This window comes from Rhodoferax potami (assembly GCF_032193805.1).
GTDB classification, from domain to species: Bacteria; Pseudomonadota; Gammaproteobacteria; order Burkholderiales; family Burkholderiaceae_C; genus Allorhodoferax; species Allorhodoferax potami_A.
In genome coordinates, this window is the sequence record NZ_JAVBIK010000001.1 from 3,589,088 (window position 1) to 3,645,262 (window position 56,175).

General features: G+C 59.1%; 57 protein-coding genes and 1 pseudogene (3 of these 58 cut by a window edge). 36 read left to right on the forward strand and 22 right to left on the reverse strand.

What is annotated here, in order from left to right; genetic code table 11:
• A protein-coding gene (pilW, locus tag RAE19_RS17210; protein ID WP_313876024.1) for a type IV pilus biogenesis/stability protein PilW crosses the window boundary here: on the forward strand, window positions 1-3 show its 3' portion. 870 nt of this gene lie to the left of the window's left edge; only the last 3 of its 873 coding nucleotides appear in the window; the start codon falls outside the window, past its left edge; the stop codon is at window positions 1-3.
• A protein-coding gene (locus RAE19_RS17215; RefSeq protein WP_313876025.1) for a helix-turn-helix domain-containing protein crosses the window boundary here: on the forward strand, window positions 1-898 show its 3' portion. It extends 5 nt beyond the left edge of the window; only the last 898 of its 903 coding nucleotides appear in the window; the start codon falls outside the window, past its left edge; its stop codon occupies window positions 896-898. The genes pilW and RAE19_RS17215 overlap by 8 nt, the downstream gene beginning before the upstream one ends.
• Window positions 898-2,166: a flavodoxin-dependent (E)-4-hydroxy-3-methylbut-2-enyl-diphosphate synthase gene (gene ispG / locus RAE19_RS17220; protein ID WP_313876026.1), complete on the forward strand. Its 1,269-nt coding sequence runs from the start codon at window positions 898-900 to the stop codon at window positions 2,164-2,166. The genes RAE19_RS17215 and ispG overlap by 1 nt, the downstream gene beginning before the upstream one ends.
• Before the next feature lie 33 nt (window positions 2,167-2,199).
• Entirely contained in the window at window positions 2,200-3,480 is a 1,281-nt protein-coding gene (hisS, locus tag RAE19_RS17225) for a histidine--tRNA ligase (RefSeq protein WP_313876274.1), read from the forward strand.
• Between the two features lie 17 nt (window positions 3,481-3,497).
• Window positions 3,498-4,145, forward strand: a complete 648-nt coding sequence (locus tag RAE19_RS17230) for a YfgM family protein (protein WP_313876027.1) — start codon at window positions 3,498-3,500, stop codon at window positions 4,143-4,145.
• Between the two features lie 5 nt (window positions 4,146-4,150).
• Window positions 4,151-5,278 (forward strand): outer membrane protein assembly factor BamB, encoded by a 1,128-nt coding sequence (gene bamB / locus RAE19_RS17235; RefSeq protein WP_313876028.1) that lies wholly within the window; start codon window positions 4,151-4,153, stop codon window positions 5,276-5,278.
• Between the two features lie 12 nt (window positions 5,279-5,290).
• Window positions 5,291-6,628, forward strand: coding sequence for a ribosome biogenesis GTPase Der (gene der / locus RAE19_RS17240; RefSeq protein ID WP_313876029.1), 1,338 nt, complete (start codon window positions 5,291-5,293; stop codon window positions 6,626-6,628).
• Between the two features lie 102 nt (window positions 6,629-6,730).
• Window positions 6,731-6,976: an RNA chaperone Hfq gene (gene hfq, locus RAE19_RS17245; RefSeq protein WP_322562236.1), complete on the forward strand. Its 246-nt coding sequence runs from the start codon at window positions 6,731-6,733 to the stop codon at window positions 6,974-6,976.
• Window positions 6,977-7,049: 73 nt separating this feature from the next.
• Complete coding sequence (gene hflX / locus RAE19_RS17250) at window positions 7,050-8,210, forward strand: GTPase HflX (protein ID WP_313876275.1); 1,161 nt, start codon at window positions 7,050-7,052, stop codon at window positions 8,208-8,210.
• 38 nt (window positions 8,211-8,248) lie between these two features.
• Window positions 8,249-9,639, forward strand: a pseudogene (gene hflK, locus RAE19_RS17255) (FtsH protease activity modulator HflK).
• A gap of 9 nt (window positions 9,640-9,648) precedes the next feature.
• Window positions 9,649-10,551, forward strand: a complete 903-nt coding sequence (hflC, locus tag RAE19_RS17260) for a protease modulator HflC (RefSeq protein ID WP_313876031.1) — start codon at window positions 9,649-9,651, stop codon at window positions 10,549-10,551.
• A 2-nt stretch (window positions 10,552-10,553) separates the two neighbouring features.
• Complete coding sequence (locus RAE19_RS17265) at window positions 10,554-10,745, forward strand: DUF2065 domain-containing protein (RefSeq protein WP_313876032.1); 192 nt, start codon at window positions 10,554-10,556, stop codon at window positions 10,743-10,745.
• Between the two features lie 55 nt (window positions 10,746-10,800).
• Window positions 10,801-11,949: an ATP phosphoribosyltransferase regulatory subunit gene (locus RAE19_RS17270; protein WP_313876033.1), complete on the forward strand. Its 1,149-nt coding sequence runs from the start codon at window positions 10,801-10,803 to the stop codon at window positions 11,947-11,949.
• Window positions 11,950-11,960: 11 nt separating this feature from the next.
• Window positions 11,961-13,337 carry an adenylosuccinate synthase gene (locus RAE19_RS17275; RefSeq protein ID WP_313876034.1) on the forward strand — a complete coding sequence of 459 codons (1,377 nt, stop codon included), beginning with the start codon at window positions 11,961-11,963 and terminating at the stop codon, window positions 13,335-13,337.
• A gap of 73 nt (window positions 13,338-13,410) precedes the next feature.
• On the forward strand, window positions 13,411-13,935 hold the full coding sequence (locus tag RAE19_RS17280; protein ID WP_313876035.1) for a phosphoribosyltransferase: 525 nt from the start codon (window positions 13,411-13,413) through the stop codon (window positions 13,933-13,935).
• Window positions 13,936-13,962: 27 nt separating this feature from the next.
• The gene (locus tag RAE19_RS17285; RefSeq protein WP_313876036.1) at window positions 13,963-15,168 is read left to right on the forward strand and encodes a PLP-dependent transferase; all 1,206 of its coding nucleotides are present in this window, start codon (window positions 13,963-13,965) and stop codon (window positions 15,166-15,168) included.
• A 52-nt stretch (window positions 15,169-15,220) separates the two neighbouring features.
• Window positions 15,221-16,069, forward strand: a complete 849-nt coding sequence (locus RAE19_RS17290; protein WP_313876037.1) for a DUF2189 domain-containing protein — start codon at window positions 15,221-15,223, stop codon at window positions 16,067-16,069.
• Window positions 16,070-16,115: 46 nt separating this feature from the next.
• Window positions 16,116-16,304, forward strand: coding sequence for a hypothetical protein (locus tag RAE19_RS17295; RefSeq protein WP_313876038.1), 189 nt, complete (start codon window positions 16,116-16,118; stop codon window positions 16,302-16,304).
• Between the two features lie 48 nt (window positions 16,305-16,352).
• Here RAE19_RS17295 and RAE19_RS17300 read toward each other — a convergent pair whose 3' ends face one another.
• The gene (locus RAE19_RS17300; protein WP_430962556.1) at window positions 16,353-17,018 is read right to left on the reverse strand and encodes an arylesterase; all 666 of its coding nucleotides are present in this window, start codon (window positions 17,016-17,018) and stop codon (window positions 16,353-16,355) included.
• On the opposite strand from RAE19_RS17300, the gene RAE19_RS17305 reads away from it, so the two are divergent.
• Window positions 17,017-17,703, forward strand: a complete 687-nt coding sequence (locus tag RAE19_RS17305; RefSeq protein WP_313876040.1) for an ABC transporter ATP-binding protein — start codon at window positions 17,017-17,019, stop codon at window positions 17,701-17,703. The genes RAE19_RS17300 and RAE19_RS17305 overlap by 2 nt on opposite strands.
• A 115-nt stretch (window positions 17,704-17,818) precedes the next feature.
• Here the strand turns inward: RAE19_RS17305 and RAE19_RS17310 are convergent, their stop codons facing one another.
• Window positions 17,819-20,647, reverse strand: coding sequence for a CHASE domain-containing sensor histidine kinase (locus tag RAE19_RS17310; RefSeq protein ID WP_313876041.1), 2,829 nt, complete (start codon window positions 20,645-20,647; stop codon window positions 17,819-17,821).
• Between the two features lie 141 nt (window positions 20,648-20,788).
• Between RAE19_RS17310 and rlmB the strand changes: the two genes are divergently transcribed.
• Entirely contained in the window at window positions 20,789-21,589 is an 801-nt protein-coding gene (gene rlmB, locus RAE19_RS17315) for a 23S rRNA (guanosine(2251)-2'-O)-methyltransferase RlmB (protein WP_313876042.1), read from the forward strand.
• A 41-nt stretch (window positions 21,590-21,630) separates the two neighbouring features.
• Window positions 21,631-21,951 carry a hypothetical protein gene (locus RAE19_RS17320; RefSeq protein WP_313876276.1) on the forward strand — a complete coding sequence of 107 codons (321 nt, stop codon included), beginning with the start codon at window positions 21,631-21,633 and terminating at the stop codon, window positions 21,949-21,951.
• Window positions 21,952-21,971: 20 nt separating this feature from the next.
• Here the strand turns inward: RAE19_RS17320 and RAE19_RS17325 are convergent, their stop codons facing one another.
• The 6 genes from RAE19_RS17325 to RAE19_RS17350 form a co-directional block, all read right to left on the reverse strand.
• A complete protein-coding gene (locus RAE19_RS17325) occupies window positions 21,972-22,568 on the reverse strand; it encodes a chromate transporter (protein WP_313876043.1) in 597 nt (198 codons plus the stop codon).
• Entirely contained in the window at window positions 22,565-23,179 is a 615-nt protein-coding gene (locus tag RAE19_RS17330; protein WP_313876044.1) for a chromate transporter, read from the reverse strand. The genes RAE19_RS17325 and RAE19_RS17330 overlap by 4 nt, the downstream gene beginning before the upstream one ends.
• Before the next feature lie 9 nt (window positions 23,180-23,188).
• Entirely contained in the window at window positions 23,189-24,013 is an 825-nt protein-coding gene (locus RAE19_RS17335; RefSeq protein ID WP_313876045.1) for a metal-dependent hydrolase, read from the reverse strand.
• Entirely contained in the window at window positions 24,010-24,918 is a 909-nt protein-coding gene (locus RAE19_RS17340) for an esterase/lipase family protein (protein WP_313876046.1), read from the reverse strand. The genes RAE19_RS17335 and RAE19_RS17340 overlap by 4 nt, the downstream gene beginning before the upstream one ends.
• Before the next feature lie 21 nt (window positions 24,919-24,939).
• Window positions 24,940-27,099, reverse strand: a complete 2,160-nt coding sequence (locus RAE19_RS17345) for a 3-hydroxyacyl-CoA dehydrogenase NAD-binding domain-containing protein (RefSeq protein WP_313876047.1) — start codon at window positions 27,097-27,099, stop codon at window positions 24,940-24,942.
• A 73-nt stretch (window positions 27,100-27,172) separates the two neighbouring features.
• On the reverse strand, window positions 27,173-28,378 hold the full coding sequence (locus tag RAE19_RS17350; RefSeq protein ID WP_313876048.1) for an acetyl-CoA C-acetyltransferase: 1,206 nt from the start codon (window positions 28,376-28,378) through the stop codon (window positions 27,173-27,175).
• A gap of 128 nt (window positions 28,379-28,506) precedes the next feature.
• Between RAE19_RS17350 and RAE19_RS17355 the strand changes: the two genes are divergently transcribed.
• Entirely contained in the window at window positions 28,507-29,670 is a 1,164-nt protein-coding gene (locus RAE19_RS17355) for an acyl-CoA dehydrogenase family protein (RefSeq protein ID WP_313876049.1), read from the forward strand.
• Window positions 29,671-29,715: 45 nt separating this feature from the next.
• A complete protein-coding gene (locus tag RAE19_RS17360; RefSeq protein ID WP_313876050.1) occupies window positions 29,716-30,489 on the forward strand; it encodes a sulfite exporter TauE/SafE family protein in 774 nt (257 codons plus the stop codon).
• A 1-nt stretch (window position 30,490) separates the two neighbouring features.
• Here RAE19_RS17360 and RAE19_RS17365 read toward each other — a convergent pair whose 3' ends face one another.
• The 3 genes from RAE19_RS17365 to RAE19_RS17375 are packed head-to-tail and all read right to left on the reverse strand — an operon-like array spanning window position 30,491 to window position 32,795.
• Window positions 30,491-31,615, reverse strand: coding sequence for a HupE/UreJ family protein (locus RAE19_RS17365; RefSeq protein ID WP_313876051.1), 1,125 nt, complete (start codon window positions 31,613-31,615; stop codon window positions 30,491-30,493).
• The gene (locus tag RAE19_RS17370; protein ID WP_313876052.1) at window positions 31,612-32,463 is read right to left on the reverse strand and encodes a tetratricopeptide repeat protein; all 852 of its coding nucleotides are present in this window, start codon (window positions 32,461-32,463) and stop codon (window positions 31,612-31,614) included. The genes RAE19_RS17365 and RAE19_RS17370 overlap by 4 nt, the downstream gene beginning before the upstream one ends.
• Window positions 32,464-32,471: 8 nt before the next feature.
• Complete coding sequence (locus RAE19_RS17375) at window positions 32,472-32,795, reverse strand: hypothetical protein (RefSeq protein WP_313876053.1); 324 nt, start codon at window positions 32,793-32,795, stop codon at window positions 32,472-32,474.
• Window positions 32,796-32,859: 64 nt separating this feature from the next.
• Between RAE19_RS17375 and RAE19_RS17380 the strand changes: the two genes are divergently transcribed.
• The 3 genes from RAE19_RS17380 (at window position 32,860) to ybgC (ending at window position 34,034) form a co-directional block, all read left to right on the forward strand.
• On the forward strand, window positions 32,860-33,042 hold the full coding sequence (locus tag RAE19_RS17380; protein ID WP_313876054.1) for a hypothetical protein: 183 nt from the start codon (window positions 32,860-32,862) through the stop codon (window positions 33,040-33,042).
• A gap of 114 nt (window positions 33,043-33,156) precedes the next feature.
• A complete protein-coding gene (locus tag RAE19_RS17385; RefSeq protein WP_313876055.1) occupies window positions 33,157-33,627 on the forward strand; it encodes an SRPBCC family protein in 471 nt (156 codons plus the stop codon).
• Window positions 33,627-34,034 (forward strand): tol-pal system-associated acyl-CoA thioesterase, encoded by a 408-nt coding sequence (gene ybgC, locus RAE19_RS17390; protein WP_313876277.1) that lies wholly within the window; start codon window positions 33,627-33,629, stop codon window positions 34,032-34,034. The genes RAE19_RS17385 and ybgC overlap by 1 nt, the downstream gene beginning before the upstream one ends.
• Here ybgC and RAE19_RS17395 read toward each other — a convergent pair.
• The 3 genes from RAE19_RS17395 to RAE19_RS17405 are packed head-to-tail and all read right to left on the reverse strand — an operon-like array spanning window position 34,031 to window position 35,239.
• Window positions 34,031-34,552, reverse strand: coding sequence for a hypothetical protein (locus RAE19_RS17395; protein ID WP_313876056.1), 522 nt, complete (start codon window positions 34,550-34,552; stop codon window positions 34,031-34,033). The two genes, ybgC and RAE19_RS17395, sit on opposite strands and share 4 nt — an antisense overlap.
• Window positions 34,549-34,932 carry a hypothetical protein gene (locus tag RAE19_RS17400; RefSeq protein WP_313876057.1) on the reverse strand — a complete coding sequence of 128 codons (384 nt, stop codon included), beginning with the start codon at window positions 34,930-34,932 and terminating at the stop codon, window positions 34,549-34,551. Before RAE19_RS17400 ends, RAE19_RS17395 begins: the two co-directional genes overlap by 4 nt.
• 28 nt (window positions 34,933-34,960) lie before the next feature.
• Window positions 34,961-35,239: a hypothetical protein gene (locus tag RAE19_RS17405; RefSeq protein WP_313876058.1), complete on the reverse strand. Its 279-nt coding sequence runs from the start codon at window positions 35,237-35,239 to the stop codon at window positions 34,961-34,963.
• 306 nt (window positions 35,240-35,545) lie between these two features.
• Between RAE19_RS17405 and RAE19_RS17410 the strand changes: the two genes are divergently transcribed.
• Entirely contained in the window at window positions 35,546-35,944 is a 399-nt protein-coding gene (locus RAE19_RS17410; protein ID WP_313876059.1) for a DUF4398 domain-containing protein, read from the forward strand.
• Window positions 35,945-35,995: 51 nt separating this feature from the next.
• On the forward strand, window positions 35,996-36,874 hold the full coding sequence (locus RAE19_RS17415; RefSeq protein WP_313876060.1) for an OmpA family protein: 879 nt from the start codon (window positions 35,996-35,998) through the stop codon (window positions 36,872-36,874).
• Between the two features lie 64 nt (window positions 36,875-36,938).
• Here RAE19_RS17415 and RAE19_RS17420 read toward each other — a convergent pair whose 3' ends face one another.
• The 7 genes from RAE19_RS17420 to RAE19_RS17450 form a co-directional block, all read right to left on the reverse strand.
• Entirely contained in the window at window positions 36,939-37,841 is a 903-nt protein-coding gene (locus tag RAE19_RS17420; RefSeq protein WP_313876061.1) for an acyltransferase, read from the reverse strand.
• A gap of 49 nt (window positions 37,842-37,890) precedes the next feature.
• The gene (locus RAE19_RS17425; RefSeq protein WP_313876062.1) at window positions 37,891-39,972 is read right to left on the reverse strand and encodes a diguanylate cyclase domain-containing protein; all 2,082 of its coding nucleotides are present in this window, start codon (window positions 39,970-39,972) and stop codon (window positions 37,891-37,893) included.
• Between the two features lie 18 nt (window positions 39,973-39,990).
• The gene (locus RAE19_RS17430; RefSeq protein ID WP_313876063.1) at window positions 39,991-40,770 is read right to left on the reverse strand and encodes an ABC transporter ATP-binding protein; all 780 of its coding nucleotides are present in this window, start codon (window positions 40,768-40,770) and stop codon (window positions 39,991-39,993) included.
• A gap of 44 nt (window positions 40,771-40,814) precedes the next feature.
• On the reverse strand, window positions 40,815-41,729 hold the full coding sequence (locus tag RAE19_RS17435; RefSeq protein WP_313876064.1) for a succinylglutamate desuccinylase/aspartoacylase family protein: 915 nt from the start codon (window positions 41,727-41,729) through the stop codon (window positions 40,815-40,817).
• A 220-nt stretch (window positions 41,730-41,949) separates the two neighbouring features.
• Entirely contained in the window at window positions 41,950-42,663 is a 714-nt protein-coding gene (locus RAE19_RS17440) for an ABC transporter permease (RefSeq protein ID WP_313876065.1), read from the reverse strand.
• On the reverse strand, window positions 42,660-43,346 hold the full coding sequence (locus RAE19_RS17445; protein WP_313876066.1) for an ABC transporter permease: 687 nt from the start codon (window positions 43,344-43,346) through the stop codon (window positions 42,660-42,662). The genes RAE19_RS17440 and RAE19_RS17445 overlap by 4 nt, the downstream gene beginning before the upstream one ends.
• Before the next feature lie 69 nt (window positions 43,347-43,415).
• Window positions 43,416-44,261: an ABC transporter substrate-binding protein gene (locus tag RAE19_RS17450; protein ID WP_313876067.1), complete on the reverse strand. Its 846-nt coding sequence runs from the start codon at window positions 44,259-44,261 to the stop codon at window positions 43,416-43,418.
• Here RAE19_RS17450 and RAE19_RS17455 point away from each other — a divergent pair.
• The gene (locus tag RAE19_RS17455; protein ID WP_313876068.1) at window positions 44,260-44,505 is read left to right on the forward strand and encodes a hypothetical protein; all 246 of its coding nucleotides are present in this window, start codon (window positions 44,260-44,262) and stop codon (window positions 44,503-44,505) included. The genes RAE19_RS17450 and RAE19_RS17455 overlap by 2 nt on opposite strands.
• Window positions 44,506-44,556: 51 nt before the next feature.
• Window positions 44,557-47,019: a YgiQ family radical SAM protein gene (locus RAE19_RS17460; protein ID WP_313876069.1), complete on the forward strand. Its 2,463-nt coding sequence runs from the start codon at window positions 44,557-44,559 to the stop codon at window positions 47,017-47,019.
• 9 nt (window positions 47,020-47,028) lie between these two features.
• Here the strand turns inward: RAE19_RS17460 and yiaA are convergent, their stop codons facing one another.
• Window positions 47,029-47,463, reverse strand: a complete 435-nt coding sequence (yiaA, locus tag RAE19_RS17465; protein ID WP_313876070.1) for an inner membrane protein YiaA — start codon at window positions 47,461-47,463, stop codon at window positions 47,029-47,031.
• Between the two features lie 159 nt (window positions 47,464-47,622).
• Between yiaA and RAE19_RS17470 the strand changes: the two genes are divergently transcribed.
• From RAE19_RS17470 to glgC, 6 genes are all read left to right on the forward strand, one after another.
• Window positions 47,623-48,237 carry a hypothetical protein gene (locus tag RAE19_RS17470; RefSeq protein ID WP_313876071.1) on the forward strand — a complete coding sequence of 205 codons (615 nt, stop codon included), beginning with the start codon at window positions 47,623-47,625 and terminating at the stop codon, window positions 48,235-48,237.
• Between the two features lie 118 nt (window positions 48,238-48,355).
• Window positions 48,356-49,189: a TraB/GumN family protein gene (locus RAE19_RS17475; RefSeq protein ID WP_313876072.1), complete on the forward strand. Its 834-nt coding sequence runs from the start codon at window positions 48,356-48,358 to the stop codon at window positions 49,187-49,189.
• A 188-nt stretch (window positions 49,190-49,377) separates the two neighbouring features.
• A complete protein-coding gene (gene glgB, locus RAE19_RS17480; protein ID WP_313876073.1) occupies window positions 49,378-51,564 on the forward strand; it encodes a 1,4-alpha-glucan branching protein GlgB in 2,187 nt (728 codons plus the stop codon).
• Between the two features lie 8 nt (window positions 51,565-51,572).
• Window positions 51,573-53,648, forward strand: coding sequence for a glycogen debranching protein GlgX (gene glgX / locus RAE19_RS17485; RefSeq protein ID WP_313876074.1), 2,076 nt, complete (start codon window positions 51,573-51,575; stop codon window positions 53,646-53,648).
• Between the two features lie 39 nt (window positions 53,649-53,687).
• Window positions 53,688-55,319, forward strand: coding sequence for an alpha-D-glucose phosphate-specific phosphoglucomutase (locus tag RAE19_RS17490; protein WP_313876075.1), 1,632 nt, complete (start codon window positions 53,688-53,690; stop codon window positions 55,317-55,319).
• Between the two features lie 107 nt (window positions 55,320-55,426).
• Window positions 55,427-56,175, forward strand: the 5' portion of a protein-coding gene (gene glgC / locus RAE19_RS17495; protein WP_313876278.1) for a glucose-1-phosphate adenylyltransferase. 508 nt of this gene lie beyond the right edge of the window; only the first 749 of its 1,257 coding nucleotides appear in the window; it begins with the start codon at window positions 55,427-55,429; the stop codon falls past the right edge of the window.

Genomic DNA, 56,175 nt, shown 5'->3' on the forward strand with positions numbered 1-56,175 from the left:
TGAAGCGGGTGGCGAGGCGGCAGAGCAGGGCAGTGTTGTGACCAACAATCTGCCCAGTGCCGGTGAAATGCTGCGCAATGCGCGCGAAGCGGCTGGGTTGCACATCGCTGCGCTAGCTGTTTCCATGAAGGTTCCAGTCAAGAAGTTGGAGGCGCTGGAGTCAGACCGAATAGATTTGTTGCCAGATGCGGTATTCGTGCGGGCTCTGGCCTCCAGTGTTTGTCGTGCGCTGAAAATTGATCCGGCCCCCATTCTTGAGCGTTTGCCACATGTGGTAGCTCCCCAGTTTCAAGTGGCGGATCGAGGAATTAACGAGCCCTTCAAGGATCAACAAAACTGGGTCAAATCTTCGATGCTGGACATCGTGAAGAGACCAAGTGCATTGTTGGTACTTGGGCTGTTGACATGCGCTGTGTTGGTCTTTGCTATTCCAAAGGTGCAGTTGCCCGGCTGGCTCACCACTTCGGAGACTGAGCCCGCAGAGCTGATGCCTCCTGCGGATTCCGTACCTGGCATGAGTGCACCAAAGCAAGAGTCCAGCGAGAAGGCTGCTGGTGTTGAAGTTGTTCCAAGTGCTGCTGTTCCCCCGCAAAACACGGCAAGTCAGGTAGTGGCAGTTGCGCCTGAGCCGATAGTTCCTGCCAGCGGTAGTCAAACCGGCAAGGATTTTTTACTCGTCCGTGCCAAGGGAACTACCTGGGTACAAGTGGTTGATGCCAATGGTGCGGTTTTATTGCGCAGGACATTACAAGGGGGCACCACTACCGCAGTGAATGGAGTTCCGCCTCTGGCAGTCATTGTGGGTAAAGCAGACCTTGCAGAGGTCGAAGTTCGGGGTAAGCCGTTTGTGATGACGGATGTTTCAAAAGATAACGTTGCTCGTTTCGAGGTGAAGTAGTGGACCAAGGATTACCTATTGCATTAGCGCAGCCCTTGCCTCGCGGGAGTTTGCAGTCAGAGGTCAGGTGGGGCAGTCATGTCGTCACTGTGGGCGGCGCGGCTCCTGTGCGTATTCAATCCATGACGAATACCGATACCGAAGATGCGATCGGTACAGCGATTCAGGTGAAAGAGCTGGCAGCGGCGGGCTCAGAGCTAGTCCGAATCACGGTGAATACACCCGAAGCAGCCCAAGCAGTGCCTCATATTCGGGCGCAATTGGATCGTATGGGTGTCAATGTCCCGCTGATCGGTGACTTTCATTTCAACGGTCATCGCTTGTTGACTGAATACCCAGAATGTGCCGAGTCGTTGTCCAAGTACCGTATCAATCCCGGGAATGTGGGCAAGGGTGACAAACGTGACCGTCAGTTTGCACAAATGATCGAGGCGGCTATCCGTTGGGACAAGCCGATCAGAATCGGAGTGAACTGGGGTAGCTTGGATCAAGAGCTCTTGGCCTCATTGATGGATGAAAACAGCCGCAGGTCTCAGCCCTGGGATGCCAAGCAGGTCATGTATGAAGCACTGATTACCTCGGCTATTACTTCCGCAGAGAAAGCCGAAGAAATCGGCTTGCCCGGGCATCAAATTATGTTGTCCTGCAAGGTCAGTGGTGTGTCCGATCTGGTCGCTGTGTATCGGGAGCTCGCCCGACGCTCAAAGTATGCGTTGCACTTGGGGTTGACCGAAGCCGGAATGGGCACCAAGGGCACGGTGGCCTCTGCCACGGCCTTGGGTATTCTTTTGCAAGAGGGCATTGGCGACACCATTCGTGTGTCGCTAACCCCTGCTCCCGGTGAGGCGCGGATTCAGGAAGTGATCGTCGCTTCCGAGATCATTCAATCACTCGGTTTGCGCAAGTTTGTGCCCAGTGTTACCGCTTGTCCGGGTTGCGGCAGGACCACCAGCACCACATTCCAAGAGCTCACCAAGCAGATCGACGATTTCTTAAGAGATCAGATGCCGGTTTGGCGCATACAGTATCCTGGTGTCGAAAACATGAAGGTGGCGGTGATGGGCTGCATTGTCAACGGGCCGGGGGAGAGTAAGCATGCTGATATCGGCATCAGTCTTCCCGGTACAGGCGAGGCCCCAGCAGCCCCGGTCTACATTGACGGTGAAAAGAAAATGACCCTGCGCGGGGATTCCATCGCCAGCGAGTTCCAAACAGTTGTTGAGAATTACATCAAGGCGCGCTTCACGCCTCCATCCCCTCAAGCTTGAGAATTTATGTCAGAGAAAAACAGTCCACGCAAGGTGGACAAAATCGTTGCAGTCAAAGGTATGAACGATATTCTCCCGCCGCAATCTGCGTCGTGGGAAGCGCTGGAGTCATTGGTTCGTAACGTGATGCGCCGGTTTGCTTTTGAAAATATTCGCACCCCGATCGTCGAGCCCACCGCATTGTTTGTGCGTGGGCTAGGCGAAGTGACGGATATTGTTGAAAAGGAAATGTATTCATTCGAGGATCGCTTGAATGGTGAAGCTCTGACGTTGCGCCCTGAAAACACCGCAGGTGTTGTGCGCGCTGTGGTCGAGCATTCTTTGCTCTACAACGGTCCCAAACGCTTGTATTACATGGGCCCTATGTTCCGGCATGAACGCCCGCAGCGGGGGCGCTACCGTCAATTCCATCAGATCGGTGCCGAGGCCTTAGGTTTCGGTGGGCCTGAGGTGGATGCGGAGGTCATCCTCATGGCGCACATGCTATGGCAAGAGCTGGGTCTGACAGATATCGAGTTGCAGATCAACAGCTTAGGCCAACCGGAGGAGCGACACCGGCATCGGGCGGCACTCATTGAGCATTTTGAGTCTCATAAGGACGCTCTTGATGAGGAGGCCAAGCGCCGTTTGCACTTGAATCCACTGCGTCTGTTGGACTCCAAGAATCCTGCTATGCAGCCTGTGATTGAGGCCGCGCCCAAGTTGATTGATTTTCTTGGCAGCGCTTCCAAGGCACATTTAGATTCGGTCCTCCGACTTCTGGAAAGCCACGGGGTTCCCTACACCATCAATCCTCGCTTGGTCCGCGGTATGGACTATTACAACTTAACTGTTTTTGAGTTCGTGACAACCAAACTCGGATCGCAGGGGACAGTCTGTGCCGGCGGTCGCTACGACTACTTGATTGAACAAATAGGCGGCAAGCCTTCTCCGGGCGTGGGCTGGGCCATGGGGGTCGAACGGGTTCTGGAGCTGATTCAAGAATCTGCGCGCCCACTTCCGACACCTGTCCTGGATGTGTTTGCGGTTATTTTGGATTCCGACTATTTACCGTCTGTGATGCCGGTTTTGTCGTCACTGCGCCAGGCTGGTTTATCAGTGCAGATGCAGGCCAGCACGCCAGAGGGCATGCCCAGTCTCAAGTCTCAATTCAAGCGTGCCGACAGTTCTGGGGCGCGCTACGCATTGGTGTTCGGGCCCGATGAAATATCCTCGGGACAGGTCACCATCAAATCACTAAGAAACGCGGATGTTCCGCAAGTCACTATTGCGCTTACTGAAGTAGCGCAATGGGCGTCGCATCAAGCGTCATAAGCATAAACAGGCACACCATGGCAAACCATTTAGATCTCGAAGAACAAGAGCAACTTGACCAGTTCAAGCATTTTTGGAAGCAGTACGGTAATGCAATCACTTGGGTGTTGATCGCAGTGCTCGGGAGCTTCGCCGCATGGAACGGATACCAATGGTGGAGTAAGCGCCAAGCCGAGCAAGCTTCGGCCATGTATGAGGAGGTTGAACGTCTCATCGGAACAGGAGATCTGGTTGCGTCTACCCGTGCCTTTGATGATATGAAGCAACGCTTTCCTTCTGTTTTTTACACCCAGCAATCTGGTTTGAATTTGGCCAAAGCGGCCTATCTTTCCGGCAAACCGGACGTAGCGAAAACTGCCTTGACTTGGGTTGCAGGTAGCAAGGCAGATACCGGCCTTGCCGCTTTGGCTAAAGTGCGTCATGCGGGTTTGTTGATCGAGTCGAAAGAGTTTGATGAAGCGGGTAAGTTGTTGTCTACCGACTTCCCGTCCGAATTCGGCGGATTGGTCGCTGACAAACGAGGGGACTTGGCGCTATCTCAAGGAAAGAGCGACGATGCGGCCCAAAGATTCAATGAAGCGCTCAAGCTATTGCCCCAGCAAGACCAGTATCGGCGCTTGGTAGAGGTCAAACTCGCAGCGCTAGGCTCTACCGAAGCGAAGTGAAACGTATGGACAAGCGGTATTCCCTTCTCAGTCTTACCACCGCGCTTATCAGTTGCGTGGTGTTGTCGGCCTGTTCTGGTCCGACCAAGCAAAAGCCAGCTGAGCTTGCGCCCTTGGTTCCCTCATTGGGTGTCAAGAACGTCTGGAAGGGCGCCGTTGGTGAAGTTTCCTTTCCCTTGGAACTCAAAAGTTCAGGGAGCGAGATCTACTTGGCTACTACCGCGGGCTCGGTTGTTTCCTTAGACGGAGAAAGTGGTGCAGTGCGCGCAACCGGCAATGCCGGAGCAGGGATTTCTGCAGCCATTGGGGCCGGCGACGGACGTGTTGCGCTCACCACGGTCACGGGTGAAGTGGTTGTAATGCAGGGTGGCAAGTCTCTCTGGCGGCAGAATCTAGGTGCGGTGGCGATCACTCCGCCTTTGGTTGCCGGTGGTCGCGTGTTTGTGATGACGCCTGATCGCACCCTGTCTGCCTTCGATGGCGAAACTGGAAAGCGGCTGTGGCAACAGCAGCGCGGCGCGGATACGCTGGTTTTGGATCGGCCGGGTGTTTTATTTCCCGTCGGAGACACCTTGGTCGTCGGGCTCGGCGGTCGCCTCGTGGGACTCAATCCCAGCAACGGGAGCCAGAAATGGGATGTGCCTGTAGCACTGGGGCGCGGTACCAATGAGGTAGAGCGCTTGGTGGATGTTGTCTCCGGCATAAGCCGCAGGGGTGCCAGCGTCTGCGTCCGAGCTTACGCGAGCGCTGTGGCCTGCGTAGACACAGGGTCCGGTAAATCTGTGTGGTCCAAGATCGCCAATGGCTTTACGGGCATCGGTGGCGGAGACACTGCGGTCTTTGGTTCTGAATCCGACGGTACGCTCATTGCGTGGAGTCGCAAGGACGGTGAGAGGCTTTGGCAATCAGACAAGTTCAAGTGGCGTGAGTTGGGCACTCCTGTCTTGTTGGGCTCTACACTCGTTGTGCCGGATAATGCGGGTCTGTTGCATCTGCTCTCTGCCGCAGATGGTGCGATAGTCGGGCGCCTTCAGCTCGACGGTACGCCACTTGCCGCTACGCCAGTCCTTTCAGGCAATACCCTGGTCGCAGTGACTCAAAAGGGGGGCGTATTTGCCTTCCGTCCCGAATAAAAAAGGTCATTCATGAAGCCAGTTATCGCCCTCGTTGGTCGTCCCAACGTCGGTAAATCCACACTATTCAACCGCCTGACCAAAACGCGTGATGCGATCGTGGCCGACTTTGCGGGGCTTACCCGCGATCGCCACTATGGCAACGGCAAGCACGGTAAACACGAATTTATTGTCATTGATACCGGGGGCTTCGAGCCTGACGCCGGCAGTGGCATTTTTAAAGAAATGGCCAAACAAACGCGCCAAGCGGTTGCAGAGGCTGATGTTGTGGTGTTTGTGGTTGATGCGCGTGCCGGTTTGTCTGCGCAAGACCATGACATCGGGAACTATCTTCGTAAGCTAGGCAAACCCTGTCTGGTGATTGCGAATAAAGCAGAGGGCATGAAGGCCGGAGCCCAGCTCTCGGAGTTTTTTGAACTCGGGCTGGGTGAGGTCTATCCCGTGTCCGCAGCCCACGGTCAGGGCATGCGATCACTGATCGAACTGGCCCTCGATGCCTCGCATTTGGAGGAGCCCGAAGACGACCCAGAGGCGGCCGACCCCAGCATTATCAAACTCGCTGTTGCAGGCCGCCCGAATGTCGGCAAGTCGACGTTGATCAATACGTGGTTGGGTGAGGAGCGACTGGTTGCCTTTGACATGCCCGGTACCACTCGCGATGCCATCTCGGTACCTTTTGAGCGCAACGGGCAAAAGTTTGAACTCGTGGATACAGCCGGTCTTCGTCGCAAAGGGAAGGTCTTTGAAGCAATCGAGAAATTCTCAGTGGTGAAGACCTTGCAGGCCATCGAGTCCGCCAGTGTCGTGTTGCTGCTGATCGATGCCGAGCAGGGCGTGACAGACCAAGACGCCCATATTGCGGGATACATCCTAGAGTCGGGGCGTGCGGTGGTTGTTGCTGTGAACAAATGGGACGCAGTGGATGAATATCAGCGCGAATTGGTAAAAAGATCCCTCGAAACGAGATTGGGGTTTTTGAAGTTTGCGTCTTTGCATCTGATCTCTGCCAAAAAACGGCAAGGTCTCGGTCCTGTATGGGATGCCATTGCACAGGCCCACAAGGCCGCTAATTGCAAAATGCCGACGCCTGTGTTGACGCGTTTGTTGTTGGAAGCCGTTCAATTTCAAACGCCAAAGAAAACCGGTGCCTATCGCCCCAAGCTTCGCTATGCCCACCAAGGGGGGATGAATCCGCCTATCATCGTGGTGCACGGAAACTCATTGGAGCACGTCACAGAGGCTTACAAGCGCTTTTTGGAAGGTCGTTTCCGTAAGGAATTCAATCTTGTGGGTACGCCCCTGAGAATCGAAATGAAATCTTCGGCGAATCCTTTTGCTGATAAGGATTAAAGGGTTTCCTTACCCTTAAGAAGCGAATTACTTGGCCAAATAGGCTCCGCACTTATGTGTGGTATCGTCAAACCCTCTTCATTTTTGAACACGGAGAATATCGTGAGCAACAAAGGCCAACTCCTCCAAGACCCCTTCCTGAACGCATTGCGTCGGGAGCATGTGCCGGTTTCCATTTATTTGGTAAACGGTATCAAGCTGCAGGGTCAAATCGAATCCTTTGATCAGTATGTTGTGCTCTTGCGCAACACGGTGACCCAAATGGTTTACAAACACGCAATCTCTACGATTGTTCCAGGCCGCGCGGTGAACTTGTCTGCTGTCGCTGAGGATGCACCAGCTGCTTGAGGCAGGGTGCTCGGGCCAAGTTCTGCTTGGCCCTTTTAACTTTTGAAAACTACTTCCGCTTTTGAGTAATTCGATGGACAGTCAATCGGCTCCGACTATTTTGGTGGGGGTCGATTTAGGTTTGCCCAATTTCGATGCCGAGTTGGAAGAGTTGGGTCTGCTCGCTCAAACCGCCGGTTTACAGCCGGTAGGGCGTGTGGTTTGCAAGCGTAGAGCACCGGATGCCGCTTTGTTCGTGGGATCCGGCAAGGCAGAAGAAATCCGCCAGTTGGCTCTGCAAACGGGCGCGACCGAGATCCTTTTCGACCAAGCCCTGAGCCCCGGGCAACAGCGCAACCTTGAGCGCCACATGCAGATGCCGGTCAACGACCGGACATTTTTAATCCTTGAGATTTTTGCTCAGCGGGCCAGAAGCCATGAGGGCAAGCTGCAGGTAGAGCTCGCCCGCTTGCAGTACTTGAGCACGCGTTTGGTGCGGCGCTGGTCTCACTTGGAGCGTCAGCGCGGTGGTATCGGTACGCGCGGTGGTCCGGGAGAGACTCAGATTGAGCTGGATCGCCGGATGATCAGTGAGAACATCAAGCGAACCAAAGAGCGCCTGAGTAAGGTCAAGCGCCAGCGGCAAACCCAGCGGCGTCAGCGTGAAAGACGCGATGCCTTCAATATCTCCCTGATCGGCTATACGAATGCGGGTAAGTCAACGCTTTTTAATGCGTTGGTAAAAGCGCGTGCCTATGCTGCTGACCAATTGTTTGCTACGTTAGACACAACGACCAGACAGCTCTACCTTGGAGAGGCCGGGCGGTCAGTGTCGCTATCGGACACCGTAGGTTTTATTCGTGATTTGCCGCACGGCTTGGTTGACGCATTTCAAGCGACTTTGCAAGAAGCTATTGACGCGGATTTGTTGCTGCATGTGGTCGATGCAGCGAACCCCGAGTTTGCTGAGCAAATAGCCCAGGTTCAGATGGTTTTGAAAGAAATCGGCGCCGCTGATATTCCGCAGCTTTTGGTATTCAATAAGGTGGATGCCATCGCACCAGAGGCACAACCTATTCGAATCGATGATTTTTATGAGATCGAAGGGGTTCAAACTCCGCGCCTATTTGTGAGTGCGCGGACGCTGGAGGGAATGCCCCTGCTACGTCAAAAGCTGGCTGAAATTGCGAAACCTGAGCCTGAATTGACCCAGAATTCGGCTATTCACCCTGAGCCCCTAGGGGATGAGACCTGAATTGGCACAATGCGCCTAACTGCACTTAAGAAAAAACCATGAAACTTACTGCGATCCGTACGAAAAACCGGGACTTCATGTCCTGGCTGCGCGTGGTTCTCAATCTCAACGATTCCCGTTGGGGACGTGGAGACGACAAGCAAGAGCCACCCAGTACAGAAGGTGGCCCCAAGCCTGAGAGTGACATCGAAAGACCAGCAAACCAACCGGGATCGTATGGCCGCCCCCCAAGAATACCGCGCAGTCCGGCCCCCCGGACCTCGACGAGTTGTGGAGGGATTTCAATCGCAAACTTGGCGGCTTGTTTGGTGGCGGCCAAAAGCCGCCCGCAGGTAATGGCGGAGGCGGTGGATTTCAGCCAGATATGAAGAATGCCGGCATTGGCGCGGGATTGATCATTGGGGTTGTGGCGCTGATTTGGTTAGGCACGGGTTTTTTCATCGTGCAAGAAGGTCAGCAAGCGGTCATTACGCAGTTCGGCAAATACAAATCGACGGTAAACGCCGGTTTCAATTGGCGCTTGCCGTATCCGATTGAAAAGCACGAGTTGGTGTTTGTGAGCCAGATCCGTTCTGTGGATGTGGGTCGTGACGTGGTCATGAAAGCCACCGGGCTTAAAGAGTCCGCCATGCTGACGGAAGATGAAAACATTCTGGATATCAAGTTTGCAGTCCAGTACCGTTTGAGCGATGCTCGGGCTTTCTTGTTTGAAAGCAAGAATCCGAGCGAGGCAGTGGTGCAAGCCGCAGAAACGTCTATCCGCGAGGTGATGGGCAAAATGAAGATGGACGCAGCACTCTCTGAAGAGCGCGACCAGATCGCACCGCGTGTGCGCGCATTGATGCAAACCATTCTGGACCGTTACAAGGTCGGTATCGAAGTGGTAGGTGTGAACCTGCAGCAGGGCGGTGTTCGTCCTCCCGAGCAAGTGCAGGCATCTTTTGACGACGTACTGAAGGCTGGTCAAGAGCGTGAGCGCGCCAAAAACGAAGCGCAGGCTTACGCCAATGACGTGATACCGCGTGCAGTAGGTTCTGCCTCCCGACTCAAGGAAGAGGCTGATGCTTACAAAGCACGCGTTGTGGCTCAGGCCCAAGGTGATTCGCAGCGTTTCCGCTCGGTGTTTGCCGAGTACCAAAAGGCGCCTCAGGTCATGCGCGATCGCATGTACCTCGACACCATGCAACAGATCTACAGCAACGTAACCAAGGTGATTGTGGATTCCAAGCAGGGTTCCAACATGCTTTACCTGCCTTTGGACAAGGTTTTGCAAATGACAGGCTCGCAAGCTTCTGGTGACGGTCCTGCAGCGAACCCTGCCGCCGGTGGCGCTGCTCCTGCAGCACCCGCTGCAGCTACCGGTGCAACGATGACTCCAGACCCCCGTAGCCGTGATGCGGCCCGGACCCGCGAACGCGATGTGCGCTAGGACATGACTATGAACCGCATTGGATTGATTTTTTCTTCGCTGTTGGTGCTTTTGGCACTGGCGAGCTCGACTTTGTTTGTGGTGGACCAGCGCCAGTTTGGTGTGGTCTATGCGCTGGGCCAGATTAAAGACGTGATTACCGAGCCTGGTCTGAACTTCAAGCTGCCGCCACCATTTCAAAATGTGTCCTACATCGATAAGCGCTTGCTGACTCTCGACAGCACAGATGCTGAGCCGATGTTGACCGCTGAGAAGCAGCGCGTCGTCATTGACTGGTATGTGCGTTGGCGCATCACTGAGCCTTCGGAGTACATTCGCAATGTGGGCTTGAATGAAGGCGCTGGTGCTAGCCAGCTCAACCGTGTGGTGCGAAATGCATTCCAGGAAGAGATCAACAAACGCACTGTGAAAGAGTTGCTCTCGCTCAAGCGTGAAGCACTGATGGCCGACGTCAAAGCTGAAGTACTCGACAAGGTGCGTGGCTCCAAGCCTTGGGGCGTGGATGTGGTGGATGTTCGCATCACCCGCGTGGACTACGTAGAGGCGATTACGGAATCGGTTTACCGCCGGATGGAAGCTGAGCGCAAACGCGTCGCCAACGAACTGCGCTCAACGGGTGCCGCCGAGGGCGAAAAAATCCGTGCGGACGCTGATCGTCAGCGTGAAATTACGATCGCCAATGCCTACCGCGATGCGCAGAAAATCAAAGGCGAGGGCGATGCAGAGGCAGCGCGCATTTATGCGGAGTCGTTTGGTAAAGATCCGCAATTCGCGCAGTTCTATCGCAGCCTCGAGGCCTACAAATCCACGTTCGCCAACAAAGGCGACGTGATGGTGCTGGATCCGAACGGTTCTGAATTCTTCAAAACTTTCCGCAATGGGGGCGGTAGCGCTCCAGCAGTCAAAAAATAAACGTGAGTGGAGACACGTTGTGGGTAGCACTAGCCCTTGTGCTAGTGCTCGAAGGTTTGTTTCCTTTTGCGTCACCCCGCGGGTGGCGCAAGCTGTTTGAGCAGCTCTTGCAGTTGCAGGACGGGCAGATCCGCTTCTATGGCTTGTGCAGCATCGTTGTGGGTTTAGTCAGCATTTGGTGGATGCTCTCCTGAAATTTAGGGCTCAAGGCCGGTAAAATCTTCGTTTTAACAGCCTCCCCTCAATTCCATGTCCGCTTGGGTCCTCCCGGATCACATTGCCGATGTACTGCCGTCCGAAGCACGTCACATCGAAGAAATACGTCGAGATCTCCTGGACATGGCCCGTTGCTATGGCTACGAGCTCGTGATGCCCCCGTTGCTGGAGCACTTGGAGTCTCTGCTTTCCGGTACCGGCAAAGCGCTGGATCTGCAGACCTTCAAGTTGGTTGATCAGCTCTCCGGTCGCACGATGGGCTTGCGGGCTGACACCACGCCGCAGGTTGCCCGGATTGATGCACATTTGTTGAACCGCCGCGGCGTTACCCGCTTGTGCTACTGCGGGCCGGTGTTGCATACGCTGCCTGCAGTGCCTCATGCCACCCGTGAGCCTTTGCAGTTCGGTGCGGAAATCTATGGCCACGCGGGCTTGGAGGCTGACCTCGAAATTTTGACCTTGGCTTTAGATTGCCTCAAGGCGAGCAAGGTAGGCAGCCTAACTGTGGACATGGCGGATGCGCGCATCGTCAGCAGCTTGCTTGCCGAGTCGGGTTTGAGCAGCAGCCAACGTGCCGACGTTTTGGCAGCCCTCGCATCCAAAGACAGCAGTGCTCTGAGCGAACTCACAGCGGCTTGCCCAGCACCTATTTCTGCGGCGCTCAAGTTGTTGGTGACGCTGTACGGCGGGGCCGGTGTGTTGGCCCAAGCCCGTGCAGCGCTTCCTCAATTGCCCGGTGTGCTCGAGGCCCTCGACCATCTCGAATGGATGGCCGGTCACCTTGATGGTGTCAAAGTCACTTTTGACCTCGCGGATTTGCGTGGCTATGCGTACTACACCGGCATGCGTTTTTCCGTCTACGCCCAAGGTGCCAGCGATGCGTTGGCCCGTGGCGGGCGTTATGACGAGGTGGGCTCGGTCTTCGGTCGCAAGCGGCCGGCGGTCGGCTTCAGTCTGGATGTGAAAGTTCTAGCCCATGCGGCACAGGTGCGGCCACTGCGGGCTGCCATCCGTGCTCCATGGGGCGAGGCCACGGCCTTGCGAGCAGCGATTGCGGGTTTGCGCCAACAGGGTGAAACCGTAGTGTGTGTCCTCCCCGGGCACGAAAGTGAAGTCGATGAGTTCCATTGCGACCGTGAGCTGGTGCAAGCCGCTGGTCAGTGGGTCGTAACAGCAATTTAATCCTGAGCGAAATGAATACAACCAAAGGTCGAAATGTAGTGGTCGTCGGCACCCAGTGGGGTGATGAGGGCAAGGGAAAACTGGTCGATTGGCTCACCGAAAGCGCCCAAGGCGTGGTGCGCTTTCAAGGCGGACACAACGCGGGCCACACTCTGGTGATCAACGGCGTGAAAACCGCGTTGCACCTGATCCCCTCCGGCATCATGCGCCCCGGCGTCAAGTGCTATATCGGTAACGGTGTGGTGTTGTCGGCCGCCAAGTTGTTCGAGGAAATCGAAGGCTTGGAAAAGGCAGGCGTAGAGGTCCGCTCCCGCCTGCGTGTGAGCGAAGCCTGCCCCTTGATCCTTCCATTCCATGTCGCATTGGATGTCGCGCGGGAAGCCTTCCGTGAAAAAGGCGGCACCGCCAAGATCGGTACCACCGGTCGGGGTATTGGCCCGGCTTACGAAGACAAGATCGCACGTCGCGCGTTGCGTGTGCAGGATCTCAAGCACCCTGAGCGTTTTGCTGCCAAGCTGCGCGAGCTTCTCGATTTACACAACCACGTTCTAGCGACCTACTTGGGGTCTGAGGCGTTTGACTTCGGTCCTCAGCTGGCGCCCTTCATGGCCAACGGCCGGGTTCAGTTTGAACCGGTGTTCCAGCAAGCGATGGAACACGCGGCACTGCTCAAAACCATGATTGCCGACGTGTCCCGCGAGTTAAACGAAGCCAATCTGGCTGGCGCCAATCTGCTGTTTGAAGGTGCGCAGGGCACCTTGCTGGATGTGGACCATGGCACCTACCCCTATGTGACTTCCAGCAACTGCGTCGCTGGTAATGCGGCGGCTGGCTCGGGCGTCGGCCCCGGCATGCTGCACTACATCCTGGGCATCACCAAGGCTTATTGCACTCGCGTCGGCGGTGGTCCGTTCCCCACTGAGTTGGACTGGGAAGTGCCTGGTACCCCCGGCTATCACATGAGCACCATTGGCGCCGAAAAAGGCGTGACTACTGGTCGCTCACGCCGTTGCGGCTGGTTTGACGCGGCGTTGCTCAAGCGCTCCGCCCAGGTCAACGGTTTGTCGGGCCTGTGTATCACCAAGCTCGATGTGCTCGATGGCCTGAAAGAATTGATGCTCTGCACCGGCTATGAGGTGGATGGCGAAAAAATCGATATCTTGCCCATGGGCGCCGATGAGATTGAGCGCTGCAAACCCATCTACGAAGTGATGGAAGGTTGGAGTGACAGCACCGTGGGTGTGACCCAATACGACAAGCTGCCGGTAGCGGCCCGCTTGTACCTGCAGCGTATCGAACAAGTGACCGGCGTGCCGATTCACATGGTGTCTACCAGCCCGGACCGGGACCACACCATCATGATGCGCCACCCTTATTTGCCTGAGTAAGCTGTTTTATGCGTTTTATGCCTCTAGCCCACGTAAATACTGCGCAAGCAGCTATCCTTTTAGGAGCAATTTGATGTTGACTGAAGACGGTAAACACCTCTATGTAAGCTACGACGAGTACCACAATCTCATCGAAAAGCTGGCCATCAAAGTCTTCCAGTCCGGCTGGGAGTTCGACACAATTTTGTGCCTGGCCCGCGGCGGCATGCGTCCTGGCGACATTCTTTCCCGGGTGTTTGACAAGCCTCTGGCCATCATGTCGACCAGCTCTTACCGCGCGGAAGCCGGTACCCAGCAAGGCAACCTTGATATCGCCCGCTATATCACCACCCCCAAGGGCGAGATCGCAGGCCGGGTGTTGCTGGTGGATGACTTGGCTGATTCCGGTCACACCCTGAATGCGGTGATCAACCAGCTGCGTAACAACTACGCCCCGATCACTGAGCTGCGTAGCGCGGTAATTTGGACCAAAGCCGTCAGCGTGTTCACACCCGACTACTCGGTCGAGTTCCTGCCGACTAACCCTTGGATTCACCAGCCGTTTGAGAGCTACGACTCTTTGCGTCCGCAGCAGCTGATTCAAAAGTGGAGTGTTTGACGCATTGTTTGTTGCTGGCGTAGTTGCATGACCGACCGGATCACTCACCTCATTCACCATCCTTACCAGCCGCCGGCTGGTTTTGAGGCGCCCCAACCGGGCGTGTTCAAGGCCTCGACGGTTTTCTTCCCCAGCGTGGCTGCCATGCGCAGTCGCGAATGGAAAGACAAGTCGGCGTATACCTACGGGCTGCATGGCACGCCCACCAGCTATGCGCTGGAGGAGCGCCTCGCCACCCTGGAGGGCGGCGACGAATGCTTGTTGGTTCCCAGTGGCCTGGCTGCGCTGGGTTTGGTGGCCATGTCGCTGCTCAAAAGTGGTGACGAGGTGTTGGTTCCGGACAATGCGTATGGCCCCAATAAGGCCATCGTAGAGGGCGAGCTCCAAGGTTGGGGCATTACCCATCAGTACTACAACCCGATGGATCCGGAAGACTTGGAGGCCCAGATCTCCAGCCGGACCAAGCTGGTGTGGTTAGAGGCAGCTGGGTCTGTCAGCCTTGAGTTTCCCCATTTGGTGGAGATGGTGCGCATCTGCCAGCGGCGCCGGGTAAACACTGCACTCGACAACACCTGGGGCGCCGGCCTAGCGTTTTGCCCGTTTGACTTGGCGCCGGGTGCGGCGGAGCGGGTCAGCGTCGATATCTCGGCCCATGCACTTACCAAATACCCCAGTGGGGGTGGCGACGTCCTCATGGGCAGTGTGATCACCCGCAATCCGGGGCTGCACCTCAAGCTCAAGCTCACCCATATGCGCTTTGGAATCGGTGTGGGTATGAATGACGTGGAGATGGTGCTCCGCTCATTGCCGACCATCGACCTGCGGTACAAAGCCCACGATGCCGCCACGCGCTCGCTGGCGGCATGGGCACAGACCCAAGCCGAGTTTGTGCAAGTCCTGCATCCGGCCTTGCCGGAGTCGCCCGGTCATAGCCATTGGAAGGCGCTGACCGGTGGCGAGATCGGGACCGCCGCGGGTTTGTTCAGTGTGATGTTGGATCCACGCTTCACCCAAGCCGAGGTGGATGCCTTCTGCGATGCGCTACGCCTGTTTAAGCTTGGTTACAGCTGGGGCGGGCCTATCAGCTTGGTAGTGCCCTATGAGCTAGAAACCATGCGCTCCGGTTGGCCCGAGCATCTGCTGCGCGGCACGCTGGTTCGCTTCTCGGTCGGTTTGGAAGACGTGGCTGATCTGCAAGCCGACATTGCACAGGCGCTCGAGGTATTGCGCTGACTGCGTGTTTTCCTGAGTAGGCAAGGCATGGAGGAGGGCGTACGCTGCTCCCATGACTTCGCCGCTTGATGCCGAACCGGCACCCTACATTCCCCCACCGTCAGAAGCGCCCCGCAAGTCTGTGGCGACCCTGGCATGGGGCGCACCCTTGCAGTGGTTGTTGCGCGGTCTGCAGGACATGCAGGCCCATCCCGGAATTGCCTTGTTTTATGGCGTTGCATTCACCACCATGGCCTTGGTGCTGGGTGCCGTGTTCCGCAGCAGCCCCGAATACACCATGACGATCGCTTCGGGCTGCTTGTTGGTCGGCCCCTTTCTCGCCATGGGCTTGTATGAAGTGAGTCGCCGGCGGGAGGCAGGTACTCCCGCCTCGTTGGGCGGTTCCATCACCTGCTGGGACCAGCATTTGGGCAGTATGGCGATGCTGGTTCTCGTGCTGATTGTGCTGGAGCTGCTGTGGGGGCGAGCCTCTTTGGTGGTGTTTGCCGTGTTTTTCAACACCGGCATGCCATCGACGACAGGCGTAGTCCAAGCCGTGTTCAACCCAGACAATCTCGAGTTCGTGATGGCTTATGGTGTGGTCGGTGGCGGGTTCGCCTTGCTGGTGTTCGCCTTGAGCGTTGTGTCCATTCCCATGATTCTTGACCGCGACACCGATGCGGTGTTTGCTGCGATCACCAGCATCGAGGTGTTTCTGTGCAACCTGGGCGTCATGCTGTGGTGGGGGGCCTTGCTCAGCGGATTGTTGGTGGGGGCGCTGATGGTGCCGTGGCATGCGGGCTTGTTGGTGGTGGGGCCCTTGTTGGGCCACGCAACATGGCACGCCTATCGGGCGTCGGTGCAGTGGCCGGGGCAGGAAAGCCCGAGTGATAGCCTCGAAAACAGCAGCCCGCCTGCGTGAGCGCAGGCCGAGGTGGTAAAGTGGCTTCAATTAACGAAAGCACACTTTGGCAACACCCAACTACGGATACGAAAAACGTCAGAAAGAACTGGCTAAAAAGAAGAAAAAAGAGGAAAAGCTCAAGCAAAAAGCCGAGCGCAAGACAGGTGATGAGCCTGAGTTAACGCCCAACGAGGCGGCTGAATTGGCTGCTGCCGATGGTGCCGCTCCTAGCGCCGAAACTCCAGCGGCTTGAGTTTGGCGGCATGGCCGCCCGATCCCGGACAACCTCCCCAAGTGCACGTCATTTGAGGAGGTTTTTTATTGCCGGCCACATGGTGTTCAGAATCGTGGGGTGGGCTTCTTCCCGCGGGTGAATCCGGTCCGCTTGAAACATGGCCGCAGCGTTGGGTCCATCGGCCACGCCTTTGAGTAAAAACGGCACCAAGGCCGCCTTCGTGCTCTTGGCAACCGTGGCAAAGGTCTCGCTGAATCGTTTGGTGTAATCCTGCCCGTAGTTGGGCGGCACCTGCATCCCTGCCAATAAAACTTTGGCGCCCGCCTGTTGGGCTGCGCGTGTCATTGCGGTCAGGTTGTCTTGGGTCATGGTGAGGGGCAGGCCGCGCAGTGCGTCGTTCCCCCCTAACTCGATAACCACCACGGTGGGCCTGTGCTGGGCCAACAGCGCGGGCAGGCGCGAGCGCCCTCCGGAAGTGGTGTCGCCGCTGATGCTGGCGTTCACCACGGTCGCGGCCAGCTTTTCCTGACCCAAGCGCTGCTCCAGGAGTGCCACCCAGCCGGTGCCGCGTTTGAGGCCATATTCGGCACTCAAGGAGTCGCCCACAATCAGGATCTTGGCGCCGTTGGCTGCCCGGGGTGCTGCATCCTTTGCCATCGCCGGGTTTAGCCCTGCAAAAGAGGCCAGAATGAGTACCGCGATACAGTGTCTACGAACTAGAGAGAGCCCCATGAGTGATTCCATTATTTCGGTTGAGCATGTTTTCAAGGCGGTGACTGATTCCACCGGCACGCTGGAGATCCTGCGTGACATCGATTTTGCACTCAATACCCGTGAGACCGCAGCCATTGTGGGGGCATCGGGCTCCGGCAAGAGCACCTTGCTCTCCATCATTGCGGGCTTGGATACGCCGACCGGCGGCACCGTACGGGTCGCCGGGCAAGACATTTTTGCCCTGGATGAAGACGCCCGTGCCGCACTGCGCGCCCGCCAGGTGGGTTTTGTGTTTCAGAGCTTTCAGTTGCTGGGCAACCTCACCGCGTTGGAGAATGTCATGCTGCCCCTCGAGCTCGATGGCCGTAAAGACGCCCGATCTGCGGCAACCGAAATGCTCTCCCGCGTGGGCCTGTCGCAGCGCTTGAACTCCTACCCCAAGGTGCTGTCCGGCGGCGAACAGCAGCGGGTGGCGCTGGCCCGTGCGTTTGTGGTCAAGCCCGCAGTCTTGCTGGCCGATGAACCCACCGGCAGTCTGGATTTCGCCACCGGCGAAAAAATCATGGAGCTGATGTTTGACCTCAACCGCGAACAGGGCACCACACTGGTATTGGTGACGCACGACCGCAGCATTGCTGCCCGTTGCGACCGGCGGATTTTGATCGAAGCCGGCAGGGTCGCCCCCGAGGCAGTAGCCGCCTGATGGGCGGATTTTGCGCCTACACGCCCCGCCGCGTAAGCGCCCACGACGGCAGCATTTTGCTATAAAAAATATAGCGTATTGCGCAGATCAAACGTGCGCTAGAGCCCGATTTTCCTTAAATGTCCCCTTGGGGGATCTCGATAGACACCACCGTGCCTGACTGCGGTGTGCTTTCAATGCTGAGTCGGGCCTTGTGCAGGTCTGCAATCAATTTGGCGGTGCTCAAACCCAGCCCGAAGCCCGGGTGTTTGCCCGAACTGTCTGCCCGGTAGAAGCGCTCGAAGATGTGCTGTTGCACCTCGTGGGTCATTCCTTGGCCGTGATCTTGCACGCGTATCCGCACACCACCCGGGTTTTCAGCGTCTTCGCTCAGCGGCCCTACGGTCAGGGTGACTTGCGTACCCTGTGGGCTGAAGGCATAGGCGTTGTGCAGCAACTCGTTGACCGCCGTGGTGATCGCGACCGGGTCGACACGGCACCAAGGGATCGGGTCGTGGTGGACTAGCACCGGTGGCTCACGCCCCTCGGGCAGGTCGAGAAGGCGCGCGGCAGTGGCACACAGGGCCCCGAGGTCGGTGTTGCGGGTGCGTTTCACGTCCAGGCCGTTCAGATCCATTTCAGACAAGTCCAGCATGCGCTGCAGCAAATGGTTTAAGCCCTGGGACTTGCGCAAGATGTGCTGGCCCATCTCTTTCGCCATGGCGGCACTTTGCTCACGCGTGGCCAGCAGGTCTGCGTAACCGTGAATCACGGTCAGTGGGGTGCGGATTTCGTGGGCCGCAAACGACATGAATTGCGACTTGGAGCGTTCGAGTTGTACCTCCGGCGTGGTGTCGTGCAGCAGCACGATGGTGCTCAGCTGGGGGTCTTCAAACGCATGGATGCGCATGTCCAGGTAGCGGGCAGGCAAGTCTGGCCGGGCCGGCACCAGATCCCGGTACACATGGTGTTGCTTGTGGTTGCGCACGCTCAGCATGCTCTGGGTGACGGACAGGGCCTGGGCCTGGGCGAGTTGAAAATTGCGCCCGATATGGCGTGCCACCGTCACATAGCTCTGCCGATCCTCCCCGGCGGCCAGGGCGATCAGCTCGAACCCTTTGTCATTGCCCAGTACCAGCAGGCCGTCGGCATCAAAGCCCATGTAGCCCTGATTGGTGGCCTCGAGCACTGATCGCAGTTGCACCGATTGCTGCTCCAAGCGGAGGTTGGTTTGCTGCAGCGCGGCGTCTGTGGCCTGCAGTTCCCGGGTGCGCCTTTCCACGGCAAGGGTGAGCAACTGGGTAGAGCCGCTGAGCACTAGGCTGGCTGCGAGCGTCACCCAGGTGAAAAAGATGCCGACTGCCATTGCCAGAAACGGGGTTTTGCTGAGTTGCTGACGCCAGAAGTGGCCGCTAGGTTGGGCCTCGAAGCGGTATTGGCGGTCGCTGAACGACAGCACCTCGGCACTGGGCCCCGGTGCCGGCAGCGCCAACAAGGGCCAGGTGTGCAAGGGGTTGCGGATCGGTGGGGCCAGCACGGTGCTGTCTTCAAACAGGAGTTGGCCGTTGGCAGACGGCGTTTGGTCCACAAAGCGGTAGGCCACCACTTCCGGGCCGCTTGCGCTGCCATCTGGCACTCTGAATTGGCTAAATCGCAGTGCGGCAATCACGCTGCCCACCAGGCTCTCCATGCGCAACACCGCCACAGCAAACCCGACCGGCAAGCGCGTGCCGGCCCCGGGCGCCGCGTCGTAAAGTGGGCTCAGGTACAGCGCACCCCAAGACTTGCCATTCTCTTGGGCGAGCTGGACCCGGGCCGTTGTGGCGGGCCGGCCTGTGGCAATCGCCTGGTCGATGGCGTCGCGGCGCACCGGGTTGGCATGGATGTTCAGGCCTAGCGCTGGTCGGTTGAGCTCGAGCGGGGCGATGTGCTCCACTGCCACATAGAAAGCTGCCTGCACGCTGGGCACCAGAGTGCCCTCTGCCGTGCGATCCCGCAAACCAGCGTCCGTGCCATAGGCCTTGCGAAGGCGGGCCTCGAACGGCGCGCGGCTTGCATCGGCAACCAGCGGGTTCCAGCTCAGGGCCTGCACATGGGGAGCGCCGGCGCGGATGGCGGCTGCCATGTCTGCAAAATCGTCGGGTTGCGTCCGCAAGCTGGTTCGCAAATGGCTTTGCAAGATACCTACTGAGGTTTCGACACTGTGCAAATCGGTGGTGATACGTTGGGCGAGGGCGGTGTTGGAGTCTTGCAGGCGGGCTAGAGTCAAGCGCTCATCGGTCCACAGCGCCCGTGCGGTCAGCGCCAGTGTCAAGCCGGCGGCCAATCCGACCAAGAAGGTGACGCGCCATTTGCGCGCTTCACGCCAGCTGTCATCCTGGAGCCAAAGAATGGTCATGGGCAACACAATCGCAATGCCCGCCCATTCAGGTAACAACAGGGCCGCCGCCTGCAGGCCCCAGTGGCTGACCGAGGGGGCGGCGGGCAGAAAGACCAGACCCAGCAGATACACCCCGGTGCCGATACCGGCACCCAGTAAGCCAGCGCCGGCAATCTGCATGCTCTTGCGCAAACGACGCAATTTGCTGGGCAAAATTTGCAGGACCAGCACCGCCAGCCTTGCCACTTCGGTCTGGATCACCAGCGCGGTGGCCCCCAACGCGGCCAGCCAGAGTGCCTGGTGATCGGGGCTGCCGTCGTTCAGGCACAAGTCCCAGGCAAAGCGAGCGAGCCACAAGCCGGGTAGCACTTGGCGACCGCACATCAGCGCAACCGCGACCGCCACCCCCGCTGCCGCTGAGCCCGCAACCGGGAGGGGATGCGGCAGCGCAAACAGCAGGTGCATGAGCACCGCTACCACCAAGTAGCTCAATGCGCACACGCCATTAGCGGCCCATAGGGGCAAACCCATGAGCCAAGCAGCGGGCTTACTCACCGAGAGCGCGGAGATACCGGAGTGGGGCATGAGTTTTATTTTAAATTTTTATCACATTAAAACATTTTAAATAATAAAAATGAATCTTTTTCTGTTGAAATTCTGCGAGCGTGTTCGGAGCGTCAGGCGGCGATGCGAAGGCATTCGGGCGGCACCCCCGATAATCGGGGGATGTCATCTCCCAAAGTTCTATTCGGCTTTCACGCCGTCGGTGTGCGTTTGAAGACCGCGCCAAAGTCCATCGTTGAAATTTATTACGAGCCCACCCGCCGTGATGCCCGCATGCGCCAGTTTCTGGAGCGGGTGGCTGAGGCAGGCGTCCGTGTGATTGAAGCCGATGGCATGCGCCTAGCCAAACTCGCCGGCAGCCACGGCCACCAAGGTGTGGCCGCGCGGGTGCATGAGCTCAAACAAGTGCATTCGCTGGATGAACTGCTCGAAAACCTCGAAGCCGCCAACGCCGAACTCCCGCCGGAGCAACGTACCCAGCCCCTGATTTTGGTACTGGACGGCGTGACAGACCCCCACAACCTGGGTGCCTGCCTGCGTGTGGCTGATGGCGCCGGCGCCCACTGCGTGATTGCCCCCAAGGACCATGCCGCCGGCATCAACGCCACGGTCGCCAAGGTTGCCAGCGGAGCGGCTGAGACGGTGCCGTACTTCATGGTGACCAACCTGGCGCGCACGCTCAATGAGCTGAAGGAGCGCAACATCTGGATCATCGGCACCAGTGACCAAGCCCCCAGCAACCTGTACCAGGCCGATCTGAAAGGCCCGGTCGCCCTGGTGCTGGGTGCCGAGGGCGACGGCATGCGACAGCTCACTGCCAAGACGTGCGACCAGTTGGTCAGCATTCCGATGCAAGGCGCGGTGGAGAGCCTGAATGTGTCTGTGGCGAGCGGCGTGTGCCTGTACGAGGCGCTGCGTCAGCGCACTGTGGCAGCCCCTGCATTTTCAAAACCGGGAGTGTGACGATGTTTGCTACTAAATTGAGAGCGGCTTGCGCAGGTTTAATGGGGGCTGCGCTCCTATTTGGCTTGACCGCCTGTACCCAGGAGCAACAAAACAAGTTGGGTCGCGAGATCCAGAACTGGACTGGCACCAATGGCGTGTTGGAGTTCTATGCCGGGGACAAGCTGGTGCGTCGCTTCATCAAAATCGACAAGCTCAGTACCGCCATGGGAACCGACGACGGCAAGCCACGGCCCTACCGCTTTGGCTATGGGGTACTGGACGAAAACCTGAACTTCACTGCGGACAGCGGCGAGAAGAAGGTGTATTTCGAGATCAGCGACTACGGCTCCAACTACCTGTTCTTTGAGAACCCGCGCTGAAACTAGCCTTCAATCCGGCCTTAAATCCAGCCCATCCACCCGGCCAGGGCACCTGCACCCAGCAGCCATAGCAAGTGGATCTTGGTTTTCCACACCAAGAGGGTGCTCAACGCCGTAACGGCCCAGAGCGCCAGGTGGTGGGTATCGGCCTTGTGGTTGGCGGCCAGAATCCAGCCGGTGGCCACCAGCAGCGCAATGACCAGGGGCGCCATGCCCTGCTTGAAGGCGCGCACGGCGCGCAGCTCCCGGTTGCGGTGACCCCATCGGGACGCTGTGAACGTGAGGATGCTGCTAGGCAGCATGATGCCCAGCATCGACAAAAACACGCCCAGCATGGCCAAGCCCAAGCCATACCACCCGGCGCCGAGGCCGCCCGCGGCGTTGAGGCCGATAGTCCAGCCCAATAGCGGCACAAACAAAATATTGGGCCCGGGCGCCGCTTGCGCGAGCGCAATGCAGTTGCTGAACTGCTCGGCGTCCAGCCAACCCTTCTCGACCACCAGAAAGCGCTGCATATCGGGTGCCGTGGTGATGGCGCCGCCCACCGCAAGTAGCGAGAGCGAGGCGAAGTGCGTAAAGAGCTCGAACCACTGGGCAGCGGTCAGGGTGATGCTCATGAGGCCTCCTTTTGGGCCGCTAGATGGCCCAGGCATCGGTAGGCCCAGATACACCCCAAGCCGCCCAAGCCCAGCAAGACCCAAATAAGGGGCACGCGCAGCAAAGCCACGGCTACAAAAGTGGCAGCCATTAATGCGAGGCAGGCGCCGAGGCCCATGACATTGCTTTTGAGGGCCGGCACCAGGCGCAGGCCGGCGGCGATGATGAGTCCGGCCGCTACCGCGCCCATACCGCGCAGTGCGCCTTGGGCTTGCGGGTTATCGGCCACACCGGCAAAGGCGGCGGCCAATACCAGCACCAGAACCAGCGGAAAGCTTAGCATGCCCGCCACACCGGCCAGCGCGCCGCGCCACCCGAAGTAGCGGTCGCCCAGCATCAGTGAGAGGTTCACCACATTGGGGCCGGGCAGGATCTGGGCCACGGCCCAGTCTTCCACAAACTCTTCGGCGGTGAGCCATTGTTTGCGATCGACGAGTTCGCGCTGGGCGACTGCGAGCACGCCGCCAAAGCCCTGCAGGGCGAGCAGCGAGAAAGAAATAAACAGATCCGTTTTGGAGCGGGGCGCCGCGCGCGGAGTGGGGCTTGGGGTGGTAGTCGGGCTAGGCGGCATGCAGGCGGGTTAGGTGGGTTGCCCCACCACAGTGAACTGGGCGCTATTGTCGCGCAGCCACTGTTCCGATCGGGCGCCATCCTGCTGGCCCGGGTGAAAGTCTTCGCGCAAATACTCGCGCCATTGCGCGCGGTTGCTGCTTATAAGCCCCCGGGTGCCAAACAAAAAGCTGGCAGCACTGCGCCAGGTGCTCCAGCGGAACAAGGCCTTGTCGTGCCAGAGGTTGCGCACGGTTTGCCGCGCCACATCGCTGAAAAAGGTGATCGTGATGTAGCGGAACAGGCGCAACCGCCATTCATGGTTGCCACCGATCGCGTGGTACACATCAAACGCGGTACTGCGGTGTTCACTTTCTTCAGCGCTGTGCCAGAGCCACAGGGTTTTGAGGCGCTCTTCGCTGCCCTCCAGGGCCTCGGGGTGGCTCAGCATCCAATCAGCAAAGATGGCTGTCAGATGCTCGGTGGCCGCCGTGGCCGCCACATGGATGCGGACATCGCGGTGGGCATTGGCCTCCAAGCGCCGGGTGGCGCGTCGCTCCAGCGCATTGTCAAAACCCTGCTGGGTCAGTTGCGCATTGAACAGGCTGTGGATGCGGCGGTGGGTGGCCTCTTGGCCCACAAAGCCCTGCACCTCGGTGGCAAAGCGTGCACGCTGGTCCTCGGGCAGGGTTTTGAGGCCGGCGCGGACCGAGTCCATAAAGTACTGCTCACCCAGCGGGAAGCTCATGGACAGCGCATTAAAAAACGCACTGCGAAATGCGTCGCCCCCATTCCAGCGCACCGCAAACGGGGTGTTGAGGTCGATCAGAATTCTGCGGACAGTCAGGTCGGTCATATGGTGGCCTCAGAGGGTGTGGGTTGTGCGGGCAAGTCGCGGAGCTGGGTGGCCACCCAGTCCATCACGGCAGGTGTGCTCACCATTTGCACATGGCCTATGGCGTCGAACACGACCGGCTCCACACCGGGCAAGACCTGTGCCCGCTGGGGAAACACAATGTTGTCTTGCGGGGTGAGCGCAATCCGGATCAAGGCACGCCGATCAGGGGTTTCAGATTCCGCCAGGCCTTGCAGCCAGGCGCTGTCAAACAGCATTTGGCGGCCATTGGGTGTCGTGGCTTTTTTGGCGGCTTTGGTGCCGGCATGGGGCGTCCCTAGCGTCAGGACACGGGCCACCCGCTCACTGCCGTGTTGGCGCATCCACGCCCGAATCGCCAGGCCGCCCATGCTGTGGCCGACCAAGGCCACCTGTGTATGGCCGCTGTGCTGCAACAGCTGTTGAACCGACTTCTCGATGTGGGCCGCATAGTGGTCGATCGAGACAAACAAAGGCTCCAGATTGATCGCCAGCACGGTGTGCCCTTGGGCCTGCAGGCGGGGGGCTACATCGTCCCAGAGGCGGTGATTGCACAAGTAGCCATGCACCAGCAACACCGGCACCCGGGTGGGGCCCGGGTCAGCAGGTAGCAGGGGCGGGCGCTTGTCAGCCCAGGGTTGGCGCAGCACAAAGGTGCGGAAGTTGGCAACGGTCTCGCCCCACCAAGCCCGGTAAAACGCGCCCGCCGGTTCCGCCGGGGCACGGCTTTTCAGCATGGTGTAGGCCGTGCTCAGCACCACGGCCAGCCACGGCAAAAGCACGGTGGCAATGAGCATATCGCCCGTAGCTCCATGCCAGAGCATGGCCAGACCCACGCCGGTAATCACCAAAGCGAGTAAAAAACGTTGCAGCAGTTTGGCGAGCATGGGTAGGTGGTTTTACGGTTGTCAGTACACCGGCTGGAAGCGCCGGATGGCGGCCCGCACATCATCGCTCAAGGCAAAACCGCCTCCGAATTGTGTGGCCAAAGCGGCCGCCCGCGCCTCAAATGTGTCGATGCCCATGCCGTAGATGAACTGCATGGCGCCACCGGTCCACGCCGGGAAACCGATGCCGAAGATCGAGCCGATGTTGGCATCGTGCACGCTGGTCAGCACGCCCTCGGCCAGGCAGCGCGCTGTCTCCACCGCTTGGCGGTAGAGCAGGCGGTCTTTGAGGTCGGTGATGTTCCACGCGACATCGGGCTTTTCGAACAGACCTTTGAGTTCGGGCCAGAGGAACTTCTTGGCACCTTTCTCAGAGGGGTATTCGTAAAAGCCCGCACCACCGGCGCGGCCGGGGCGGTTGTGCTGCTTCACCATTTTCTCGACCACGCGTTCACCGGGTGTGGCGATATAGGCCTTGCCCTCGGCCTCAAAGTCTTTTTTGGTCTGGTCCATCACGTGCAGGCTCAAGGTGAGGGCGGTTTCGTCCAGCACGGCCAAGGGGCCCACCGGCATGCCGGCCTGGATGCCCGCGTTTTCAATCGCCGCAGCGGGAATGCCTTCGCCGAGCATGGCTGCACCTTCCATCACAAAGGTACCGAACACGCGGCTGGTGAAGAAGCCCCGCGAGTCGTTCACCACGATGGGGAATTTGCCCAGTGCTTGCACGTAGTCAAAAGCGCGGGCCACAGTCTCATCGTCCGTGGCTTTGCCTTTGATGATTTCGACCAGCTTCATCTTGTCGACGGGGCTGAAGAAATGGATGCCAATGAATTTCTCGGGTTTGGCGCTGGCTTTGGCCAGTCCGGTAATCGGCAAGGTAGATGTGTTGGAGGCAAAAAATCCACCCGGGGCCAAAAGCGGCTCGGCCTCTTGGGTGACCTTGGCTTTGAGTTCGCGGTTCTCAAATACGGCTTCGATGATCAAGTCGCAGCCTTGCAGGTCGGCCACGCTGCCGGTGGGGTGGATCAGGTCCAGGATCTGTTGCTGGGCCTCGGGCTTCATGCGGCCCTTGTCCACACGCGCTTGAGTGATTTTGGCGCTGTAGCTCTTGCCGAGGTCTGCCTTTTCCTGGCTCACGTCTTTGAGCACGGTGGTGATGCCTTTGCTGGCCTGGCTATAGGCAATGCCCGCGCCCATCATGCCGGCGCCCAGCAGGCCCACCTTGGTGGGTTTGAAGCGCGGCACCTCAGCTGGGCGGCTCTGGCCGCTCTTGATGGCATTCAGGTTGAAGAAGAAGGTGTTGATCATGGCCTTGGCCTGTGGGCCGGACATGAGCTTGGCCAGATACCGGCTTTCAATGCGCAGCGCGGTGTCGAGGTCCACCTGCAAGCCCTCGACCATGCAGGCGATGATGGCTTCGGGAGCGGGGTAGAGGCCCCGGGTGTTTTTCTTGATGACAGCAGGCGCAATCGGCAACATGCCTGCCACTGCCGGGCTGCTGGGCAGGCCGCCGGGCACTTTGTAGCCTTTGGCTTCCCACGGGTGTTGGGCTGTCGGGTTGGCGGCAATCCAAGCCAAAGCCTTGGCGCGCATCTCGCCTGCGGCGTCGGGGCCGGGCGCTACCAGCTCGTGCACCAGCCCCAGGCCTTTGGCCTCGGTGGGGTTGAAGGTTTTGCCTTCCACCAGATAAGGCTGGGCGCCCATCAGCCCCAGGTGGCGCGTCATCTTGGTCACGCCACTGGCACCCGGCAACAGGCCCAGAGTGACTTCGGGCAGGCCGAACTGGGTTTTGCGGTCGTCCACGGCAATGCGGTAGTGACCCACCAAGGCAACCTCCCAGCCGCCACCCAAGGCCGTGCCATTGAGCAGGCTGACCACCGGTTTGCCCAGGGTCTCAATGGTGCGGAAGTTACGCTTCACCCGTTCGATTTCTTCAAAGATGCGCGGTGCGTCCGCCGGGGTCAGGCGCATGGCCGCTTTGAGGTCCGCGCCGGCGAAGAAGGTGCTTTTTGCTGACGTCAGCAGGATGCCGGTGATGCTGTCTTTGTCCTGCAGCACCTGTGCGGCCACGGCATCCATGTCCTGCTGCCATTGCAGGCACATGGTGTTGACGGGGGAGTCCGGTTCATCAAAGGTGATGGTCGCAATACCGTGGTCCAGGGAGTAGCGGATGGTTTTCATGATGTGGGTGAAAATGCTATAAATTTAGGAGCTTCTCGCGCAATATCAACGGGCACTAGAGGCTGAAAAGGCTTCAAAGTCTCTCGACGATGGTGGCAATGCCCATGCCGCCGCCCACACACAAGGTGGCCAGCCCGTAGCGCAATTTGCGGCGGTGCAACTCGTCAATCAGCGTGCCCAGAATCATGGCGCCCGTAGCCCCCAGCGGGTGGCCCATGGCAATGGCGCCGCCGTTTACATTGACCTTGTCGTGCGGCACCTTCATCTCTTTCATGAAGCGCATCACCACGGCGGCAAAGGCTTCGTTCACTTCAAACAGGTCGATGTCGTCCACCGTGAGCCCGGCTTTGGCCAGCGCCTTGCGCGTGGAGGGCATGGGGCCGGTGAGCATGATGGTGGGGTCTGCGCCGCTCAAGGCCGTGGCCACAATGCGGGCGCGCGGGGCCAGGTTGTGGGCTTTGGCAGCGGCTTCATTGCCAATGAGCACCGCGGCAGCACCATCCACAATGCCCGAAGAGTTGCCGGCGTGGTGCACATGGTGAATGCGCTCCACCTGCGGGTAGCGGGTGAGCGCCACGGCGTCAAAGCCCATGCCGCCCATGTCACCAAACGCAGGTTTGAGGCCGGCCAGGCCTTCGAGCGTAGTGCCGGGTTTGATGAACTCATCGCGCGCCAGAATGGTCTGGCCCAGGCTGTCTTTGACGGGCATGACTGAGCGGTCGAAATAGCCGGCAGCTTGTGCCTTAGTGGCGCGGCGTTGCGATTCCAGCGCATAGGCATCCACATCAGCGCGGGTAAAGCCTTCCAGCGTCGCGATCAGGTCGGCGCCTATGCCTTGGGGCACAAAGCAGGTCTGGCTGTTGGTTTCGGGGTCCATGGCCCAGGCACCGCCGTCGGAGCCAATAGGTACGCGGCTCATGCTTTCCACGCCGCCGGCCACCACCAGGTCTTCCCAGCCGGAGCGCACTTTTTGCGCAGCCATGTTCACCGCCTCCAGGCCGGAGGCACAGAAGCGGTTGATCTGCACCCCCGCGCACTGGAAGTCCCAGCCGGCTTTCAGCGCAGCCACTTTGGGCAGCACAGCGCCCTGGTCACCTACCGGGGACACCACGCCCATGACGACATCGTCCACCTGCGCGGTGTCGAACTGGTGGCGCTGTTGCAGGTCGGTGAGCAGCCCTGCGAGCAGGGTGACGGGTTTGACTTCATACAGGCTGCCGTCTTTCTTGCCCTTGCCACGGGGTGTGCGGATGGCGTCAAACACATAGGCTTCGGTCATGGGGTCTCCGGTGTTGTCAGGGGAATTCGGGTGCGCACGCTGGCGCTTGCAAGCTGTTTTGCAGTATATTGTTTTTACCAAGCAAACGCTTTGTAAAAATAACTAATGACTTTCCCTTAGGAGACACCATGATCGAACGCACCCTGTTTACCCCGGACCACGAATCTTTCCGCGACAGCTTTCGCCGCTTCATGGAAAAGGAAATCGCCCCCTTTCATGCAGACTGGGAGGAGCAGGGCTATGTCGCCCGCGAGGTGTGGAACAAGGCCGGCGAGAACGGCTTTTTGTGTATGACCATGCCGGAGGAATACGGCGGCTCCGAGGCGGACAAGCTGTATTCGGTGATCCAGATGGAGGAGCTGGCCCGCGGCGGCTTCACCGGTATCGGCTTCGGGCTTCACAGCGAAATCGTGGCGCCTTACATCCTGCACTACGGCACGCCTGAGCAAAAAGCCAAGTACCTGCCCAAGCTGGCCAGTGGCGAGATGGTGGGTGCGATTGCCATGAGCGAGCCGGCGGCTGGCTCGGACTTGCAGGGCATCAAGTCCACCGCTATCCAGCAGCCTGACGGCAGCTACCTGCTCAACGGCAGCAAGACCTTCATCACCAATGGCTGGCATGCCGACCTCGTGGTGGTGGTGGCCAAAACCAACCCCGCGGCCGGCGGCAAAGGCACAAGCCTGCTGCTGGTGGAGCGCGGCATGCCCGGCTTCAGTGTGGGCCAGCGCCTCAAGAAAATGGGCATGAAAGCCCAGGACACTTCGGAGCTGTTTTTTGACAATGTGCGCGTACCCGCCGAGAACCTGCTGGGCGGTGCGGCCTATGAAAACAAAGGCTTCATTTGCCTGATGGAGCAGTTGCCCTGGGAGCGCTTACAGATTGCCATCGGGGCGGTGTCAGCGTCCCAGGCGGCCATCGACTGGACGGTGGACTATGTGAAAGAGCGCAAGGTGTTCGGCCAGCCGGTGGCCAGCTTCCAAAACACCCGCTATGTGCTGGCCGAACTGCAAACCCAGGTGCAAGTGGCTCGCGTGTTTGTGGACAAGTGCTGTGAGCTGATCGGCAAAGACCAGCTCGACACGGCCACTGCCAGCATGGCCAAGTACTGGACCACCGACCTGCAGTGCAAGGTGATGGACGAATGTGTGCAACTCTTCGGCGGCTACGGCTACATGTGGGAATACCCCATCACCCGCGCCTATGCCGATGCCCGGGTGCAGCGCATCTACGGCGGCACGAACGAGATCATGAAAGAAGTGATCACCCGGTCCATGGGGCTGGGCGGCAAGTAGGCGGGTGGGCGGCTTAGGGGTGCGGCGCACCCGTTAGCGCCGGGAATGGGGCGCCACTATGATCGCCGCATGACGTTTGATGCACTCTTTCTGCTGTCCGGCTTGGCGGCTTTTCTGGTCGGGTCGTCCAAGGGCGGCTTGCCTGCGGTGGGTATGTTGGGGGTGCCTATCCTGTCCATGGCGATGTCGCCAGTTCAAGCGGCACTGCTGTTGCTGCCCATATTTGTGATTTCGGACATGGCCGGTGTGTGGCTGTACCGTCGCGAATTCAGCCGGCCGAATCTGAAGATTTTGATCCCTGCCGGCATCGTGGGGGTGGGGGTCGGTTGGGCGACGGCTTCCATGGTGTCGGACCGCGCGATCATGCTGATGATTGGCTTGGTAGGCGTGGGGTTCTGTCTCAACCTCTGGTTGCGGGACCAGACTGCAACCGTTGCGCAGCCACCGCACCTGGCCAAGGGCTGGTTCTGGGGGACTCTGGCGGGGTTTACCAGCTTCATTTCCCATGCGGGGGCGCCGCCGTATCAGGTGTACATGTTGCCGCAGAAGCTGCCCAAGGCGGCGTTTGCCGGCACGTCCACCATTGTGTTTGCGGTGATCAATGCCGCCAAAATCATTCCATACCAAAACTTGCGGCCCTATTCGACGGCATCGTTGCATTACGCCGCGTGGCTGGTGCCGTTTGCGCTGGTGGGGGCGCTCGCAGGGGCCTACCTGACACGGCGTTTGGCTGACCAATGGTTCTACCGCATCGTGCAGGTGAGTCTGTTTGTGGTGTCGGTCAAGCTCATTGCCGATGCGGTGTGGATGGGGGCGTGACCTACGTTGCCATCCACTGAATATCAAAAGCCCGCTCGATAAACCACACCAAAGCCAGTAACAAGGTGAGTACAGAGCCTCCAATAAACACGCCTTGCTTATAAAAGCGCGTCTTGCGCATGACGTAGGCGAGTGGCAAGAAGACCGCCACGATGGCCAGCTGCCCCAGCTCCACGCCCACGTTGAACCCGACCAGGCTTAAGACCAGGGCATGGCTTGGTAGGCCCAAGTCTGCCAGCACACTCGCAAAGCCAAAGCCGTGGATCAGCCCGAACACAAAGGCTGCCACCCACCGCCGCTCGCCGACCATCGGGTAAATGTTATTCAGTGCCGCCAACACTACCGAGAGTGCAATTACCGACTCTACCCATCGCGAAGGCAACTCAATCAACTGCAAAGCCGCGAGTGACAGGGTGATCGAGTGGGCTATGGTGAAGGCGGTTACGACCCACAGTACTTCACGACCCGCATCCCGGAAGCGGGCGACCGGCACCCAGCGCTTTCCCTCCCGCACCAGCACCACAGGCAAAAGCAGTGCTAGCAAGAAAAGAATATGGTCAAACCCGATCCAGATATGCCATACCCCCTGTACCAAAAATCCGCCTAACTGGTGCAGGCTGGAAAGGGCTTTGGGCGTGAACTGCTGCTGGGGTGTTTCCGGCGAAAAGATGGAGGAGGTGGTTTCCCCGTCCAGATCCAGGCGCAGCAGGCCTCGATGCAGGGCATCCACACCAAACAGCAGCCGGTAGTTCACCGACACGTCGGCATCCGCTGCAGGGCACTCCCCCTGCAAACGCATGACAGCATAAGCGCCATCGGTGTGCTCATCAATCAAGTGCTCGGTCACGCGCAGTGGGCAGCGCCCGCCACGCTCCACCGTAAGTGCATTGGTGCTCCAGGCGTCGATTTCGCCGTGTTTGGCTCGTACTTCACCCCACGTGATGTCGCCATCCCCATTTGCATCGAGTCCGAGGGCAAAGTCGATATCGCGCAGTGCAATATCCCACTGTCCGCTGACCTGACTACCGTCTACCTTGAGTGCCAGATAGCTATCGCTGGCTTTGTGGGCCTGTGCCGGTAGCCAGCCAAGGCTCAAGAGCAAAACAAGAATCAAGCGCCACTTCATTTCAGCTCCTTGGCGAGTTGCTTCATCCGGAGGTCTCCAAATTGACTGGCGCTCAACCAGTCCACAACAGGTTGGGCCGCCGGGGCTTGCCGGGCCACCACAGCGGCCTCCAGCAACACCCGTGCATCCCGGGGTTCGCGCTGGTACGCATAGTTTTCCTGGGCCAAACGCAGGGCTGTGGGCGCATCTTTGCGGACCTGTAGCTCGAACCGTGATTCTTCGGCCAAGTGGGTGGTATCGCCCCTTGCGCGGGCCGCGGCGAAGCGGTCGGCCAGCATCTTGACGTGGGCGGCAGCCTTGGGGCTGCCAGTCAGTGTTTCCGCAATAGCAAGGCGGACCAGCAAGCTGTCGGCTGACTCCCAACTAGACAGCAGCTTTACCACGTCAGCAGCTTGGCCGTTGTCCAGCAAAAAGTCGGACCACGCGGCCAGCAAGTAAATGTCGTCCTGACCCAGTGCCAGCGCTTGCTGGTAATGCTGCCGGGCGATGGCTGTCTGCCCTTGCCAAGCAGCTACTTCGCCCATTCTTGTCAGCAGCCACAACTGGCTAGCCGTCGAGCGGGCCTGCGCCAGCGCTTGGCGCAAAGTCTCGTAGCCCGCTGGCAGATCACCGGAGTAGCTTTGGGTTAAGCCCAGGCAGGCGCCGTGCAGGGCGTCGCGGCCGAGTTGCTTTAAGGCGGTGCATTCTTTGCGGGCGGCGCTGTAGTCTGCTTGCACCAGATAAATGGCGCCCCGCCAGGCGTGGGCTTGGGCGTAGCTGGGGTCCAAGGTCAGAGCCCGGGCAAATTCCTGCAGGGCCCCTTGAAAATCATGCCGGTACTGGCGCAATACGCCTTTCAAGGTGAGCAATTCGGGGCTCAGGGGCCGGCAAACGCAGACACCACTGCATCGGCGTAGCCGATGTAGCGCGGGTCACCCTGCGCATTGGCAAGGTCGACGTAGCGCTGTACCAACGCGGCTTGGGTGGCCGGGTCTTTGGGGCTCTGGCTTGCGGAGCTGCGCAAGGTGGCCAGTTCTTTTGCAACCGGGTCTGCCGCACGAGCCGGCAGCTTTTGCAGCACCTGATTGTCGGAGGTCGGGACAAAGGGGGCTGCAATCGCCACCTGACTTACCAAACTGCCTGCGAGGAGAGCAGACCGTATCCATACCGATATATGCATAAGCTTAGGTAAATTTTTCATAAGTGGCGTATATTTAGCAGGCCATCTATTCCGGTGGTTCTAAACCTGTCATTGGAGTCTAACCATGAACAAGATTTTTAGCGTAGTAGTTGCTTCTGTCCTTGCCACAGCCTCTTTCGGCTCTTTCGCTGCCTCCCACGGCGGTGCCATGAAAGACGACAAGAAAATGGAAGAGTGCAAAAAAATGGATGCTAAAGCCGACGACAAGATGAAGGCAGAGTGCAAAGCCATGATGGAGAAGAAGTAAACCCTCTGCGGTGTTTGCTTTCCAAAACGGGCCTTCGGGCCCGTTTTTGTTGGGTGGCTTGCCTCGGTGGAGCGGGCTACACTCGGCCGGCTGCTAGAACTTCCGGAGTCCGCTATGTCGATTTCGTCACCCGCTTACCCCTTGCTGCTTGAACGTACCCTGGCCGCGCCCCGCGCTGCGGTGTGGCGCTGCTGGACAGAGCCAGAGCTCCTGTGCCAGTGGTTTTGCCCGAAGCCCTGGGGCGTTAGCCATGCTGAGATGGAGCTGTTCCCCGGCGGCCGGTTTTTCACCCACATGGTGGGCCCCAACGGGGAGCAGGTGCCGAATCCCGGTGTTTTTTTGAAGGTAGAAGCCGGGCGCCAACTGGTTTTCACCGATGCGTTTGTGAGTGCATGGGTTCCCAGTGCAAAGCCGTTCATGGTGGGTGACATCTCCTTTGCAGATAGCGCAGACGGCGGCACCCACTACATCGCCCGTGCCCTGCATTGGACGGAGTCAGACCAAAAACAGCACGAGGCGATGGGCTTTCATCAAGGGTGGGGTGCCGCTGCCATGCAGCTCGAGGCCCTTGCCGCATCGCTGTGATTACTTTTACTTTTCCGGTCCGGGTGTATTGGGAAGACACCGACGCGGGCGGCGTTGTGTTTTATGCCAACTACCTGAAGTTTTTTGAGCGGGCCCGCACCGAATGGTTGCGTGCAGCCGGCGTGGAGCAGCAGCGCCTGCGTGACGACACCGGCGCCATGTTTGTGGTTGCCGAGGTGCAAACCCGCTATCTGGCACCAGCCCGTCTGGACGATTTGCTGCACGTAACGGTGCAGGTCGAAGAGCACGGTGCTGCCAGCATGGTGATCGTGCAAGAGGCATTTCGGGGCGACCTGTTGCTAGCCAAGGGCAGAATTCGGATCGGTTGTGTGCACGCTGAAAGCCTGCGGCCTTGCCGAATACCGGCAAGTGTTATCAACGCCTTGGCCAGTTCAGGTAACAACTAATCAGATCGCACCGGTGGTGCGTCGGTATGAGACGCTTGAGGTGGGGCAGGGGCATGTGTCATCTTCGATAGGGCGGTGGCCAGCCAAGTTTGTACCAGCTCGGACGCCAAACCACGGGTGAGCAGGGACGGGCCGAGTGCGCTGAGTACGGGATGCCTGAAAGTCCAGCGCCATGGTCGAGCCCATACCAAGGTGGCGCCAAGCGCTAATGCGGTGGCCACGGCAGCTACCGGGTGGCGTTGAACCATCGGACGCACCCAAGCTTGGATGACGTCACCCGCCAATTCGCTGCTGGTGTGCAAGGGGTGTTGTTCCCACCAGTGCCTCAAGCTCGGGCCGACTGCATCCCACAGCATATTGCCGCCAGGCAAGATGGTTTTTAAAGCGTCAAATAGTCCTAAGCTTGCGGCATCGCTGCGTCTGCTGGCATCGCTGGTGCTGCTTGTCGCGAGTGCTGCCCGAAGGCGCTCGCGCGAAATGGTCAGCTTCTCTACGGCACTGAGTGTGGCGTTGTTCATGTCGGCAGACTACGAAGCAAAGCGATATCGGCCTGCGCTTGGCGGCGCAGTTCGGCAAATGCCGGTTCAGTGCGAACGTTCAACAAGATCACGCCACACACTGCCGCCATGACAGCCGGCACTGCGGGTACCGATGCCAGTACCCACAAGGTCTCCGATGGAATTACATTCATTTGGGTGATCCAGAACATCATGGCGACGCCAGCCAGCACTACTGCTACACACAGCAGGCCCAGCATGACCGCACCGAGCAATGCCCGGCGTATCCAAGCGGCGCTTTGGAGGGCAAGCTCGGTGCCGATGAGTTCACTGTAGGCCTGCGCATGGTTGCCCAAGAGCTGTGGCTGGTTGGCGATTAAATGAAATATCGGGTGCAGCATGTTGGGTCTGAACGTTGCGCAGGTACGTTCAATGATTGCGCGAGCGGCTTAGCAGGCTGATCACGCCCATCAGTACCGCGCCTGTTGCAGCAGCCAGCAATACCGACTTCACCGGCTCTTGCTGGATGTATCGCACCGCGGCTTCGCCTGTCCGGTTTGCGTTCTCGCGCAGTTGCAGCGCGCTGTCCTGCACGGCGTGCAGGCCGCGTTGGGTTAACGCGTTGGCTTCGTTTGTCGCACGGTTCAGCATTGGGGCCACTTGGTCCGCTGCATCGTGGATAGAGGTGGTAATGGATTCTGTTTTCATGGATTTCCTAAGGTAGGGGTGTTGAAGTAGCCGGGTTTTTGACAGCGCTCAGTGTGCGACGGTCTGGCAATACGAGGCATCGGCCAATCGCTCGACATGCTGCCGGTAAGGACGCTGCAGCGATGTAGGAGGGCACTGACAGACGCCTATGGCGTAGGAGAGGGACTACGGGCACTAGCGGTCTTGGCCGCTTCGCAACGGGGTGCTGGGGCATCAAGCTTCATCCATCGCAACACCGTTTTCTGCAGTGTTGTTCATTACCACCCAATCGGGGCCACGAGCTCCCGGTCTACCGGAGATAACACCATGACATTCCACCCCACATTCCACCCCACATCCCGTCTACTGCTGATTGCCGCTCTGGTTGCAACAGCCGGCGCGGGCTGCGCCAACCAGCCGCAAACCAGTGCCACTGCACAAATAGCCGTGTCTCGCGAGGCGGTCAGCAACGCGGCCGGCGCTGATGGGATGCAGTTTGCACCCGCTGAAATGACGGCAGCCCGTGAAAAGCTAACCCGTGCTAACAAAGCCATGGTCGACCGCGACTACCAAGCGGCCTCGGAGCTGGCAACCCAGGCGCAAGCGGACGCCAAATTGGCACAAAGCAAGGCCAACACGGCCAAGGCTCAGGCGGTTGCCAATGCGCTGCAGGACGACATACGCGTACTGCGCGACGAGTTGGACCGCGCTAACGCCGCCAAATAAACGGCTCACAAAGCCCACCCCGAATTTTCAAATCTATCGAAGGACACCCCCATGAAACACCATTACCTGACCCCCGCTGCATGGGCCATTGCTATTTTGTTGGGTGCCTGTGCCTCTGCGCCGACCAGCACTTCCTTGCTGGAAAGTGCCCGTAGCGATTACGCCCAAGCCCAGCGTAACGCTAATGTGAACAACTTCGCCCCGCTGGAAATGAAGCAAGCCAGTGACGCGATGCAAGAGGCCAATCTCGCTGCAATGCAAAGCGCTGATTCCGACAAGGTCGACCAATTGGCCTATGTGGCCCGACAAAAAATTGCGATCACCCAGGAGGTGGTCAAACAAAAAACGGCCGAGGTTGATATGGCTCGAAGCGGCCGGGAGCGCGATCAGTTGCAGCTCACCCAACGCACCAACGAGGTCAATCAGGCCAACAACGCCGAGCGCCAAGCGATGGATGCGCAGCGTGCCACGGATGCGGCCCGCCAAGCCACGACAGATGCCAACCGCCGTACCGCGTTGTTAGAGAGCCAACTCGCCGATCTGGCCGCGAAAAAAACGGACCGTGGCATGGTGATCACTCTGGGCGATGTTCTTTTCGGTAGCGATAAAGCCAGCCTCACCGCCGGCGGCCTGCGCAGCGCGCAAAAGCTGGCCGAAGTGCTGCAGCAAAACCCGACGCGTAATGTGCTGGTCGAAGGCTTTACGGACAGTACTGGTGCAGACCCTTACAACCAACAGCTGTCAGAGCGTCGCGGTCAAACCGTGCGTGATGCACTATTGCAAATGGGCGTAGGTAGCGAACGCATCAGCGTGCGTGGCTATGGCGAGTCATATCCTGTGGCTTCCAATGACACCGCCGCCAATCGACAGCTCAACCGCCGCGTGGAGATTGTGCTGTCCGACGAATCTGGCAAAACGCCTCAACGCTGAGTAAATTTGCTATCAAATAAATAGCGATATGCGCTGAATTTTAGGGGGCTAGCTGCCCCTTTTCCTATTGTTGGAAATCCGCTTTCAAGCGGGCCAACTCGGTGTCTTTGGTACGCCACAACTGGGCAACCCAAGCGGAGAAGCCCGCACGGAACTCGGCGTCCTCACCGTAGTTTCCGTTGAGCAGTTCCGGAGGAATTTCGATAGACCGAGCGCGCACCACCACGCGGCGCATGCGCCCGCAGAGAAAGTCTCCAAAAGTGGGAATGCCATCGGGGTAATAAATCGTCACATCCAGAACACTGTGGAATTTGTCACCCATCGCCTGTAACGCGAGGGCCAATCCCCCCGCTTTGGGTTTGAGCAAGTGGGTGTAGGGGGATTGTTGCTGGGCGTGTTTGGCCGGCGTCATACGGGTGCCCTCCAGGAAGTTCATGACGCTGGTGGGGATGAGCGCAAACTTTTCACAGGCCTTTCGGGTCGTTTCCTGGTCTTTGCCACGCATTTCCGGGTGCTTTTTCAAATAGGCCTCGCTGTGGCGGCGCATGAACGGGAATTCGAGCGCCCACCATGCCAGGCCCATCACCGGTACCCAAATCAGCTGTTGCTTGAGAAAGAACTTGAGCAAAGGAATGCGCCGGTTCAGCAGGTGCTGCAGCACAAAAATATCGACCCAGCTCTGGTGGTTGCTGCTCACCATGTACCACTGGTCGGGGCGCAGTCCCTCGAGGCCTTGCACATCCCAAGTAGTGCGCTGGGTCAGCTTCATCCAGCCACTGTTGCCACTGATCCAGTTTTCAGCGATGGACAGAATGACGGGGTCTATGCGAAGGCGTACAGCCTTGAAAGGAAGTACCAGTTTGATGATCGCAAAGACCAACAGGATCGGCACCCAAAACAGGATGTTGATGGTCAGGAGGAGCCCGGCGATCACACCCACCAAAGCAGGAGGAAGAAAATTCAACATACGGTTCAATGTCTCAGGGTAGGGGGCCTCTGACGTGCCAAGAGCCTGCTTAAGCGGCTCTCGTAGGGGTGTCGGGCGCAGTATCTTCGTAAAACCACACGTTGTTGCGCCCTTTTTGCTTGGCAACATACATGGCCGTGTCGGCGTTCTTCAGCAGGTCTGCCGGGGAGTGGGTCTCCCCCAAGAACAGACAGACGCCAATACTCGGCGTGGTGCGATACGTGGTGTCGGGTAGCTCGTAGGGCTCATTGAGGCTCGACAGTACTTTGAAGGCCACGATGGAGGCGTGTTTGCGCGCAGCGGTTGCGTCTTCCCCGACGTCTTGGAGCAAGAGCACAAATTCATCACCGCCGATACGCGCGATGGTGTCCACCTGCCGGACATTTTTTTGCAAGCGGCGGGCCACTTCTTGGAGAAGCAGGTCGCCCACGTCGTGCCCGAGGGAGTCGTTCAGGCGCTTGAAATGGTCCAGGTCCATGAACATCAAGGCCCCGTGCTCTTTGCTACGCTGGCTGTAGGCAATTGCACTATGAAGCCGATCGGTCAGTAGCCTGCGATTTGGCAAACCGGTCAGGGGGTCATGGAATGCCAGATGGCGTATCGCTTCCTCCGCTTCTTTGCGCTCGGTGATGTCGCGCGCAATCGCAATACAGCGGATTTCTTCGTCGGTCACGGTGGGCTTGCGAACCACTGAGAGCTCAAACCATTGGCGGCTACCGTGACGGTCAAGGTAGTACTGGACTCCGCTTGAACGGCCTTTTTGGATAGCTTGGGCCAGCGCGGCCATACAAGCGGCAGCAGCTTCCTGGGGCAGGACCTCCTGGATGCTGCGGCCTATCAAAAAGTCTGGCTCTACGAAAAGTGCATTTTTGTTTCCGCTGTGCACCGCACGGTAATGGCCTTTTTCACCGATCTCGAACAAAAGGTCGGGCAGCGCATCAAGGGTGGCTTGCAATTCGACCTGGGCGGCGCGCAGCGAGTCTTCCGTTTGCTTGCGCGCGGTGATGTCCATCAGGGTACCGACCATACGCAGCGGGGTGCCGTCTTGGCTGGTCTGCACCACTTTGCCGCGGCTGCTGAGCCAGATCCAGCGACCATCGGCGTGCCGGGCTCGGTACTCCGCCCGGAAAGAGGTGCTGTGCCCCTTGAGATGCCGTAACACCGCCACACCGAGAGGTGCCAAGTCGTCCGGGTGAATGAATTCGCTCAAAGAGCGGGGGGATTGGGCATCGCCCGGCATATAGCCCAGCATGGCGAATGCACGCAAATCCATCATGTACCCCGGCTCTTGCCGCAGGTCATGGTCCCAGCGCCCGAGATCTGCCCCCATGATGGCCAGCTCGAGTTGCTCGGTGGTGTCGCGCAACAGGGCTTCTGCGTCTTTGCGGTCCTGGATGTTGCGCGAGACACCGAGAACACCGATGGTCTTGCCTTGCGCATCCCGCATGGGTGTTTTGTGGACTTCGAAGGTGGCGCCGCTCGGGTTGATTTTGGTGGCGCTACCTTCTTCAAACGTGACGGTCTTGTCGCTTTTTAATGCCCATTGGTCGGACAGCGCGAATGCTTCGGCCGCTGAGTCTTCGACCCAATTGGCATCGCGGGTGCCGATGATGTCTTCTGCCTGGACCCCGAGTGCCTGGGCAAATGCGTCGTTGCACAGAAGATAAACGCCTTGGAGGTCCTTGACCCATATCTGGTCGGGGATGGTTTGCAATACATTGCGCAGCATCACCTCGTTTTTACGCAGCGCTAAGCGCGCGTTACGTTCACGGGTGATGTCTTCCATCGTGCCTTCAAAGGCAACGACCTGCCCCAGTTTGTCGTGGAGGGCGTGGGCGTGTTCGCGCACCCAGATTCGCTGCCCCCCTTGGAGTCGGAACATTTCCGACACAAAGTCTTTGACCTTGCCGTGCCTGCGCATCTCATCGAGGAAGTCTTTGCGACGCTGGGGCTGAACGTAAGGGTTGAGGCTACGGGCCTGGAGCAGCTGGCCGAGTTCCTCTTCATCTTCGCAACGGTGAAGCCGCAAAAAAGCGTTGTTGGCTTGGAGAATGCGGCCATCCAAAGCTGCGCGATAAGCACCTATCGGAAGGTGCTCAAAAAGGGTGGAGTTGTTGCCTTTGGAAGTCACAACTGCAGCCGCGCAGGGTTATTTCAAACTGCCCGAGAGAAACTGCGCCAGTCGTTCGCTCCGGGGGGCTGTCAGGACTTGCGCGGGATGCCCCTGTTCTTCAATCAAGCCCTTGTGCAAAAAGATCAGGTGGTTGGAAACCTCACGCGCAAAGCCCATTTCATGGGTCACCACCACCATGGTGCGGCCTTCCTCGGCCAGGCTCTTCATGACCCGGAGTACCTCCGACACCAACTCGGGGTCCAGCGCACTGGTCGGTTCGTCGAACAACATCACCTCGGGTTCTACGGCCAGGGCGCGGGCAATGGCAACCCGCTGTTGCTGGCCCCCGCTCATGTGGGCCGGGTAGCGATCTTCCACTCCGGTCAAGCCGACTTTGGCGAGGTATTTTTGTGCGGTTGCGACCGCCTCATCTTTGGGGACACCCAGCACATGGACTGGCACCTCAATGATGTTCTCCAGCACCGTCATATGGGCCCAGAGGTTGAAGTGCTGGAAGACCATGGCCAACTTGGTGCGCAAGCGTTGCAGTTGCTTGGCATCTTTGGCCATCAGTTCACCGGTCGGGCCGGCAATCAGTGCTAGCTCTTCACCTGCAACATTGATGCGCCCTTGGTTGGGTTTTTCCAGCATGTTGATGCAGCGCAGAAAAGTACTTTTGCCGGAGCCGGAACTTCCGATGATGCTGATCACATCGCCGGCATGTGCGGACAGCGAAACGCCTTTGAGCACTTCATTGCCGCCGAAGCGTTTGTGAATGTTCTCAACCTGGAGTTTCAGGGGCTTGTTATCGGTCATGTTCTGAGCAGTCGTATCAGGTTCAGTAGAGGGCGATCGGGCAATTAAGCGCCCAGGAGTTCGCCCGTCCGGAATGCGGTGGCACCGGCAATCTTGCCAATTTCGGCTCCGGCGTGGGCGTAGCGGTCGCGCACCCGGGCATAAAACACGCCGGCCACGCCAGCGTAAATCGGATGGCTGGTGTTGTCGATGGGATTAATGACTTCGGCGACAAGGTCGCCTTTTTGCAGGGTCTGGCCCACATCAGCGATATACGCCACCACACCGGGGCAGGGGGTATGGAGTGTTTCGGAGCCCGCCAAAGGGGTTGCTTGGGCCAGAGCCGCAGGTACCTGAACTGGTGTCGCTGAATGCACCGCGCCGGCAATGCACAAAAAGTCAAAAACAGCCTGCGCATCTGCCTTGGCCCACGCGTGGGACACGTCAGACTCGCCGCGCAGCTCCACCGTCGTGCTGTTGCAGCCTTGTGGCAAGGGCACCTCGATACCATCCTGCTTCAGCCGGTCTGCTAGCTGCCACCATGCGCCGGACAGGCATTCATCAAACGGACCGCTGCCCGAGTTGCGCGCCAGCAAGATGGCACGCGATTGCAGCAAATGCGCGAGTGGCTCCAGCTGGGGCCAGCAAGGCTCCTCGGTATAAAAGTGCATCACGCCCTCGCAGTCGCAATGCAGGTCGATCACATGATCCGCATCATGCGATAGCAGCAGCAGCGTGCGGCGCAGGCTTTGCAACTCGGTATCTGGTTTCCACTGGTCCAGAAACCGGCCTATGGCCTTGCGCACCGCCGTCACGTTGGCGGTCGGGTCTGAACCCATCAGTGGTTTGATGGTGTCGTACACGGCCCGGGCCAGGTCCGGGTAATGGCGGTTGAAATTCTCCGAGCTGTCGAGCTCAAAGCGGCCCATGGGTTTGTGGTCGATGCGCTGCGCCAGTCCGATCGGGTTGGCCACAGGCACCAGAACGACTTCGCCGCGTAGCCTGCGGCTGCCTCGGCTTGGTCCAACAAGGCACGCAAATGGAATGCGGCCAACATGCCGGGCAGCTCTTCCGCGTGCAGGCTCGCCTGCACATACACCTTGGGCCCTTGGCCCGGCGTACCGTAGTGAAAGCTGCTCAGGTTGCGTAGGCTGCCCAAACTGTTGGACAGCAGGGGATGGTCTTTGCGTTGCATGATGGTCAGTGTTTACGGGGGGCAAGGTATGCCAAAAAGTGCTTCTCCGCCAAGCGGAACAAACCAATCAGGCAGAACGACGCTACCAGATAGATGGCTGCGGCCGCAAGGTAGGCCTCAAAGGGCAGGTAGTAGTCAGAGTAAATCCGGCTCGCTGCGGCAGTGACATCGAGCATGCTCGGCACGGCACTTGCCAGACTGGTGCTCTGAAGCATCATCACCACTTCATTGCTATAAGCGGGTAGGGTGCGGCGCAACGCACTGGGCAGCACAATGCGGCGCATGGCTTGAAAGCGGCTCATGCCGTAAGCCTGTGCCGCTTCAATCTCGCCTGCAGCTGTTTCACGGATGGCGCCTGCCAACATCTCTGCGGTGTAGCCGGCCGTGTTCAGGCTGAAGGCCAGCAAGGCGCAGAAGAAGGGCTCTTTGAAGTGCGTCCAAGGCCAGACGTCATCCCAGCGTGCCTGAATCCATTCGAGCTGGCCCAAGCCGTAATAAATCAAGTACACCTGAATCAGCAGCGGCGTGCCGCGAATCACGTAGGTGTAGGCGCCGACGATCCAGCGCAAGACAGCCCAGCGGCTGGTCAGTGCCAACGCGAATATCAACGCCAAAACGGCCCCGATGGCCAAGGATGACAAAAGCAGCCCCAAAGTGGTGCTAATACCGGTGAGGTAGAGCTGCAGGTTCTGCGGCTCAAAAATCACGTGCCATTTCATAGCTCACCTCGCTTGGTACCGAGGCTGTAACGGGCATTAATTTTGCGCAGCACGAACAAGGAAATGCTGGTGTAAATCAAAAACAAGGCTGCCGTGAACAAGAAAAATTCGAAGGGCGAGCGTGTCGCAGCGCTGGCCTGTTTGGAGAGGTAGGTCATCTCCTTGAGGCCGATCAGGCTCACCAGCGCAGTGGCCTTGATCAGCACCAACCAGTTGTTGGTGAAGCCCGGCAGGGCGTAGCGCACCATTTGCGGTGCCGTGATGCGCACAAAAGCGCGGACGCGTCCCATGCCGAAGGCCCAAGCAGCCTCCATTTGGCCTTTGGGAATGGACAGGATGGCCCCCCGGAAGGTTTCGGTCATGTAGGCGCCGTAGATAAATCCGATCGTGAGTACGCCGGCCAGAAAGGGATTAATGTCGACGGTTTTTTTGCTACCGGCGAGTTCCAGCAAGTGGTTCAGACCTATCGTGCCACCGTAAAACACCAGAAGCATCACGACCAGATCCGGTACCCCCCGGATGACGGTGGTGTAGGTCGTGGAGATGGCGACGAGCACGGGGCGACCGGAGAGCTTGGCCGCCGCGCCCAGCAGACCGAGAACAATGGACACCAGCAGGGCACACAGCGAAACTCCAACCGTGAGTACCGAGCCCTGCAATATGGCGACGTAATAAGAATTCATGAAAGCCTGTGGGCGCATGGAACGCAAAGGGGCGCACTACTGCGCCCCGATGCGTGGGTTTTACAAGATTTATTCGCCGTAAACGTCAATGTTGTACTTGGCAAAGTACTTGTCGTTCAGGGCCTTGTAAGTGCCATTGGCGCGGATCGCCTTGATGGCTTCGTTCAACTCGCCCTTGAGTTGGTCTTCACCCTTGCGCAGGGCAATACCAGCGCCGTAACCGAAGTACTGGGGCATTTTCAAGTCAGGGCCAACCAGCTCGAACTTCGCGCCTTCAGGCTTGGACAAGAAGCCACCGGTGACTTCCATGTAGTCAGCCACGGTACCGTCCAGACGGCCGGACTTGATGTCCAGGTACACCTGGTCTTGCGCTTCGTAGGAGTTCACGATCACGCCAGCAGGCTTCAGGTCGCCCATGGCGTATTTTTCTTGGGTGGAGCCCTTCAAAACACCGATCTTCTTGCCCTTGATGGAGGCTGCGTCGGTGAACTTGACGCCCTTTTTCAGAACGAGACGGCTAGGGGTGTTGTAGTACTTGTCGGTGAAATCGACTTCCTTCAGGCGGTCATCGGTGATGGACATGGAGGAAATGATGACGTCGTACTTCTTGGCGTTCAGGCCGGGGATCATGCTGTCCCAGACTTGTTCCACGAACTCGCACTTGCGCTTGATCTGCTCGCACAGGGCGTTGGCGACATCGACGTCAAAGCCGGTAGGCTGGCCGTCTGCAGACTTGAAGGTGAAGGGTTCGTAGGTCGGGTCGATCGCGACCTTCAGGGGACCGACTTCTGGCGCAGGAGCGGCTGCAACGGGTGCGGAAGCAGGGGCAGCGGGTGCTGCGGGAGCGGCTTCTTCTTTTTTGCCGCAGGCGGCCAAAACGGAGGTTGCTGCCAGTGCCAGCAGGAGTTTCTTCATGGAAAAGTCCTTTGATGTACCGGACAGAGCCGGTGGTTGGGTAAAGAAAAAATCATTCTACGGGGTAACCACAGCAAATTTGATGCCGCCCCTTCATGGGGCATGGGGGTTTGTACCGGTAAAAAACATGCTTTTGGCGGTTTCGGAAGCTGTTGCGCAAGGAAATTTCCGAATGCGCACAGTCCCGCTGGAGACTCGCTCTTCAAAATCGGAATTGCCAGTGGGGCGAAGAAGCCCCACCTAGTGCGCTGGGAAGCGCAAAACCTTACACTTACGGGTTATCCCCCGGATTCCCATGAACGCTCCCCTCGACGTCTCTTTCTTCGCGCGCGCCGCCAAACCGATCACCAGCTACCGCAAGTACTGGGCATCGCGCTTCGGCACGGCCCCTTTCCTGCCCATGAGCCGTGCAGAAATGGACAAACTCGGTTGGGACAGTTGCGACATCATCATCGTCACGGGCGATGCTTATGTGGACCACCCGAGTTTCGGCATGGCCGTGATCGGCCGGATGCTCGAGTCGCAGGGTTTCCGGGTGGGCATCATTGCCCAGCCTGACTGGACCAGTGCCGAGGCCTTCAAGGCCTTGGGTAGACCCAATCTGTTCTGGGGTGTGACCAGCGGCAACATGGACTCCATGATCAACCGCTACACAGCAGACCGCAAAATCCGTAGTGACGACGCTTACACCCCGGGCGATGTGGGCGGTAAGCGTCCCGACCGTGCGGCCATTGTTTACAGCCAGCGTTGCCGCGAAGCCTTCAAAGACACGCCTATCGTGTTGGGCGGCATTGAAGGCAGCCTGCGCCGTATCGCGCATTACGACTACTGGAGCGACAAGGTTCGCCGCAGCATCGTCGTAGATGCCAAGTGCGACCTGCTGTTGTACGGTAATGCCGAGCGCGCGATCGTGGAGATTGCCCACCGCCTGGCGGCCAAAGAGCCTGTGGAGCAAATCACCGATGTGCGGGGCACCGCTTTTGTGCGTCGCCCGGATGACGAGTCCGGCAAAGACTGGTTCGAGATCACGTCGACCACGGTAGATGAGCCCGGCCGGGTTGAGGCCCACGTCAACCCCTACATGACGACCAGCGAGTTGGCTGCCGAAAACGGTGCCACCTGCGCCAAAGACGACGAGGCCCAAGCGACTGCGGCAGCAGCTGAGGCAGCCGGCGCTATGAAAACAGGAGCTGCTCGCGCAGATTCTACGGGCGCTACAGGCCAAAAAGACGCTAAACCCGAAGTCAATGCCTCCATTGCCCCGTTGACCTTCTTCGCCAACCCTGCGTTGTCGAGTGGCAAAGGCAAACTCAAAGTGCCACCGCGCGAGCGCTCCGTGATCCGTTTGCCCAGCTACGAGCAGGTCAAAAGCGACCCGGTGCTTTACGCACACGCCAACCGGGTGTTGCATCTGGAGACCAATCCCGGCAATGCCCGCGCCTTGGTGCAGGCGCACGGGGAGGGCGTGACCGCGCGCGACGTGTGGATCAACCCGCCGCCGATCCCGCTCACCACCGCGGAGATGGACTTTGTGTTCGACCTGCCATATGCCCGCAGCCCGCACGCAGCCTATGCCGATGAAAACGGCAGCCATGACGGCGCGACCAAGATCCCGGCCTGGGAGATGATTCGCTTCAGCGTGAACATCATGCGCGGCTGTTTTGGTGGCTGTACCTTCTGTTCTATTACCGAGCACGAGGGCCGCATCATCCAGAGTCGCTCCGAAGAGTCCATCATCAAAGAGGTGGAAGATATCCGCGACAAGGTGAAAGGCTTCACCGGCACGATTTCTGACCTCGGTGGCCCTACCGCGAATATGTACCGCTTGGGCTGCCGTAGCCCCGAGATCGAAGCTGCCTGCCGCAAGCCCAGCTGCGTGTACCCCGGCATCTGCCACAACCTGACGACCAACCACGACCCGCTGATCAAGATCTACCGCCGCGCGCGTGCGCTCAAGGGCATCAAGAAGATCCTGATCGGCTCCGGTTTACGTTACGACCTCGCAGTGAAGAGCCCGGAGTATGTGAAAGAGCTGGTGCAGCACCACGTGGGCGGCTATCTGAAGATCGCGCCTGAGCACACCGAGCAGGGCCCACTCACCAAGATGATGAAGCCGGGCATCGGCAGCTACGACAAGTTCAAGCAGCTGTTTGAGAAGTTCAGCGCCGAAGCCGGCAAGAAGCAGTATCTGATTCCGTACTTCATCGCCGCCCACCCCGGCACCAGCGATGAGGACATGATGAACTTGGCCATCTGGCTCAAGAAAAACGGTTTCCGTGCCGACCAGGTCCAGACCTTCTACCCGAGCCCCATGGCCACGGCCACGGCCATGTACCACTCCGGCCGCAACACCCTGAAGCGGGTGCATCGCACAGCCCAGAGCGAAGAAGAGACCGTGGATATTGTGCGGGGTGAAAAGCGCCGCCGTTTGCACAAGGCGTTTTTGCGCTACCACGATGCCAACAACTGGCCGCTGTTGCGCGAGGCGCTCAAGACCATGGGCCGCTCCGACCTGATCGGCAATGGCAAGCACCACCTGATTCCGACCTTCCAGCCGCTGGTGGATGGCGGCTATCAGAGCGCCCGCAAAAAGAACTCTACTGTGGCGCCGGTCAAGGCAGCTGCGGGGCGGGTGCAACCTTTGGGCAAGGCTGCAGCTCCGGTTAAGGGCCGCTTGCTGACCCAGCACACCGGTTTGCCCCCGCGCGATACGGGTGCGCCGAAGCCGGCATTTAAAGCGGCCCGCAAGCCGCGTTAAAAAATTGGTTTATTGCAGGGTATCGTCGTCGTTGCCGACGGCGGTTGCCTTTTTGTCACGCACATTTTTCTGAACGGTGACGGCGCTGTACAAAGCAAGCACGAACGACATGGCGTAGTAGCCTTTTTCGGAAAGCAGCAGGGTTGCGTTCCACAAACCAGTGCCTAGCAACAGCAGTGATAGGCCCACCGCCAAATAGCAAATACCGTGATACGCGCCCGAGACTGGAATGCCTTCCAGCTTGTCACGCACGCACTTTTGCAGCGAAACGGCTGCAAACAATCCGAAGGCTAACAAGGTGAAGTAGTAGCCTCTCTCGTTCAGTTGCATTTCCGCATTCCACAGACCTAGTAGAAATCCACCGGCGCCCAAGCCCAGGCAAGCGAATGTGGCGCCCACGTAGGCACCGGAAGAAGACTGTGGAAACTGAATGGAGGTTTTCATGAGTAGGTGTGTGACGAATTAAAAAGTTTGGCGGTGACGAGCCACGTTGCTGCTGCCTGATGGCGCTAAGCTATTGTTTTTGATGGCTCGCGAAATGCCGGCGCCATTCTCTCAATAAATTTCGACTTTTTTCAAAAAATGATCAGGGTATTCACGATAGTGTTGCTGCTGCCGGTCATGGCTTTGGCCCAGGCGCCCATTCAGTTCAGCAACAGTCCTACGGCGATCAAGCAGTACGAGTCGAGTACGTTGGAAAGCCTGGTTGAGCGTTGTTCCGTGGTGAAAGTCGAGAGTTACAAGGCTCCCGAGGAGGTGCGCGCCCTGCGAAATGGGTTCGTCGATGTTTTGCCTCGAAACCCGAAAACCGGCCTGTATTCAGTGTTCGTCTTTGATCAAGACAAGCGCACTTTTACTCTGGTGGATGGGCAGGCACTTTCCCGTGACAAAAAGCTCTCACTAAGACTGGTGTTACCTCGAGATTACGGGCGGTGCCGCTTGGTTCGCACGCCGGAAGGGGCTGAAATGCTGGAGGTGGTGCACTCGGAGCGCAATTACGTGTCCGACGTGCAGCGCATGCAAAAGCTCAGTAAAGAGTTGCTGGAGTTAAGTGCTGCAAGCGCGCAACAACCCTCCGCTTGTGCGGCGGCGTCTAGTGTTCAGGATATCCAGTTCTTGAACGCGGGCAACAGGGTCACTTTGAATGTGTGCCATGAAGCTACGGCGGCTATGGTGGAGCGCTTGCGTAAAACGGTTCGCAAAGTCCATGAACGCTAGGTACGTCAAGCGAACCTTCAAGCAGTGGGTCTCGGGATGCTGCTTATTGAGTTTCTGTGTTTTGACTTCAGTCGCCGGGGAAGACTGCCCGCCAGAGAGCAAGCCCTTGAGTGCCGAGATGTTCGCTGCATCCCGGGCGCAGGCGCGGGATCGCGGATTTCTCTGGCGCGTTACACGCGACGGGCACAGCTCTTATCTGTATGGCACCTTGCATGTAGGTCGCGACACCTGGTTAGCTGCAGGCCCTGCGATGGCAAGCGCTTTGCACAACGCAAGCACCTTGGCGCTGGAGCTCGATCCGCTGGATCCGGACAACGCCCGTCGCATGGGGGTAGCGCTGGCGCAGGCGCCATCGTGGCCACTCGCCCCCGATATGCGGCAGCGTTTGATTCGCCAGTTGCAACTGCAGTGCCTGCCGGTGAATTCGGTGGGCACGACTCCGTCGGAACTGCTGTTGTCGGGCGTTGCCTTGGCGTTGGCACGCCGGGATGGATTTGATGCGCAATTCGGTTCCGAGACCTACTTAGCGCTTTTTGCCCGGCAACGTGGCATGCCGGTGGTATCCCTGGAGACTGTCGAGTTGCAGTTACAAGCTTTGCTGTCCGCGAGCGCAGCAGAAGCTGCCGGAATGCTCGAAGACGGTTTGCGAGAGCTAGAAGCCGGCACCGCACGACAGAGCCTGCGGGACCTGGTGCGCATGTGGGAGTCCGGCGATCAGCAGCGCCTCGATACCTACCAGCAATGGTGTGAATGCGTGGTAACTCCGATGGAGAAGTTACAGATGCAGCGGCTTTTAGACCAACGAAACCCTGCTATGGCGCAGCAAATTGACGCGATGCACCGTGCAGGACAGCGCGTATTTGCTGCGGTCGGGAGTTTGCACATGGCGGGAGATCGGGGTTTGCCCGCAGTGTTAGGCCGAATGGGCTATCAGGTCGAGCGTTTACCCTGATTGGCAAGCCTTTTTGGAGGCAGCGCAGCCTTCACAATGTTGGTAACTATTGGTGGTAACGGTTACAAAATTCCGCTTTTGGTGCGGCTTGCCATCAGGTGACCGGTTTTTTGCAGACTTATGCAATAAGCTGTGATTTAAACCAATGACAAGCCCGCGGACTCGCCACGGGTGAATGTGAGAGACATATGCTGACAGACCACGACCTGGGTGCCTTGATGCGGGCCCAACATGCCGATCCTTTCAGCATTCTCGGGCCCCATACGGTTGAGGGCGGTGTGCAAATCACTGCGCTGTATCCAGCTGCGCGCACGGTCCGGGCAATGGATCGCGAGTCGGGCCAACTGCTGGGCGAATTGCAAAGGCACGAAGGCACGGATGTCTTCTCACTGGTGCTGCCCGGCGCGGTGTCTTTCCCCGATTACCGCCTAGAGGTCTCTTGGCAGGATCATGAGGCGGGCGTTTCCTTGCTGGAAGATCCTTACCGCTTTCCGGTTGTCCTCCAAGATATGGATTTGTGGCTGCTGGCGGAAGGCACCCATCTGCGCCCGTACGAGTGCCTCGGTGCCCACCCGGTCCAGATGTGCGGCATTGACGGTACCAGTTTCGCGGTGTGGGCGCCAAATGCCCGGCGTGTCTCGGTGGTCGGCTCCTTCAATGGGTGGGACGGGCGCCGTCATCCGATGCGCTTGCGCCGCGAATGTGGTGTGTGGGAAATCTTTGTGCCCCATGTCGGCAAGGGCGATACCTACAAATTTGAACTGTGGAACGCACAAGGCGCGATCACCACCAAGGCCGATCCGTTTGCATTTGCAGCCCAACTCCGGCCTGACACTGCCAGCATTGTTGCGGGCTTGCCGCCCCGGTTGCCGATGCGCGCAGACCGGCAAAAGGCCAATGGGCTGCACCAAGCTTTGAGTGTGTACGAAGTCCACTTGGGCTCCTGGCGCAAGGCCGACGGCTGGCGGTGGCTGAACTACCGTGAGTTGGCAGACACCCTGGTGCCCTATGCGCGCGAGATGGGATTTACCCACTTGGAGTTGTTGCCGGTCAGCGAGCACCCTTTTGACGGATCCTGGGGCTACCAGCCCTTGGGTCTTTTTGCACCCACGTCGCGCTTCGGATCGCCCGAAGACTTTCAGTACTTTGTGGATTCGGCGCATCACGCGGGCCTCGGTGTGATTTTGGACTGGGTGCCTGCGCATTTCCCGAGTGATGCACATGGGCTGGCCGAATTTGATGGCACCCACCTGTATGAGTACGCCGACCCGAAGGAAGGCTTTCACCAGGACTGGAACACCCTGATCTACAACTTCGGCCGAACCGAAGTGCGCAACTTTTTAGTTTGCAATGCCTTGTACTGGCTGGAGCGCTTCGGTATCGATGGTCTGCGGGTGGATGCGGTCGCCTCCATGCTCTACCGCGACTACAGCCGCGCCTCAGGGCAGTGGATACCCAACAAACACGGCGGTCGCGAGAACCTGGAGGCGATCGAGTTTCTGCGCCGCATGAACCATGTGGTGGGCACGGAGCGCCCGGGCGCCATTACGTTGGCAGAGGAATCCACCGCCTTCCCCGGCGTGAGCCGGCCGCCGTCGCCGGACTTGCAAAGTGGCGGCTTGGGCTTTCACTACAAATGGAACATGGGCTGGATGCACGACACCCTGCAGTACGCGTCCATGGACGGCGTGCACCGCAAGTACCACCAGAACCAGCTCACCTTCGGGCTGATGTACGCCTTCACAGAAAACTTTGTGCTGCCACTCTCTCACGACGAAGTAGTGCACGGCAAAGCGTCTTTGCTAGGGAAGATGCCCGGTGATGAGTGGCAAAAATTCGCCAATCTGCGCGCGCTATACGGCTTCATGTGGGCCTATCCCGGCAAGAAATTGCTGTTTATGGGCGGCGAGCTGGCCCAGCCCACCGAATGGGCCGATGGCGCCCAATTGCCGTGGCACTTGGAGCAGGACCCTCGGCACCAGGGCGTGCAAAGGCTGGTGCGTGACTTGAACCGGGTGTATCGCGCGTTCCCTGCGATGCATGAGCAAGATATCGAGCCAGACGGCTTTGTCTGGATTGCCCATGACGACGCTGCCCAATCCGTCATCGCCTTTCAGCGTCGCGCCCTGGACGGTCGGGTCGTGGTAGTGGTGTGTAATTTCACGCCCGTGCCACGGCCGGGCTACCGCATCGGCGTGCCAGTGGCCGGCGCGTGGCGCGAAGTCATCAATACCGACAACGGGGTTTATGGCGGTAGTAGCCTGAGTTCAGGTGCCCGCAGCACCGAGCTGGTGGCGGCGCACCACCATGGCCAGTCACTGGTTATCACTTTGCCGCCCTTGGCATGCCTTGTGCTCGTTCCCGGAGAAGAATGAGTCTTTCTATGCCTTTGACGACTTTGTTGCCGGGCTCTGCCACTGCGTGGGGCGCGAGCCTCACTGCAGACGGTGTGAACTTCGCGCTGGCGGCACCAGATGCCACCCGCGTGGAGCTGTGCCTGTTTGACGACACCGGCACCACCGAGCTGCAGCGCATCGCGTTGCCGGCGCGCACTGGGCCGGTCTGGCATGGTTTATTGCCCGGCGCAGGGGCTGAGATGGTGTATGGATACCGGGTTCACGGCCCTTGGGCTCCCACGCAGGGGCACCGGTTCAATCCAGCCAAGTTGTTGCTCGACCCCTATGCCTTGGAGGTCGTAGGCCGTTACGACGGATCCGCCCTGCATTGGGCCCACACCCCTGAAAGCGCCCGCGGCGTGCAGCAACCCGACCCGCGGGACAACGCAGCCACCGCGCTCAAAGCCCGGGTAGTGAGCGCCTTGCCGCCCGCAATCGCGGGGCCAAATATTGATCCCTCGCAGCGGGTGTTGTATGAACTGCACGTCAAGGGCTTCACCCAGTTGCACCCCGAAGTGCCGCCGCATTTGCGTGGCACCTATGCCGGCTTGGCGCATCCTGCAGCCATTGCACATTTGAAGGCCCTGGGCATTACCACCGTGAGTGTGATGCCGGTGGCCGCGCGCGCTGACGAAGAGCGCTTGCAGCACCTAGGGCTTAGCAATTACTGGGGCTACAGCCCGATTGCCTGGAGTGCGCCTGAGCCCCGCTACTGGAGCGGCACACCGGGCAGCAGCCCGCGCTCGGAATTCCGTGCCATGGTCGATGCTTTGCACGCTGCAGGCTTGGAAGTGATTCTTGATGTGGTCTACAACCACACGGCTGAAACCGATGAGTTCGGCCCGCTGCTGAGCCTGCGCGGCATTGCCAACGCCACCTATTACCACCTGGAGCCTGAAGATCCTGCCCGCTATATCAATTGGACAGGCTGCGGCAATTGCGTCAACCTCAACCACCCGATCGTGCTGCGCACCGTGATGGATAGCTTGCGTACCTGGGTGCAGGACTTCGGAGTCGATGGTTTTCGTTTTGACCTCGCGCCTGTCATGGCGCGTGGCACACAAGACGCCGGCTACCGCTTCCAGGCACACGCCCCGTGGTTGTTGGCTGTGGCCCAAGACCCGGTGCTGCGCAATCGCCTGATGGTGGCAGAGCCTTGGGATATCGGGCCCGGCGGCTACCAGCTGGGCGCTTTTCCGCACGGGTGGCTGGAGTGGAACGACCGCTTCCGCGATACCCAGCGCAGCGCATGGCTGCGACATAGCGCCAGCCGGGGTGCCTTGGCCCATCACTTGGCCGGCTCAGCCGATGCATTTGCCCACGGGCAGCGTGCTGCCCGCAGCAGCGTGAATTTTGTGACGGCCCACGATGGCTTCAATTTGATGGACGTCGTGAGCTACTGCGAACGCCACAACGAGGCCAACGGCGAGCACAACCGCGACGGCCATGGCCACAACTTGAGCGTCAACCACGGCGTCGAGGGCGCCAGCGACCTACCTGCGGTGCAAGAGGCCCGAGCCCGGCACCGCCGCACCTTGCTGGCAGCCACGGTTTTGTCCTTGGGCACCCCCATGCTGCTGGCCGGCGACGAGCTCGGCCACACCCAAGGCGGCAACAACAACGCCTACTGCCAAGACAATGCCACGACCTGGTTGCGCTGGGACGCTTCGGCCCAACACGAAACCGCTTTCTGGGCCCGCGCGATTGCCTTGCGCCGGCAACTGCCGGCATTGCAAGCCAGCGGTTGGTGGCGCAGTAGTGCAGAGTCCACTGGTTGCGGCCCGGTAGCTACTTGGGCCTTGCCAGACGGCCGTCCCTTGCAGCCCGCTGATTGGGACGCCCCCCACGGCGGCGCCATGGCGGTCGCCCTTCAGGCCGGCACGCCGGATGCGGTGTTGCTGCTCCTCAACCCCAGTTCCCACGAGCAGGTCTTTTGCTTACCGCAAGGTGCCTGGCGCGTGGTTTTGGATTCCGCCCGTCCGGAGGCGCCCACAGAAGGCGTCCCGGTGGTTAGCAATGTCATAACGCTGCAGGCAGACAGCCTCATGCTTTTGACTTGGTAACCCTTTCTTTAACCGTATTTCCACCTCTGTCACACCACCATGCCACGCATCACACTGCCTACTTCGCCCTTTGATGGCCAGCGCCCCGGTACTTCGGGTTTGCGCAAAAAAGTTACCGTGTTCCAGCAGCCCCGTTACCTGGAAAACTTTGTCCAAGCCTTGTTCGATGTGCTGCCGGATGCTGCAGGCTTGACGCTGGTGGTGGGGGGCGACGGTCGTTTCCACAACCGCGTGGCCATTCAAACCATTTTGCGCATGGCTGCAGCCAAGGGCTATGCCCGTGTGCTGGTGGGGCAGGGCGGTATTTTGTCGACGCCTGCTGTCAGTGCGGTGATCCGTCGCCATGGCGCCAGTGGCGGCATCGTGCTGTCTGCCAGCCACAACCCCGGTGGGCCCGATGGCGACTTCGGCATCAAATACAACGTGGCCAACGGGGGCCCCGCGCCTGAAAAGGTCACCGATGCGATTTTCGAGCGCACCAAGGTCGTTCGCGAAATCCGCACCATGGATACGGCCGACATCAGCCTGGACACTATGGGCAGCCAGCACATCGGCAGTACCGAGGTGGTAGTCATTGACCCTGTGTCGGATTACGCCGAAGTGATGCGCGGCCTATTTGACTTTGACGCTATCCGCAAGTTGTTTGCAGGCGGCTTCACGCTCCGTTATGACGCTATGTGCGCTGTGGGCGGCCCCTACGCCAAAGCCTTGCTAGAGGGCGAACTGGGTGCACCCGCAGGTACCGTGGTGAATGGCACGCCACTCGAAGATTTCGGTGGTTTGCACCCGGACCCGAATCCGGTGAATGCCGAAGACCTGATCGCCCATTTGTTCGCAGCCGATGCGCCTGACATGGGCGCCGCCAGCGATGGCGACGCGGACCGCAACATGATTGTGGGTCGCAAGTTCGTGGTGTCACCCAGCGACAGCCTAGCCGTGATCGCAGCCCATGCAACCTTGGTGCCGGGCTACCAGTCTGGTATTGCCGGTGTGGCGCGCTCCATGCCCACTTCTACTGCGGTGGACCGCGTAGCCAAGGCGCTGGGCATTCCGTGTTTCGAGACCCCCACCGGTTGGAAGTTTTTCGGCAATTTGATGGATGCCGGCAAAGTTACCTTGTGTGGCGAAGAAAGCTACGGCACCGGATCCAGCCACGTCCGCGAGAAGGATGGTTTGTGGGCGGTGTTGTTCTGGCTTAACCTGATTGCAGCCAGTGGCAAGTCGGTCGAGGTGCTGGTGCGAGAGCTCTGGGCGCAATACGGCCGCTGCGTGTATTCGCGCCACGACTACGAGGGTATTCCCACCGAGCAGGCAGACGCACTCATGCGCGACCTGCGTGCTTCTTTGCCCACCTTGGGGGGCACCTCCATCGCCGGGCTACCCATCGCCTTTGCCGACGACTTTGCCTACACCGACCCGGTAGATGGCAGCGTGAGCCAAAAACAAGGCGTGCGCGTGGTGCTGACCGACGGCTCGCGCGTGGTGTTCCGCCTCTCGGGCACCGGCACTGAGGGCGCAACCTTGCGCGTTTACCTGGAGCGCCACGAACCCGATGCCAGCCGCCACGACATCCCCGCCCAGGAAGCGCTGCAGCCGCTGATTGCCCTGGCTGAAATGGTGGCACGCATCCGCCATTTCACCGGCATGAACCAACCGACCGTGACGACCTGAGCCGCAGAAGCGCAGGCCCACCTTATTTAAACAAACCACAAGCGACAGGAGACAAAACTTTGAGCACAGCTGATAACGCCCGCAACCTCGCGCTCCAAGAGCGCCACATGCAACCCCACATGCTGGTACGCCGCACCATTGCCCTGGTGCTGGCCGGTGGCCGCGGCTCCCGCCTCAAGCAGCTGACCGACCGGCGCGCCAAGCCTGCGGTGTACTTTGGTGGCAAGTTCCGCATTGTTGACTTTGCGCTCTCCAACTGCGTGAACTCCGGCATCCGCCGCATCGGCGTGATCACCCAGTACAAGTCGCATTCACTGCTGCGCCACTTGCAGCGTGGCTGGAGCTTCTTGCGTGCTGAGCTGAACGAGATGGTGGATTTGCTGCCCGCCCAGCAACGGGTAGACGAAGAGCACTGGTACCGCGGCACGGCCGATGCGATCTACCAGAACCTGGACATCATCCAAAGCAGCAAACCCGAGTACGTGGTGGTGCTGGCCGGCGACCACATCTACAAGATGGACTACTCGCTGATGCTCAAAGACCACGTGGAGAGCGGCGCTGGCTGCACCGTGGGCTGCATTGAAGTGCCCCGCGAAGAGGCCACTGCCTTTGGTGTGATGGCGGTGGACGGCACCCGCAAGATCACCGAGTTTGTGGAGAAACCTGCAAATCCACCCGCCATGCCCGGCAACGACGCGGTGTCCTTGGCCAGCATGGGTATTTACATCTTTGATTCCAAGTACCTGTACGACCTGCTGGAAGACGATTTGGCCAACCCTGAGTCCAGCCACGATTTCGGCAAAGACGTGATTCCCCGCGTGGTGCGCGAGGGCAGGGCGGTGGCGCATCCCTTCTC

Bases quoted from the DNA above. Each gene is read 5' to 3' on its own strand.
- RAE19_RS17230 (WP_313876027.1), top strand. From the start codon at position 3,498: ATGGCAAACCATTTAGATCTCGAAGAACAAGAGCAACTTGACCAGTTC.
- bamB (WP_313876028.1), top strand. From the start codon at position 4,151: ATGGACAAGCGGTATTCCCTTCTCAGTCTTACCACCGCGCTTATCAGT.
- der (WP_313876029.1), top strand. From the start codon at position 5,291: ATGAAGCCAGTTATCGCCCTCGTTGGTCGTCCCAACGTCGGTAAATCC.
- hflX (WP_313876275.1), top strand. From the start codon at position 7,050: ATGGACAGTCAATCGGCTCCGACTATTTTGGTGGGGGTCGATTTAGGT.
- hflC (WP_313876031.1), top strand. From the start codon at position 9,649: ATGAACCGCATTGGATTGATTTTTTCTTCGCTGTTGGTGCTTTTGGCA.
- RAE19_RS17270 (WP_313876033.1), top strand. From the start codon at position 10,801: ATGTCCGCTTGGGTCCTCCCGGATCACATTGCCGATGTACTGCCGTCC.
- RAE19_RS17275 (WP_313876034.1), top strand. From the start codon at position 11,961: ATGAATACAACCAAAGGTCGAAATGTAGTGGTCGTCGGCACCCAGTGG.
- RAE19_RS17280 (WP_313876035.1), top strand. From the start codon at position 13,411: ATGTTGACTGAAGACGGTAAACACCTCTATGTAAGCTACGACGAGTAC.
- RAE19_RS17285 (WP_313876036.1), top strand. From the start codon at position 13,963: ATGACCGACCGGATCACTCACCTCATTCACCATCCTTACCAGCCGCCG.
- RAE19_RS17290 (WP_313876037.1), top strand. From the start codon at position 15,221: ATGACTTCGCCGCTTGATGCCGAACCGGCACCCTACATTCCCCCACCG.
- RAE19_RS17305 (WP_313876040.1), top strand. From the start codon at position 17,017: ATGAGTGATTCCATTATTTCGGTTGAGCATGTTTTCAAGGCGGTGACT.
- RAE19_RS17300 (WP_430962556.1), bottom strand. From the start codon at position 17,018: ATGGGGCTCTCTCTAGTTCGTAGACACTGTATCGCGGTACTCATTCTG.
- RAE19_RS17310 (WP_313876041.1), bottom strand. From the start codon at position 20,647: ATGCCCCACTCCGGTATCTCCGCGCTCTCGGTGAGTAAGCCCGCTGCT.
- rlmB (WP_313876042.1), top strand. From the start codon at position 20,789: ATGTCATCTCCCAAAGTTCTATTCGGCTTTCACGCCGTCGGTGTGCGT.
- RAE19_RS17320 (WP_313876276.1), top strand. From the start codon at position 21,631: ATGGGGGCTGCGCTCCTATTTGGCTTGACCGCCTGTACCCAGGAGCAA.
- RAE19_RS17325 (WP_313876043.1), bottom strand. From the start codon at position 22,568: ATGAGCATCACCCTGACCGCTGCCCAGTGGTTCGAGCTCTTTACGCAC.
- RAE19_RS17330 (WP_313876044.1), bottom strand. From the start codon at position 23,179: ATGCCGCCTAGCCCGACTACCACCCCAAGCCCCACTCCGCGCGCGGCG.
- RAE19_RS17335 (WP_313876045.1), bottom strand. From the start codon at position 24,013: ATGACCGACCTGACTGTCCGCAGAATTCTGATCGACCTCAACACCCCG.
- RAE19_RS17340 (WP_313876046.1), bottom strand. From the start codon at position 24,918: ATGCTCGCCAAACTGCTGCAACGTTTTTTACTCGCTTTGGTGATTACC.
- RAE19_RS17345 (WP_313876047.1), bottom strand. From the start codon at position 27,099: ATGAAAACCATCCGCTACTCCCTGGACCACGGTATTGCGACCATCACC.
- RAE19_RS17350 (WP_313876048.1), bottom strand. From the start codon at position 28,378: ATGACCGAAGCCTATGTGTTTGACGCCATCCGCACACCCCGTGGCAAG.
- RAE19_RS17355 (WP_313876049.1), top strand. From the start codon at position 28,507: ATGATCGAACGCACCCTGTTTACCCCGGACCACGAATCTTTCCGCGAC.
- RAE19_RS17360 (WP_313876050.1), top strand. From the start codon at position 29,716: ATGGGGCGCCACTATGATCGCCGCATGACGTTTGATGCACTCTTTCTG.
- RAE19_RS17365 (WP_313876051.1), bottom strand. From the start codon at position 31,615: ATGAAGTGGCGCTTGATTCTTGTTTTGCTCTTGAGCCTTGGCTGGCTA.
- RAE19_RS17375 (WP_313876053.1), bottom strand. From the start codon at position 32,795: ATGAAAAATTTACCTAAGCTTATGCATATATCGGTATGGATACGGTCT.
- RAE19_RS17380 (WP_313876054.1), top strand. From the start codon at position 32,860: ATGAACAAGATTTTTAGCGTAGTAGTTGCTTCTGTCCTTGCCACAGCC.
- RAE19_RS17385 (WP_313876055.1), top strand. From the start codon at position 33,157: ATGTCGATTTCGTCACCCGCTTACCCCTTGCTGCTTGAACGTACCCTG.
- RAE19_RS17395 (WP_313876056.1), bottom strand. From the start codon at position 34,552: ATGAACAACGCCACACTCAGTGCCGTAGAGAAGCTGACCATTTCGCGC.
- RAE19_RS17400 (WP_313876057.1), bottom strand. From the start codon at position 34,932: ATGCTGCACCCGATATTTCATTTAATCGCCAACCAGCCACAGCTCTTG.
- RAE19_RS17405 (WP_313876058.1), bottom strand. From the start codon at position 35,239: ATGAAAACAGAATCCATTACCACCTCTATCCACGATGCAGCGGACCAA.
- RAE19_RS17410 (WP_313876059.1), top strand. From the start codon at position 35,546: ATGACATTCCACCCCACATTCCACCCCACATCCCGTCTACTGCTGATT.
- RAE19_RS17415 (WP_313876060.1), top strand. From the start codon at position 35,996: ATGAAACACCATTACCTGACCCCCGCTGCATGGGCCATTGCTATTTTG.
- RAE19_RS17420 (WP_313876061.1), bottom strand. From the start codon at position 37,841: ATGTTGAATTTTCTTCCTCCTGCTTTGGTGGGTGTGATCGCCGGGCTC.
- RAE19_RS17430 (WP_313876063.1), bottom strand. From the start codon at position 40,770: ATGACCGATAACAAGCCCCTGAAACTCCAGGTTGAGAACATTCACAAA.
- RAE19_RS17440 (WP_313876065.1), bottom strand. From the start codon at position 42,663: ATGAAATGGCACGTGATTTTTGAGCCGCAGAACCTGCAGCTCTACCTC.
- RAE19_RS17445 (WP_313876066.1), bottom strand. From the start codon at position 43,346: ATGAATTCTTATTACGTCGCCATATTGCAGGGCTCGGTACTCACGGTT.
- RAE19_RS17455 (WP_313876068.1), top strand. From the start codon at position 44,260: ATGGAAAAGTCCTTTGATGTACCGGACAGAGCCGGTGGTTGGGTAAAG.
- RAE19_RS17450 (WP_313876067.1), bottom strand. From the start codon at position 44,261: ATGAAGAAACTCCTGCTGGCACTGGCAGCAACCTCCGTTTTGGCCGCC.
- RAE19_RS17460 (WP_313876069.1), top strand. From the start codon at position 44,557: ATGAACGCTCCCCTCGACGTCTCTTTCTTCGCGCGCGCCGCCAAACCG.
- yiaA (WP_313876070.1), bottom strand. From the start codon at position 47,463: ATGAAAACCTCCATTCAGTTTCCACAGTCTTCTTCCGGTGCCTACGTG.
- RAE19_RS17475 (WP_313876072.1), top strand. From the start codon at position 48,356: ATGTTCGCTGCATCCCGGGCGCAGGCGCGGGATCGCGGATTTCTCTGG.
- glgB (WP_313876073.1), top strand. From the start codon at position 49,378: ATGCTGACAGACCACGACCTGGGTGCCTTGATGCGGGCCCAACATGCC.
- glgX (WP_313876074.1), top strand. From the start codon at position 51,573: ATGCCTTTGACGACTTTGTTGCCGGGCTCTGCCACTGCGTGGGGCGCG.
- RAE19_RS17490 (WP_313876075.1), top strand. From the start codon at position 53,688: ATGCCACGCATCACACTGCCTACTTCGCCCTTTGATGGCCAGCGCCCC.